Source organism: Gemmatimonas sp. (assembly GCF_044344655.1).
Classification (GTDB): domain Bacteria; phylum Gemmatimonadota; class Gemmatimonadetes; order Gemmatimonadales; family Gemmatimonadaceae; genus Gemmatimonas.
Window position 1 is genome coordinate 1 of sequence record NZ_JBIJCN010000014.1, and the last position, 57,671, is coordinate 57,671.

The following is a 57,671-nucleotide window of genomic DNA, read 5'->3' on the forward strand; positions in this document are numbered from 1 at the left end:
CGCGCGATCGAATCCTTCTGCCACACGTTGGCCCAGATCTCGCCTTTCACCCATTCCAGCTCGTTGAGCTGCGACACCGGATTGCCCCGCTCGGTCACCGTCACCGCACGCTGTGCCGCGAAGGTCTTGGGATCGCGATAAATCAGCGTATTGCTGCCATTGCTCATGATGAGCGACGTGCCATCGGTGGTGAGCCCCCAGCCTTCCCCGTCGTAGCGGAATTCACCCGTGCGGCTGAACGTCTTCCAGTCGTACGTGAACGCCTTCCCGCTCTGCCAGGTGATCTGATACAGCGTGGGACCGATGATCACGATCCCCTCGCCGAAGTGCGGCTCCTCGAGATCCTGCTGGCGGACCACCTTCCCCGACGCGAGGGTGACCTCGCGGATGTTCGAGGTGCCCACCTGACCGGTGCTCTCGAACAGACGCCCCTCGTGCCAGAGCAGCCCCTGCGTGAACGCGCCCGCATCGTGGGGATACTCGGCCACCACCTCGAAGGTGAAGCCCGGGGTGCGCGGTGCGCCGGTGCCGGCCGTCGCGGCGCTCGCCGTGTCGGATGTAGCCGGCGGCTCGCCGTCGCTGCAGGCGCCGAACGCCCCCGCCGATCCCACCAGGCCAATCGTGGAGAACGCGATCATCGCGGCCGTGGCGCGCGAACGGCGAAACGTGGAGAGCATGACCGGAACGGTGAAGGAGAGAAGGTCGACCACGGAAGCTACGGCCGTGACCGGCGGCGGACTACGTCCAGCGGACTACGCCCAGCGGACTACGCCGCGTCCACCCACGTGCGCAATTCGGTCAGGAGCCGCACGAGATCGGGCAGCTGATGGTTGGCATTGAGCCCGCTCGGACTGGGCAGCGCCCAGAGTCGGCTCTGCTCCAGCCACTCCGGCTGCAACCCGAGCGGCGCCCCGGGTCGGCCAAAGGCACTGCGATAGGCGCCAATACCGAGAAAGGCCACGACCCGCGGGGTGTAGCGCTGCACGAGTCGGGTGAGTCGCTGGCCGCCCGCCACGTACTCCTCGGGGGCCAGCTCCGACGCCGCCGCCGTCGTGCGCTCCACCATGTTGGTGATACCGTACCCCAGCTCCAACAGTTCGTGCTCGTCCCATGGCTTGAAGAGCCGCGGTGTGAACCCGGCGCCGTGCAACGCCGGCCAGAACCGATTGCCGGGGCGACCGAAATGGTGACCGATCGCCGCGGTGTAGAGCCCCGGATTGATGCCGCAGAACAGCACCTTGAGATTCGGCGCCACCAGATCGGGGACGATCTTGTGAACGGCAGCGGCGAGGTCGGCCTTGGAGGGCTTGGGCGGGGGAACCGTCACACAAGACGCGTGCGTCACACTCACGTGGACTGGGCGCCCTTCTTGAGGGCCGCGAGCGTGGTGAGTGCCTCGAGCGGCGTCATGTGGTCGGTATCGAGCGCCGACACCGCCGCCTTGAGGCGCGACGCGGCCTCATCCACCGGCGCAGACGGGCCCTCCCCGAAAAAGCCCAGCTGATCGACGTGCAGCTGATACTTGAGCCGCGGACCGCGACGACGGGTGCTGCTCGGCGCCTGCATCCCCTCGGCGGTAAGCCGCGCCGCCATCTGCTCCCCTTCGCCCTCCAGCAGTGCCAACACCTCCTTGGCACGCGCAATCACCGGCGCCGGTAATCCGGCAAGGCGCCCCACCTCGATCCCGTACGAGCGATCAGCGCCACCGGGGATGAGCTTGTGGAGGAACAGGACCTGATCCCCGACTTCGCGCACCGCCACCGTGAAGTTCTTCACCCCGCTCAACTCGTTCGCGAGCTGCGTGAGTTCGTGATAGTGCGTGGCGAACACCGTCTTGCAGCCGATCGCGTCGTGCAGATGCTCGCTCACGCTCCACGCGATGCTCACGCCATCATACGTGCTGGTGCCACGCCCGATTTCGTCGAGCAACACCAGCGAACGGTTCGTGGCGGTGTGGAGAATGGCGCTCGTTTCGCTCATCTCCACCATGAAGGTGGACTGGCCGCGCACGAGATTGTCGCTCGCACCCACACGCGTGAACAGCCGATCCACGATCGGCAGCCGTGCGCGGCGCGCCGGCACGTAGCCCCCCCCCTGCGCCAGCAGCTGGATCAGTCCCACCTGGCGCAGGATCGTACTCTTGCCCGCCATGTTGGGGCCGGTGAGCACGATCAGCTGCGCATCGCTCGTCAGCAACAGATCGTTGGGGATGAACTTCTCGCGCGCCATCATGCGCTCCACGACCGGATGCCGACCCGCCACGATTTCCATGTCGAAGTCGTCATGCAGCTCAGGGCGCACGTACTGCTCGCGCTCCGCCACCTCGGCAAAGCTCGACAGCACGTCGATCGTGGCCACACGACGCGCCACCACCTGCCAACGCGCGATCGCCGCGCCGACCTCGCGACGCAGTCCCTCAAAGAGTTCCCGCTCGCGCGTTTCAATGCGCTCGGCGGCGCTCAGCACCTTCTCTTCGTACTCCTTGAGCGCCGGGGTCACGTAGCGCTCTGCCCCGGTGAGCGTCTGCCGGCGCTGGTAATCGTCGGGCACCAGATGCTTGTTGGCGTTCGAGATCTCGAGGAAGTACCCGAACACCTTGTTGTAGCCCACCTTGAGCGACGAAATACCGGTGCGCGCGCGCTCCTGCTGCTGGATCGTTGCGATGGCATCCTTGCCACCGTCGCGCAACGCCCGCAGTTCGTCGAGATCCGGGTCGACCCCCGGCGCGATGGTGTCCTCCTCGCCGATCATCAGCGGCGGACGGGCCACCAACAGATGCGTGATCTTCGACGCGCAGTCGGTGCCGTCGTCCCACTCGTGGAGCATGGCCGAGAGCGCGCCCCCCTGTGCGCCACCCTGATTGGCGTGCGACAGCACCTCGCGCACCGCCTTCGCCACCTGCGGCAACCGCGCGAGCGAATCGCCAAGCGCGCGCAGTTCGCGTGGCGTGGCCCGTCCCGCCGCGGCCTTGCTGGCCAAGCGCTCCACGTCACGCACCCCGTCGAGTGCCTCGCGCAGCGCCGCGCGCCCCACGGGGTCGCGCACGAGGACCGTCACCGCATCGAGCCGCCGTTCGATGGCGTCGCGCTCGAGCAGCGGCGCCAGGAGCCATTGGCGCAGCAGCCGCTGCCCCATGGGGGTGGTAGTACGGTCGAGCACCGAGAGCAACGTGCCCGCGAGCTCCCCGCCGCGCAGCGACTCGACCAGTTCGAGATTGCGGCGCGTCATCTCGTCGAGCGGCATCACCCCGCCCGGACGCTCCACGATCGGACGGGCAAGATGCGGCAACCCGCCCGGCTGCAGTTCGCGCAGGTAGCGCAGCAGCGCACCAGCCGCGCCCACGGCCGCAGCATCATCGGCACCAAGGCCGAACCCTTCCAGACTCGCCACCACAAACTGCCGGGTGAGCTCGTCGGCGGCGAGCTGCGCGTCGAACTCCCATCCTTCCCGCTCGGTGACCAGTACATGGTCCACCACCCGCAGCGCCGGATCGAGCTCGGGGTGCGCGCTATTCCGCACCAGCAGCATCTCGCGCGGGGCCAGGCGCGCCAGCACCGCTGGCGCATCGGCTGGCGACACCACGAACAGTCGCATCTCTCCCGTGGACAGATCCGCTGCGGCCACCCCGATCTGCTCGCGTACCGCGCCGTCTCGCACGGCCTGCTTGCCGATCGTGTCGCGCCCCATGGCCACGGCGCACACGTAATTTGCACGCGCACCGTCCAGTAGATCATCGGCAAACACGGCACCGGGCGTGATCGTTTCGATCACTTCGCGCTTCACGATCCCCTTGGCGAGCTTCGGGTCTTCCACCTGCTCGCAGATCGCCACGCGATGCCCCTGCCCCACCAGCCGGCGCAGATACTCCGCCGCGGCCTTCACCGGAATGCCGGCCAGCGGCACCTCGGCGGCCCCGCCGTTGTTGCGCGACGTGAGCGTGAGCCCGATCGCGCGCGACGCCACCTCGGCGTCCTCGTAGAACATTTCGTAGAAGTCGCCCATGCGGAAGAACAGGATTGCGTCTTGATGACGCGCCTTGATCTCCCGGTACTGCTGCATCAACGGGGTGGCACTCCCACTCACTTCGCGATCTCCACGAGGAAGCCCGTCTGTCCGGCGCGCTTGAACTTCGCGAGCGCCGCGGTCGCATCGTCGCGCGTGGGGTAATAGCCGGTTCGCACGCGATACGGCTTCGCCTCGCCATCCACGCGCGTGTCGATCCCGCGCTTCGTGAAGCGCGCCACCGCCGCGTCGGCCTCCGCCCGCGTGTCGTAGGCGGCCAGCTGCACACTGAAACGGGCGTTAGGAGGCATCGTGCTCGCGCTATTGGCCGCCGACACCTTCGTGAGCGCCTTCGGGTCCACCGTCGCGCAGCGTCGCCCCATCTCCTCCGCCTGCAGACGCAGCTCGCCGTCCGGCACGCCGTTCGGCACGCCGTTCGGCACACCGGCTGCCGACACCGCCAGCAAGGCCACACAGGCGCGCGGCAGATCCTGCTGCGCTACCCAACTCTTCACGATCCCCATCTGGCTCTTCGCGCGGGCCGGCCCCGTGGGGTACTCGCGCACCACGCGCTCATAGTGGGCGCGCGCGGCCGCGGGGCGGCCACGCAGCATCTCCAGTTCACCCAGACGCACCATCGCATCGGAGGCACGCGGCGAGAGCGGCGCATCGATGATGAGCCGCTTCCAGTCACGCTCCGCCTCACTCACGCGCTCCGACAGCGTCGCGCGCCAATAGAGCGCCTCGGCGAAATCGTTGCTCCCCACGGCGGTGGCGCGAACCAGCGAATCGAGCAGGGCGCGGGCCTCCACGCCCTCGCCTTCGTCGAGCAACGCGCGCGCGCGCGTCCTCGCACGGTCAAGCGCCGGTGAGACGGCCGGCGACACGGCCGGTGGGACGGTCGGCGCACCCTGCGCGGCAATGGGCGGCGCCACGGACACGCCTGCCACCGCCAGCACGGCCATGGGCCACATGAGGCGCGGCGTCATGCCGCCTTCCGCGTGCGAAGCGCGCACAATCCCAGAACCAGCGACATCAAAATCTGCTCCGCATTGGAGACGGTGGTGTCTTTGAGCGCCATATCGGCTTCCAGCAGCAGGGTGAGTGCCCGCTGACAGGCGTCGGCGCTCCATTGATCGGTGACCTTCGTCCACGCCGACGCCGCCTCACCCCACGGGCGACCGGGATAGCCGCCGGTTTCCTTGAGAAAGGCGAAGAACTCCTGGGGCAGCCGACTCGTGGGAATCCCCGCGTCGCGGCGCGCGCGCCCGAACGACAGCGCGAACGCCTGCGTGCTGAGCATCATCACCACTTGCACCGCGGTGACTTTCGGCTGTCCCAGCACATGGCCCACGAGCGCCACCGCAATCTTCGCATCGTGACGGGCCACGGCGTCGAGCAGGTCGGTCACGGTTTCGCCGCGACGCACCCCCACCACCGCCGACACGGCATCCACGTCGATCCGTGCGCGACCCTCCGCCGAGGTGCCGCTGGCATCGTGCACGCCCAGCACGTAGCTCGCGCACTTGTCGATCTCGGCCGCCAGCAGGTGCAGGTCGTTGCCCACCGCCTGCTGCAGCAACTGCGTGGCATCGTCGGCAATGTCCACCTGCAACGCGGTCGTGGCGTGGTGCGTGATCCACTTGCGCACACGCTCCGGCGTGAGTGGTGCGAAATCGAGCGAGACGCTGGCGTTGGCCAGCGCGGTGTCGGCCTTCGTGCCCGCAGGACTTACCAGCAGCACGAGCGTGTCCGATGCGGGCTGCCGGAGATAGCGATCGAGCTGTGTGCGCGCGGCTTTCTTCAGCGCCGTCACATCTCGCAGCACCACGGCACGACGCTCGGCGAGCATCGGCGGCGTTGTCAGCAAACTCGCGAGCGCTTCCGCATCGAGATCATTGGCGCGTCGCGTTTCCAGATTGAAATCACGCGTGCTCGGATCGATCGCGGCCGCGAGCAGATCGCGGATCGCACTGTCTTTCAGGAAGTCGTCGTCACCGTGCAGGTAATACACGGGGGCGAATTGCCGTGCCTGAACGGCGGCCTGCACCACGCGGAGCGGCGAGGCTTCCTTGGCGGGTGTGGCGGCAGGCTTCGGAGGCATGTCGAAAAATAACGACTCCGATGCCTCGCATTACCCTTCGCGCTTATCGCAGATCCGCGAACGAGTACTCGGCGTTCACGAACCCCGCCGGCGCCTCTTCCATCATCATGGCCGCGGGCCACATGGGATTGCCGGTCGACATTACCTGGACCAGCGCCGGCGTGAGGTACGGCGCGGTCGATATCGGCGCCGACGGTGACGTGATCACCGGGCGCACAGCCAGCTCAGGGACCGGCGTCTCGCTCAACGACTGCCAGGCCAGTGCGCCCAGCATCGCACCGGCCGCGACCACCATGGCGGCACGCGCCGAGCCGCCGCGCGCTGCCCGCGCGCGCGGTGCGCGCTCACCTGCAGACTCCTCACGACAGGCCGCCAGGCGTGCCCGCAGCCGAGACTGGAACTCCGCGCTGGGCTCGATGGTGGGCATGCTCCGCGCGACCATGAGCGAGCGCCGAACCAGTGTGTCGTGGGCCGCGCAGCCGTCACAGAGGAGAATGTGTCGTTGTGCCGGGGCCATCAGATCACCGGGGAGCGTATCGTCGAGATACGCCAGGTGATGCTTACGGAAGTGCTTGCAGTCCATCGGTGCCAAACGGGAAGCCTTCAGGGAATCGTTCAGGGCAACGTACCCACCGGGACAACGGCGGTTCCCGGGGCGATCCCCGACCAGCAGTCCAGGTCGCTGTCCCGAATCTGGCGGGGGGGGGGGGTTGGGCATGGGCCAAACGTGACGGGCGCGCCGAGGGGCGCCCCCTTCTCGTTGACGTGGATGGAGCGCCCCCCCTTACCGGACCAGAGGCGCAATGATGTCCGCAAACGCCGTCCGCGCCCGGTTCAACCGCGACTTCACGGTGCCCAGGTTCACGCCGGTGATCTCGGCGATCTCTTCGTACGACTTCCCCTCCAGCTCGCGCAGCACGAACACCTCGCGGTGGTGCGCCGGGAGCTGCCCCACGCTCTGCTCCACCATTTCCCGCAGGTGACGCTTCCGGAACAGGTCGTCCGGGCGGGTGTGCGCGTCTTCGAACTGGAGCGGACGCTCCTCGTCCTCGAATTTTGCCTTGATGGTTTGGAACAGAACCAATGGGTTACGCGACCGATTGCGCAGCTCGTTCTTCGCCAGGTTGCTGGCAATCGTGTAGATCCACGTGCTGAACTTCTTCGAGCGGTCGAAACGCCCGATATGGCGGTACACGCGGATGAACACTTCCTGCACCAGATCCTCGGCGCGGTCGCGATCACCGATCGTGCGGTACACGAAGTTCAGGAGCCGGCCCTGGTAGCGGTCCACCAGCTCCTCGAAAGCCCGTTCCTCGCCAGCGAGGAACGCGGAGACCACATCCCCATCCTCGAGCGTGCGCAGATGCTCGCGCACCGACACCGCAGGGGTGGCGTGGGCGGTCAGTTTCGTGCGAGCCAGTTCGGCCATGCGTCGAGCCCTCCTCACAGCGGTGACGTGGGGTTTTCTCCACGGCGCACCAGCCAGATGTGGCCGGACGATCCGGCAGACCATGCTGGCGCGCTCACTCCCTACCTGTGCAGATGCCGTGCCGGATGGAACCATGTGGAACCTTCCGTCGCAACTTCATACAGAACAACACGTTGCCGTTCTGTCGTCTCTGTCACCGTGGAGAGATTGTCCGCTCAGGCGTCTCTTTTCCGATCATGAGTGTCCAGAAAAATGGACACATCGGAGTCACTTCGGCTCAGCCAATGTGGAATCCTGCCGCGTACAGCAGCGCGAGCGCCGTTTTGGCGTCCGTGATGTCCCCCTGCTGCACCATGGCCAGCGCCCGTGACAGCCGCGTGGGCACCAGCTCCATGAACTCGTCGGCCTCCCGCATCGCCTCTCCTGCCACGAGTCCCGTGGCCAGGAAGAGGTGAATCTTCTCGTCCGTAAAGCCCGGGGTCGTGTACATGGTGAACAGCGGTTCGACACGCTCGGCCGTGTATCCGGTTTCCTCGTGCAGCTCGCGACGGGCACATTCGACCGGTGTTTCCCCTGGATCGAGACGCCCCGCCGGGATTTCGTACAGGAAGCCGTCCGCAGCATATCGGTACTGTCGGATTAACAGCACCTCGGGATCGTCATCCTCGCCCAGCAGCGGCACCACGGCGCTCGCGCCCGGGTGCCGGATCATTTCCAGCGTGCCGACCGACCCATCCGGAAAGCGAACCTGATCGCGATCCACCGAGATGATGCGCCCGTGGTAGACCCGCTCGCCATCAACCTTGCCCAAACCAGGCGAGCCGTCGCGGTCGGCGCCACCGACGCTCACCGTGTCGCCCCGTTCGCCGCCTTCTTGGCGCGCGACGGCTTGGCGGGCTTCCGGACGTCGTTCCCCGCCAGCCACGCGCGGACCGTCTCCTTGAGGTAGCGGGGCACCATGATGATCGAACCGCGGCACTTCGTCGATCCGCAGCGGCACGCATAGTAGCGCACATCCTCCGGACCGTACCCGTCCTGCCAGTCGAAGCGATAGTCGTACACCAGCTCCTCACCGGCCGCGATCGGCTTGATCGCCTTGATGTAGATGTGGCCGCGCACGATCTCCGTTTCGCAATTCGGATCGCACGAATGGTTGATAAACCGCGCATCGTTGCCACCGAAGCGCGCATCGAGCACCACATCCTCGTCGAGCACAAAGAGAAACGTGTGGTGTCGCCCCTCATCCTTGTCGTAGCGGCGATCCGCCTCGGCGTGGGAGATGCGCTGCCCCCAGTACTCGTCGATGCGCTGCCCCTTCCGGATGTTCGTCACCGCGAACGCCCCGCGCCCCTGAATGCGCGAGCGGCGCACGTCGTAGAGCGCGGACTTCGGCGGACCCGCCAGCTTCGTGGCTCTCGCCGACAACGGCTTCGCCGGCTTCGCGACCGTGTTCGACGACGGGCTGGCCTTCGTGGACGACTTGCGGGACGACTTCTTGGCTGGAGTCACGTCGGAGAGATGAAAGGGGGCGGCGTCACGGGACACACAACGATAATGCCGCCGGCAACAACGTGCCGACGGCATGCGTCCCGCTGCAGCTGCAGCCGGAGCACCGCGAGCGGTCAGGCGAGGTCGTCGTCGAGGGGATCGTACACGCTGATCGCACCAAGCCCCAGAGCCGAGATCGGCGCCCGGATCGCGTCGGCATTGCCCACCACCACCACCTGCAACCGCGTCGGATCGAGATGTGTACGCGCCACGCGCAGCACATCGTCCACCGTCACCGCCGCCACGCGCGTCCGGTAGGTATCGAAGTACGTGCTCGGCAGGCGGAAGATCTCCACGTTGGCCAGACCGCCGGCCACCTCGGCCGTCGTCTCGAAGCGGATGGGAAACACGCCCACCAGGTAGGAGACGGCCAGCGACAGCTCCGCCTCCGACACCGGCGCTTCGCGGATGCGCGTGAACTCGTGCACGATCTCACGGAGGGCATCGGCCGTGACGGCCGTCTCGACCGCGGTACTCACCTCGAACGGACTGGCGGCACGGCGCCAGTCGAACGTGGAGTGCGCCCCGTAGGTGTACGCGTGCTGCTCGCGCAGGTTGAGATTGAGGCGCGAGGAGAAGAGGCCGCCAAGGATCGCGTTCATCACCACCACCGCGAAGTAATCCTCGTGCAGTCGCGGGATAGCCACGTGGCCCACGCGCACTTCACTCTGCGGCGCATCGGCCTTGTGCACGAGATGCACGCGGGGCTCGAGATGACGCTGGGCCGCAGAAGGTTCCGTCACCGGCGGCGCCTTCCCCTCCCAGGAACCGAAGTGCGCGCTCGCCATCTTGATCGCATGCTCGATGTCGATGTCCCCCACCATCATCAGCGCCGTCGCGTCCGGCCGGAAATAGGTGGCGTGGTACGATACGACCTGCTCACGCGAGAGCTTTTCGATACTGCGCTCGTCACCACCGGCGAGGCGCGCGAAACGCGACGACGGCTCGTAGAGCAGTCGGGTGAAGAACACATCGCTCAGTCCACGCGGCTCCGCCCGCAGCTGCGCCAGGTCGGCGCGGCGTTCGGCGCGCAGGCGTTCCAGCTCGTGTTCCGGGAAGGACGGATGCTGCAGCACCTCGGCCAGCACCGCGAGTGCATCGTCCACGCGCGACGACAGGGCGGTGAGCTGCACGATCGCCGAGTCCCAGTCGGCGCCGGTGTCGAGGGTGGTACCCAACATCTCGAGGCGCGTGGTGAGCTCGAGCGCATTCATGTGACGCGTGCCTTCGGTCAGCGAGCGCGTGACCAGCTGCGCGAGCCCCTCGAAGTCGCGCGGATCACGCGCGGCACCGGCTTCGATTACCGCGAGGGTGGTGACCACCGGAATGGCGGGCATGCGGGCCACCATGATGCGCAGCCCGTTCGAAAGGATGCGCGTTTCGAAGGCCGGGAATCGGTACGGACGTGGCGCGCCTGAAGCAGGGCGGGGCGGGGCCCCGTGTGTGGAAGCCTTCACGGCAGCTGCCTCGGCAGGTCCCGCATTAGTCGCCGTCGCGGTCATGCCGTGGCCTCCTCGAGTTCGTGCGCTATCTCAGCGGGCGGCTCGTCAGCGGGCACGAACAGCAGCAGCACGCGATTGTCGGGGCCGAGGAATGTGCGCGCAAAGGCCGACACATCCGCCGCCGTGGTGGCGTTATAGCGGTCCACCTGCGTGTTCACGAGGCTCGGGTCCCCAAAGTACGTGGCGAAGCGCGACAGCTGATCGGCGCGCTCGGCCGCCGACTGAAGACTCATCGTGAAGCTGGTCTCGATGAGCGCGCGGGCGCGCGTGACCTCATCCTCCGTCACGCCGTGCTGCGCCAGCACCTCGAGTTCCGCCAGCACCGCCGCTTCGAGCTGGTCCGGGGTCACCCCGGGGTGCGCGGTCGCATCGATCACCAGCAGGTCGCTGCCCTTCGCCAGATCATACGTGAATGCACTCGCCTGTGACGCCACCCGCTGCCGGCGCACCAGCGACTGCTCCAGACGGCATCCGGTACGCAGCCCCAGCACCGCCGCGGCGAGGCTGGCTGCATAGTAGGCATCGGTGCCGAATACCGGCGTGCGGCACGCCACGAACAGGCGAGGGAGCACCACGGCATCGGGGACCACCTCCTTTCGCGTGGTGCCGAAGGTGGGTGGGAGCTGCATGTCGCGCAGCGGCGGGCGTCCACTGCCGCGCGGAATGGGGCCGAAGTACGCCTCGATCAGACGGACCGTCTCCGTCCGCTCGAAATCACCCGCGACCGTCAGCACCGCATTGTCCGGGGTGTAGTAGATCCGGAAGAACTCCGCCACGTCATCCAGCGACGCGTCGGTCAGATGCTCCATGGAGCCAATCAGCGAGTGGTTGAACGGATGCCCCTCCGGAAATGCCAGCGAGGGCAGGCGCTCCCACCACGTGCCATACGGCTGATTATCGACCGACCAGCGGCGCTCGTTCTTCACCACATCACGTTGCGTGTCCAGCTTCTGTTGCGTCATTGCCGGCAGCATGCGTCCCATGCGATCGGCTTCCAACCACAGCGCCAGCGCCAGCTGGTGCGACGGCATCGTCTCGTAATAGTTGGTGCGGTCCAGCCACGTGGAGCCGTTCAGGGTTCCACCGGCGCGCTGCACCAGCTCGAAGTGCTCATTGGCTTCGACGTTGGCCGATCCCTGAAAGAGCATGTGTTCGAACAGGTGGGCAAAGCCGGTACGATCCAGCCGCTCGTTCGCCGAGCCGACATGGTACCACAGATTCACCGCCACGATCGGGGCCGTATGGTCCTCGGAGAGCACCACGTGCAGGCCGTTCGGGAGGTGGTAACTCTCGACAGGGATGTGCATCGGTCAATGTTGGGGCGTGTACCAGCAACCCGAAACCCCGGCGTGCGGCATTGGTGTTCATTTATTGCCGTACTCGGGTGCATCCTACATGTGTCCCGTGTCATCTGCTCTCTCTTGCGCCCGCATCGTTATGTCCGGTCGGTCCTATCTCGCTCGCGCAGCCCGTGCGGCAACGATCTGCCTGCTCTCAGTGATCGCAGCGTGTGGTGACGATCCACAGGTACCGACCACCGCCGCGGCCATCGCCGGCAGCAGCTTCTCCGGAACGGTCGGCACCGTGCTGCAGGCGCCGCCTTCGGTGCGGGTGACCGACCAAAAAGGGCGCGCCGTGAAGGGGCTGCTGGTGCGCTTTCGGGTGGTCACCGGCGGCGGTCGCGTCTCCAGCGACACCGTCCGCACCGACGCCACCGGTCAGGCGTCCTCCGGCGGCTGGGTGCTCGGCACCACGGCCGGTACCCAGACGCTCGAAGCCGCGGCGGGGGCACTGACCACCACCTTCACAGCAACCGCGTTGCCGGGCCCGGCGGCTCGTCTCAGTCGTTTGAGTGCGAACGATCAGACAGCACCCGTCGCCACACCGGTTGGAGCGGCGCCCTCTGCGCGCGCGGAAGACCAGTACGGCAACGCCGTGCCGGGCGTGGGTGTGCTGTTCACGGTGGTGCAGGGTACCGGCAGCGTGGACGGCAGTCAGCAGACCACGAATGCTCAAGGCGTCGCGACCGTCCAGTCGTGGACGCTCGGTACGCAGTCCGGCCCGCAGACCCTGCGTGCCAGCGCCACCGGTGCCACCCCGGTCGACTTCGCCGCCGTCGCCCAGCCCGGCGCCGCGGTGAACCTCGTGAAGATCGCCGGCGATAATCAGATCGGCGCCTTCAGTACGGTGATCCCAGTTGCCCCCGGTGTGCGGGTCGTCGACCAGTTCGGGAACGGCGTCGGCAACATCCCCGTCAGCTTCATGACTGGCGCCAACTCGGGCACCATCACCAGTCCCCTCGTTTCTTCCGATCCCGCGAACGGTACCGCTTTCGTCGGCAGCTGGATCCTGGGTCCCACGGCGACCACGCAAACGCTGACGGCGTCCAGCGCATCGGTTCCGGGAAGAGCGGTCACCTTCACAGCCTCCGCGTCGGCCTCCGCCTTCGACATCGACGTGCGCTTCGTGGGACCGGCTCCGCGCCCCGCGGTCCAACAGGCCTTTGCCGTGGCCGCCGCCCGTTGGAAATCGGCCATCGTCGCGGATCTGCATCGCACCATCGTCAGGAGCGCAGCCGGCGGCTGCGGGGCGAGCTGGCTCCCGGCCATCAACGAAACGATCAACGATGTCGTGATCTATGCCCGCATCGACTCGATCGACCATCGCGGAGACAGCACAGGCAACATCCTCGGGCAGGCGTCACCCTGTGCCGTCAACGTGTCGACCCGCCTCACGGCCTACGGGCTGATGCAGTTCGATAGCCTCGACATCGGCGACCTGGTGGCCGACGGGTCCATCACCAATGTCATCGTGCATGAGATGGGGCATGTACTTGGCATCGGCACGTTGTGGAACTTCCAGCGCTCCCTACTCACCGGCGCCGGAACCAACGACCCGTACTTTTCCGGTCCCACGGCCCGCGCGCAGTTCGCCGCCCTCAACACGGTCACCTACAGCGGCATGGCGGTGCCGGTGGAAAACCAGTTCGGAGCCGGTACGCGCGACTCGCATTGGCGCGAATCGATCCTCCGCAACGAGCTCATGACCGGGTTCCTCAATCGCGGATCGAACCCGCTCAGCCGCATTTCCCTCGGGTCGCTCCAGGACCTCGGTTACACCGTCAACCTAGGCGCCGCCGACACCTACTCGCTCACCGCGCAACTGCGCTATGCCTTCCCGTTCCAGGACGATGGATCGCTTCGCCGCATGCACAACGACGTGCGACGCGGCGAGATCGACATCATCGGTACTGACGGACGCGTGGTGGGGCGGCTGAAGTACTGAAGGCCGTGCCGCGCTGCGGTCGCGATCAGTCCGACGTCTGCTCGCCGTCGATGGTGCGCCCGGTCATCGTGAGCCACACCATGAGCGCGATGTCGGTGGGGAGTGCCACCGACTCGCGCAGCATGTATTCGAGCACGGCGCGATTGGCCGAAATGGGACTGGTACGCGTGGGGGAGGGCAGGGGCGTGAGCCCGTTCATCCGCGCGAGCACGTCGAGCCGCAGCATGTGAAAGGGATCACTCACCAGCAGCACCCGCGGTCGCGGGCGTTCCCCGCTCTCGGTGGGGCCGTTCGCCATGGTGCCGCCCCGGGCGCGGCTTGCGGTCAGGAGCTCCGCGGCGCCACGTATCGACGCGAGCGATGTGCGCCCCGCCGGCTCCAGCATCATCGAATCGTTGGGAATGCCCCGACGTACCAGATAGCGGCGACCGGCGGCGGCTTCGCTGATCAGATCCCCCGGACGGCGACCGCCGGTGAGCACCACGTGGGGCGCGCGATCAGCCTCCCAGAGCTCCAGTGCGTGGTCCAGCCGCGACTTGAGCACCGGTGACGGCCGGCCACCGTACTGCGCCGCCCCGAGGACCACAATCGCATCCGCCGTTTCCGATGAGGAACGGCGCGACCAGCCGGCAATGCCGAGCAGGCTCACGAACCACCCGGCAGCCAACACGACGACCGTGCGGCGCATCACGCGAACAAAGTGGGGGCGGGGGACGCCTGGGGCCGATCGAGCCATAGCACCGCCAAACTACGCCATCACGCGCCCCTGCGGCACCGGAGCGCCCCCGGCAAATACCGTCCGGACAGGCGTCACAGCGTGACCCGCGTGCCGGGGGCGGGGATCTGCACCGCAAAGCCATCACCACGAAGCTGCCCGGCAAAGGCATCCTGTGCCTCGGCTTCACCATGCACGAGATAGACCGTCGGGGTGCCACGCCCTTCGGCTACCCCCCCGGTCCGAACGCGGCGTAACCACTCATGCAGCTCGGTCCGGTCGGCATGGGCACTGTAGCCATTCAGCACCTCCACGTGCGCCGCCAACGGCACCTCCTCGCCGAAGATGCGCAACCGTGACTGACGCTCCACGATACGCCGCCCCAGCGTGTGTTCCGCCTGGAAGCCCACGATGAGAATCGTGTTGCGCGGATCGGTCGCGCCGGAGCGCAGGTGGTGCAGGATACGCCCCGACTCCACCATCCCCGAAGCCGCGATGATGATCATCGGCCCGTGCATGCTGTTGAGCCGCTTCGACTCCGTCACATCACGGGTGAACTGCACCATCGGGAAGTCGAAGAGGTTCGGCGTGTGGCGTACCAGCGCTTCGTTGTGATCGTACGCCTCCGGATGCATCGCGAAGACCGCCGTGGCATTCGTGGCCAGCGGTGAATCGATGTAGATCGGAATGTCCGGGATCTTTCCGTCGCGCCGCAGCAAGTGCAAGTCGTACACCAGCTCCTGTGTACGCCCGACCGCAAAGGCCGGAATGAGCACGCGCCCGCCACGCGACGCCGTTTCGCGCACCACCCGCGCCAGTTGGTCGCGCGCGCCCTCGACCGACTCATGATCCCGATTACCGTAGGTGCTTTCGCACAGGATCACATGCGCCCCGAGCGGCGGGGGCTGCGGGTCGCGAATGATGGGCAGGCCGTTGCGCCCCACATCACCGGAAAACACCACGCGCCGGAAGTGACCCTCCTCGCGCAGCTCCAGGACCACCGAGGCACTGCCGAGGATGTGCCCCGCCTCGGTAAACATGGCATCCACCCCGTCGGTCACCTTGAACCACGTGTGGAATGGCATGCCGATCATGTGCTCGAGCGTACGCGTGGCATCCTCCATGCGGTACAGCGGTTCGATCTGTTCCCCGCGATGCCTGGCCAGATGCTCCGCGTCTTTCTCCTGGATATGCGCGCTGTCGGCGAGCATGATGGCGCACAAGTCGCGCGTGGCCGAGGTGGCCCACATGCTCCCCGTGTACCCCTGGGCCACGAGATAGGGTAAACGCCCCGCGTGGTCGATGTGCGCATGGGACAGCACGATGGCATCGATCTCATCGATCGGTACCGGCAGCTTCCGGTTCTTCTCGCGCGACTCGCTGCGCCGACCCTGAAACATGCCGCAGTCGAGCAGCACGGTGCGCTTGCCGACACGGAGGATGTGGCATGAGCCGGTGACTTCCTGTGCGGCGCCGGAGAATTCAATGTGCATGAACATTCCCGCAAGAGAGAATCAATGACCTACGCCTGAACCCTGATCGGCAGCGGTGTGCGACGCCTGTCAGCGGCAGTGATGCCACCGCGCTCCCCGCGGCTCTCTATATCTCGCGCACGATCTCACCATTCCGCAGATCACGACGCGCGAGCAGCTTCTGCAGCGACTGCCGGTGCAACCCCAGGGCCCGCGCGGTGCGCGCAATGTTGCCACCGTGGCGAGCGAGGGCAGCCCCGAGAAAGGCCCGATCGAAGTCGCGCAGCGCGCGTTCGCGGGCTTCCACGAACGGCACATCCCCTACGCGCTCGATGGTCAACGGCTCGAGGAGGGACGGAGAGCGGGTCATGCTGAGCGTCCGGTGGGTGAGGATCGCAGGGAGGTCGCACACGTCAATCTCCCCCCCGTCGCACATCACCAGCGCCCCCTCGATCACATTGCGCAGTTCGCGCACATTGCCCGGCCAATCGTACGCCACGAGAAGGGCCCGTGCTTCGGCGGACAGGGCGCGGACAGGCAACGCATGACGCGCGGAGACAACGCGCAGGAAGTGGCTGGCCAGCAGGGGAATGTCCGTCGGGCGGTCGCGCAGCGGCGGGAGCGCGAGCGAGATCACCTTCAGGCGATACAGCAGATCCTCACGGAATCGCCCATCGGCCACCATCGCGTCGAGCGGACGGTTCGTTGCCGCGATCACACGAACATCCACCCGGGTGGCCCGGGTGCCCCCCACGCGCATCACCTCGCCGCTCTCCAACGCCCGCAGCACCTTGGCCTGCGCCAGCGGACCAAGATCACCGATCTCATCGAGAAACAGGGTGCCGCCGTTGGCCGCCTCGAACAGGCCACCATGGTCCTTCACCGCCCCCGTGAAGGCGCCGCGGGTATGGCCAAACAGCTCACTTTCCACCAGCTCTGAGGGCAGCGCCGAACAGTTGAGCGCCACGAATGGTTTGTTGCGCCGCGGACTCTCGTCGTGCAGCGCCCGCGCGACCAACTCTTTGCCAGTGCCACTTTCGCCGGTCACGAGCACCGTCACCTGCGTGCGGCCTACGCGCGAGATCATCCTGAACACGTCGTGCATGATCGTCGTGTTGCCGTACATGCCACGGAATGCCGAGGACGGCGCCGCACCCTCCACGTCGACTGCGGCATGCTCACGGGCGACCATCGCCTCGGCGCGCTGGAGAAACGCCGATGCCTCGTCGAGGGCAAGGGGCGTGGCGAGCAGCGCCGTCATCACCGCTGGGTATGCGTCGCGCAGCGCGTCGCGCAGCGTGCAGGCGCCATTGTCGGTCAATTGCGGATCAATGACCACCAGGTCCACTTCGGCGCGGAGGATCATGTCCACCACACCGAACGGCGTGCCGGCGCACAAGACCTCACGCCCCAGGCGCTCGAAGGTTTCGCGATGCGCGTGTTGTGCGTCTACATCGGGTGAAACCACGAGGATGCGCGTGAGGGCACGGCGGGAGGCAGTGGCCAGAGTGGGTGGCGACGCCATGGGGAGATGGCGATCGCGTCCCGACGCGGAGCGGGGGCGAATGGAGGCACCGCGCTGAGACGCGAAGGGCGTCGGGATCTCGTGGCCATACACTGCGACATTGCTCATGGTTGCGTCCGGGATGACACCGCCGGCGGCGGCGTGTGGGGATAGGTGCTGGACCACCAGAGGGCAAACAAAAAAGCGCGAAGCCGCACTCGTTCTGAGTGGGCATCGCGCCTTCGACTGACCGGGACCTCTGTCCCGTCCGTCAAGGTTGGATCGTTCGAGCGATCCGAATTTTCGTGCTGCTTTACGGTTGAGTCTGCTGCGAGCGCCGGCGTTTATTGGTCCGCGCGTCGCGATCTGATTCTTCGTAGATGATTAGGGCTCGTCACTGAGGCGCGCAACCCCCTTCATGAAGAAACCACCATAAACATTACGCGCCCGTGCGGGCAGGTGAGTCATTTCGCACCATATGCTCCGCTTTTTGAACGAGCGTCACACGTGCCATTGCAGCAACTCGAGTTTTTGGCGGAGATCGCCCAACGTCTTGGACTTGAACGCGCCCTTTGTTTCCTCGAGTACGACAATCGTTTCGTCGATCGCCGCCTGAAGCTGGGTACCGCGCGGGCAATTCATGAGCTGACACGGATGTGCCGACGGTATCGGTTGCCCCGTCAACGCGCGCCCGAGCTGCTCGAGATCGGTGAGTGACCCCATCACGTTGCGTAAGGTAAGCGTCAGAAACAGATCCACCGGAGTGCCCGCGTCTGGCGACGCGACCGCATGGGGTGGCGTGACCGGCGCGAGCGCCAGCCGACTCTCCGCCTGCTCGCGGTATTCGCGGAGACGATGCTCGGTCCGCTGCATCGTCTGATACGAGCGGAAGCGCGCCACTGCGCTCGACACCCGCTGGAGCAGCTCGGGAAAGTGCACCGGCTTCACGAGATAGGCCGCCACCGGCAGCTCGATCGATGCTACCGCTGAGCGCACCGACGGGAATCCGGTGATGATGATGATCGGCAATCCGCCGCTCACATGGGCCACCTGCCGCACGAGGTCGAGATCGGCGTTGCCGGGCATCTCGAGGTCGGTGATCATCAGGTCGTACGGCGCCGTGGTGATCGCCTTCAGCGCCCCCTCGCCGTTCCCGACCGTGTCTACCGTGAATCCCTCGCCTCGCAACAGCTCGGCGGTGGAGCTGAGGAACGTGGGCTCGTCATCAGCAATCAGTATGCGGCCGCGACTCATCGCAGGACTCCGGTTTCCAGAGGGGTCATGGGGAGATGCACCTCGAACTCGGTACCACCCTCGGGTCGGTCGTGTGCGCCGATCCAGCCACCCACGGCGAGGACCGACTGACGAACGAGCGCCAGGCCAATTCCCATACCGCCGGTGCGGACGGTTCGATCCTTCGTGGTAAAGAAGGGATCGAAGATGCGTTCCCGAATCGCGTACGGAATCCCGGGCCCTTCGTCCGCCACCCGCAGCACACAGCGGTCGCCGTCCTGCAGGGCACTCACGGTGATCGTGCCGTGCAGCGGCGACGCATCGAGCGCGTTCTGCACGAGGTTGTACAGGGTCTGACGCAACAGCGCATCCGGTACCGGCACCATTGACGGCGCGCGCGACAGGTCCGTCACGATACGGACCTCCCGACTGCGATTCACCTGCTCGAGAAAGCTCACCGCATCGCTGACCGCCAATACCACGGACGCGTGCGTGGCCATCAGCTGGTCGGGGCGATACGTCTCGTACAGCTGTCGTGTCACCGAAGCAATGCGGATAATCTCTCGCTCGATCGCCCCCACAAAGCGATAGTGCGGATGCTCCGTGGGGATACTCCCGCGAATCAGCAGAAAGGCGTTCTGGATACCAGCCAGGGGATTGTTGATCTCGTGCGCCACCCGCGCGGCCAACTGGCCCATGGTCGTGAGCGTACTAATCTCGCGCAGCGACTCCTCCGCGCGCTTACGGAGGGTAAGGTCACGCCCCTCGGTGAGTACTTGCAGGACCTGCCCGTCGTTCCCGACGATCGGCGTAAGGGAAAACTCCACGGTGATCGGCGGCGTGGGGTCTCGCGTGACCCCCAGTTCGAAGCTCTGGGTGTCCCCCTGCAGCGCCTTCGCGAATCGTGCCTGGACCCCCTCGGCGGTCGCCGCATCGGCGGACCACCATGGCAGCTGCCAGAACACCGCCCCCTGCAGCGACTGCGGCGAGAGCCCCGCCAGTTCACCGGCTGCCTGATTGGCCTCGAGGATCGTCCCGTCGAGATCGAGCAGCAACTGGATCTGATTCGCCGTGTCAAACATCGCCCGGAAGCGACGCTCACTCTCCTCGCGCGCCGCGCGGGCGAGGTTGCGCTCGGTCACATCGGCAGAGATGCCCAGCAGGCGAAGCGGAGCGCCATCGGGAGCGCGCTCCACCACGCGACCACGGTCCACGATCGTGTGCCACGTTCCATTGCCGGCGCGCAATCGGTATTCGCACTCGAATGCCGAGGCGTTGCCTTGCAGGTACTGGCCGAGTGCCTGCGACAGGCGGATTGCATCGTCGGGGTGAATGCGGGCCACCCACGCCGCGTGGCTGCCATCGAGCGGCAACGGCTCGAGCTCCAGGGACTGGAGCAGCGCCCGACTGCGGTACATGCGCCCCTCCGGTACATCCAGTTCCCACACGCCGTCGGTCGCACTCTCGAGTGCCGTCTGGATCCGCGATCTCCCCTCGGTACTGGCGTGATGCCACAGGCGGCGCTGCAACTCGATGACAACGGTGAGCAGCACCGTCACCAGAAGCCCGAGCACCAGTACCATGTCGGGCAGCGGCGACGTCGAGGCGCCCCGGTGGGGCTCAACGATCAGACGAAGGCGGCGCGCTCCGATCTGCACGATCGTGTCGGACCGCGACACCTTCGACGTATGTCGCTGCGCGGGTTCGTTCGCCAGCCGGAGCGAGCGCGACGCCAGCACCTGCACCTGCTGTGCGGTATCCAGTACCCGCACGGCGTAGTCCTGATTCACATCGTTGACGTGCTCGCGCACGAGCGCCACGTCGTCCGCGAGCGCAACCAGAACCGTGGTGCCCATCGTGGGAGTGGGTACCGGCGTCCACAGCAGCAGCCGTGCAGGGCCGTCGCTGGGTGCCATGCTGCGAAGCGCCGGCCGGCCCGTGTGGTCGCCGTTGCTCGCGGCGGGCTGCTGCGCCAACAGCTGCGGCAGGCGATTGCGCAGCGCGTGTATCACGCTGTCGGGAAGGGGATGGTTCGACGCGGCGCGCAGCAGTGTGCCGGTAGAGTCGAACCAGAGCAGATGTTGCACCCCCGGTGTGCTCATCAGGAGCCCCGGCATCGACGCCAGCCATTCATCCCCGGGCTTGGAGGTCATCGTCGACAAATGGGAGGCACTGTACCGTATCCCGTCGGCCACCGTCGCATACTGCTGCTGGATAGCGAGGGCGAGGGAACGCGCGACGAGGGCCGACCGGTCGCGAACCTGTACTTCATCGCGCAGGGTCAGCGCGTGCCACATCACGAGCACCACCGTCGCCGTGCCCACCGCGGCCAGCGGCGACAGCCACCGTGGAGGCGCCGTCACGAAGGGTGCGCGTACGGTGAGCCGTTGCAGGAGGGCTATCCCGAGTAGCAGTGCCGCCAGCAGGGGCTGGAGCGGCGCACGCAGCGCCTGAGCCGCGGGTGCCTCCAGTACGCCGGCAAGGTGTGCAACAATGAGCACACCAGCACTCACCACCTGAAAGCTCGATACCGCCCCGGCCGCGAGGAGTGTACGCTCGCTGATACGCCGCCCGGTGAGCAGCAACAGGCTGGCGGCGTTGGCCACGAAGAGGACACCGATCGGCAGCGGGATGGTGGGGGTTTGCGGTGCAAGCCCCCCACCCACCCGATGCGCCCCCCACTCGTCGAGCGGCAGCGAGAGGCCAAGCAGCGCCACGACCAGCCCCAGCAGTGGCACGAGCCCGCTCAGCAGCGCCAGCGAACGGGCGACGCCACGGCGCCCGCTACACTTGGCCATCAAGGCCACGCCCGCTGCGGGAATCATGATCATGCTCCCCACGCGGGGCGGCGAGAAGGTGGCCAGCGGCTGAACCAGCCAAGGCACCCTGAACAACCACCCGAGCACGGCCGTCAGCGACAGCAGGATCGAGGCCAGTGCGAGCCCGCACGCAAGCCTCGACTCTCGCGGTACACCCGTCATGGTTCCGTTCGCTCGATTTGCATTCATTGGTCAGCTATTCTCAGCAATCCCCGTCCGCTACGCCAGATGCAGCCCGGGGGCTGCACTCCCCCCGACGGTCAGCTCTCCCCGGGGCGAAGCCAGCGGCGAACGTGCGGTGGCGTAAACGCGTGTAGCTGCGCGAGCAGCAGCGCTGGGTCGTCAGACCGCACGAGCCAATCGCGCGGCGTGCCCCGAAGGAACTGCGCCTGCTCGAGACGATCGAGCATCGTGAACAGCGGGTCCCAGAACCCCTGGACATCGAGCACGCCCACGGGCTTCTGGTGGACACCGAGCTGCGCCCACGTCCATGTCTCGAAGAACTCCTCAAGCGTACCGATCCCACCGGGCATCATGATGAACGCGTCGGCCATCTCCGCGATGCGCGCCTTGCGATCGTGCATCGAATCCACGATCTGCAGGGAGCTGATGCCATGGTGCGCCACTTCCCGCTGTACGAGACCGTGGGGCATCACGCCGATCACGTCGCCACCGGCCGCCAGCGCACTGTCAGCCAGAGCACCCATCAGCCCGGTACGGCCCCCACCGTACACGACCGTCACGCCCCGCTCGGCGAGCAGCGTACCCAGCGCACGGGCCGTGGCGACGAAGCCCGGATGCGCACCATCGTTGGAGGCACAATAGACCGCAATGCGGGAGAACGTCGGCTGGCTCATGTGTCGCAATCTACCGGGTAGAGCCAGCGACGGCGCCCCCGTGAGCCGCTCGCTGTTGCCGAAAACACCAACGCGCACGCGTGCATCGACTCGCCGGCGAGGATAGCTTCCGGCATGGCCTCCTCGCACCACGGTACAGACCATCCCACGCTGCGCATCGTCGACCACCCGCTGGTGCGTCACAAGCTCACGCTGCTGCGCGATCGCGCCACGCCCACCAAGCAGTTCAAGGAACTGGTGGACGAGATTGCCATGCTCATGGCCTACGAAGCCACCCGCGATCTGGTGCTCGAACCCGCGTCAGTCGACACACCGCTCGAAACCACCACCGGCTGGGCCGTGCGCGGCAAGAAACTCACGCTCGTCCCCATCCTGCGCGCCGGACTCGGTATGGTCGAAGGGATCCTGCGCCTCATGCCGTCCGCGCGCGTTGGGCACATTGGTCTCTACCGCGATCACGACACGCTCGAACCGGTCGACTACTACTTCAAGGTCCCCGGTGATGTGAGCGAACGCGATTTCCTGCTGCTCGATCCGATGCTCGCCACTGGTGGTAGCGCCTCGGCCGCCGTGGCGTCCCTCAAGCGGGCCGGCGCCTCGCGGATCCGCTTCCTCTGCCTCGTGGCCGCACCCGAAGGGGTCTCACGGATGGCCAAGGATCATCCGGACGTGCCGATTCTCAGTGCCTCGCTGGATCGGGAGCTCAACGAGTACGGCTACATCCTGCCCGGGCTGGGTGATGCGGGCGACCGGTTGTTCGGGACCCGGTAATGGAACGGGGGAGACAGAGCGCTCAGGTGAACCACTCCCGCGGTTCGACCTTCTGCTGCTCGGCCACCGCGAGCACCCACCGCTGGGCGGATGGCTCGGTGACTTCCTCGACCACCATGTCGAACCAGCGTTGCGCCTGATCGTGGTCGCCGATCCGGCGCCACAACTCGCCCACCAAATACGTAATCACGGCCCGTTCCTCGGGGGGCACACCGCCGTAGACGGCCAGCGCGTCGGCGAACCGCCACGCCGCCTTGCGCCGGAAATAGCGCTCGGCCTCGGTGTCCCCCTCGTCCACGCAGCACCAGGCGGCCCGCAGGAACAGGTCCGCCAGATAGCGCGGCTCGCTCCCCTGCCACTCCGCCACCTTCGCGGCATGTTCGTACTTGAGCGATCCGGAGGGGAGCGCGTGGCGAAGCGCCCGCGCCAGCTCGCCCCAGACCTGTGCCTTCAGCAGGTCGCTGGGGGCGACCTCGGCCCCGAAGTCGCTGGTACCCCCCGCATAGCCACAGGTCCTGCACAAGTGCACGAAGTACGGAAGCGGCTGCATACCGGCGGCGCACTCGTGAAAATCGGTGCGCTTCCCCCCAAAGCCGTTGGTGGCCACGACCGTGTGGGAGCGGAATGCGCTCGTGCACACGGGGCAGGTCAGGTCGATGCGATGCAGCGTGGTCATGGTCACGTCGGGACACGGAGTTGCCGACGAGTCTCGGCACGGCGCATCACGGAGTTGAACCGGGCGACACGCTGTGCGGGGCGACTTCTCCACATCGCCCCCGTTTCTGCCTTGTTGTGCCATTGCCGCGAGGATAACTTGCCGCGTCTCACTTATCGCGTGCTTCGCGCACTTCGTTCGGCGAGCGATACGTGTCATCCGGGTCGGGCGAGACGCCTGTGGGTTGCCCGGCAGACACGCTATCACGATCGCGCCGGCTTCCCGACTCCGGGTCGTTGATGTTGATCAATCTCGTTCCAGATTTTCTCGCCGTACTCGACGCCGATGATCGTTTTGCGGCGTACCTCGACTACTTCGAGCGTCACCGTGACCTGCTGACTGCCTACTGGGACAATTACGTCCTCGAGCCGTCGGGGCCGCACTTCGAAGACGTGATCCGCTCCACGGTGGCGGCCGACCGCAGCGACCTCAGGGCGCTGCTGGCGAGCACGGATCTCGTGAGCCTCGCGCGTCAGACGGAAGACAAGGTCCGCATGCTCCTCGATGTGGATGTTCCGTACGATGTGGTGATCATGGTGGGGGTGGGTGCCGCCAACGCCGGTGAGCTGGTCGTCAACGGACGAGGGGTGGCGTTCATCTGCCTCGAGCACTTCACGGGTGTGGCCAATCCCGACACCCAGGGCCTCGGGCTCGATCCGGAGCTCATCCCGCTCTGGCTGTCGCACGAGATCACGCATGTGATCCGCTACACGTCCCCCACGAGCCGCAGCAGCATGCGCGACCTCGTGCTCGACGCCGGTGGCTACTACTCCTATTGGGATACCGGGCGGCAGGCCACACTGCGCGAACTGCTCGTGAACGAGGGGCTCGCCGTTCAGGTCTCGCGCGCGGTCAGCCCGGGACACGCGGCGTGGGAGTACTTCGGCTTCGCCCGCCGTCAGTACGCGCGCATTCGCGAGATCGAGCCCCTTCTCGCCCGCGCCGCCGGCACCGACCTCGATCGTTCTGCCCTCGGGCTCCGGTTGCGCTACCTGTCGGGTGGCATGAGCGATGAGGCCCGCACGGTGGATCGCACCGTACTCCCCGAGCGCGCCGGCTACTTTCTCGGTGCCCGCATGGTGGAGGCAGCTATCGGTGCCCGCGGCTTCGCCTGGTCAGTACGCGCCAGCGATTTCGAGCTCGCCGCCGCCGCCGATCCGGTCACCGAACGTCCGCGCCTCACCGTGGTGAGCTGACGCCTACCGCATCGGGACTACTTCCCGATGCAGAAGTCGCGGAACACCCGATCCAGCACGTCCTCCGTATCGACCGTGCCGATCAACTCGGCGATGGCCTCGCGTGCCGTAAACAGGTGCACCGCGGCCACGGGCGCCGGCAGTGCCCCGATCGACCAAGCCGACAGGAACGCGTCCAGTTCGTCGCGCGCGATCGCGAGCCCCGCGCGGTGCCGCTCGCGCGTAATCACCAGATCGTCGTGAACCGGTGCGCCCAGTTGGGCCGCGCGATCGATGGACTCGAGCAGGACATCCATGCCGTCACCCCGTTCAGCACTGACCATGATGGTGTCGTGCGGGAGCTGTTCGTCATGGGATGGCACGCAATCACACTTGGTGCGCACGGAAATGACCGTGGCACGGGTAGACTGCGACACCACGTGCACGGTGTGGCGCACATCGGCGGCCGACGCCCCGCAGGCAAGCACCACCTGGGCCTGCGCGAGATAGCGGCCGCTCACTTCGATCCCGAGCCGTTCCACCTCGTCGTCGGTTTCGCGGAGCCCGGCGGTGTCGACCAGCCGCAAGGGTAGCGGCGTGCGATCGAGCAGCGCCTCGATCGCGTCGCGTGTCGTACCGGGGATGGGCGTGACGATCGCGCGCGATTGACCGAGGAGGGCGTTGAAGAGACTCGACTTCCCGGCATTCGGCGGGCCGGCAATCACCACCAGCACGCCATCGCGGACCATGGCCCCTTGCGGGGCGGTACGTAGCAGTGCCTCGAGTGCCGTGTGGAGCGCCTGCGCCGCGGTAGCAATCCGCGCCGGCGCGATCGGGCCATCGTCTTCCTCGGGGAAGTCGATGTCATAGGCCAGCAGCGCCTCGAGGTGAATGACCTCGTCGCGCAGCGCGAGCAATCGGCGTGAAAGACCGCCATCGAGCTGCTGCAACGCCTGCTGCTGCATGGCACGTGTGCGGGCATCGATCAGATCAGCCACCGCTTCGGCCTGCAGCAGGTCCATGCGACCGTTGAGCACCGCGCGCCGGGTGAACTCTCCGGGCAACGCCTCGCGCGCGCCAGCGGCCACGCAGGCGGCCATCACGATCACCGGCGAGACGAGCCCGCCGTGCGTGGCCAGCTCCACCACGTCTTCGCCCGTATACGATCGTGGCGCGGGAAAGACCGTCACCAGCGCCTGATCGAGTGTGGTGCCATCGGGATGGTGCAATGTGCACAGGTGCTGCAGGCGCGCGACGGGCGGCGCTCCACACGCGCCGCCGAATGCGCCAAGGGCGCGCGCGATCGTGATCGCGCGCGCCCCCGACATCCGGATCAACGCCACGGCGCCGCGCCCCGGGGCAGTGGCCGCTGCGACGATCGTGTCGTCGTCACCGGGCAGCAGCCGTGCGCCGTGCGCCGTCACCTCATCCCCGCACGATGGGCGCGGCCTTCGTACGTTCCTGCGAGATCAACCACTGCTGCGGCAGCGATGCGAGGTTCTGGATGAAGTAGTACAGGTTGAGTCCCGACGCCATGCTGAAGAAGAACACGAGCATCATGGCTGGCATGAGATACATCATCATCTTCTGCTGCTCGTTGGCCTTCATGCCGCGCATGCCGATCCACGACATGAGCAGCGTGGTGACCGCCACGAGGATCGGGATGATGTAATACGGGTCCTTCACCGAGATGTCGGGGAACCAGAGGAACGGCACACCGCGGAACTCGATGGTGTTCTGGAACACGAAGAACAGCGCGAAGAACACCGGCAGTGGGATCAGCATGGGCAAACAGCCGCTCAGTGAGCTGAAGGGGCTCATGCCGTGCTCCTTGTACACCTGCATCATCGCCTGCTGCAGCTTCTGCGGGTCGTTCTTGTAGCGCGTCTGGATCGCCTGCAACTCCGGCTGGATGCGCTGCATCATCATGGAGCTGCGCATCGCCTTCTGGTTGAGCGGCCACAGGATGATGCGGATGGCCACGCCGAAGATCACGAGGATCCAGCCGTACGACAGGCCGAGGGTGGCCTTCATCCAGAGCAGCAGGCGGATCACGATCGTCGCGAACGGCTGCACGATCCCCTGAATCCACCCGCCATACGGGTTGGACGTCTCGAACTCACGACCCAGCGCCACCAGCCGCTTGAACTCCTGCGGCCCCACGTAGAGTTCGAAGGCGGCGTTGCCGGCCTTGAGTGGCGTGACGAGCGTGGCCTGTCCGCGCGTGGCGTTCTTCCCGATGCGCGGGCCGCCCGTCACGTTGACCTCGGCAAAGCCCGGTGCGCCCTTGGGTGCGAGCACGCCCAGAATGAAGTACTTGTTCTTGGCGACAGCCCACGTGATGGGGCCTGCTTCGATTTCGCGCTCCCCTGGATCGAGCGAGCTGAACTTGATTCCTTCCGCCGCCGACAGCTCCGGCTTGTAGGCGTAGGCGAGGTGATTGAAGTCTTCGGTGGAGTCCGCTTCTGACGTGCGGAAGCCTGGCGGCAGATCCACGAGCAGGTAGCTGTTCTCGGCCACGCCCGCCACCGTCGCCGACACATTCACGCGGTAGCTGTCGGGGAGGAACGAGTAGCGGATCGAAACGGCGCGGCCCTGAATGGCGGCGTCATACGTTACGACCGTGTTGCCGTTCGCTTCCGACTGCGCACTGGTGAAGGTCTGCTTCGCCAGATCGATCGTGTCCCCGGGCACCACGAGACGGAAGCCGAGGAGTTTGTCGTTCGGAAGCGCGAGCTCGACCGTGCCACTGCGGGTGCGGCCACCGTTGGAGAGCGCCTGATACTGGGTGAGGCTCGCGCCGATCAGCGCCGCCCCCTTGTTGGTGGTGCGGAAGTCCGCCGTCTTGGTCCTGATCGTCGCCGTGTCGATCGGGGTCACGACGGGCGGCTGGGCGGCCGCCGAGTCCGGGAGCGCGCCCACCGTGCCGCTGCCCGCGGTCGGCAAGGCCGCGCCGGGCGCGGCAGGAGTGGCGGGCGCCGCGGCGGCGTCCCGAGACCGCGAGCCGGTGGCGACCGGCGTCGATCCCGGGAGCGGTGTCGGCGTCGGGAAGATGTACGGCGTCAGGATCAAGACCGCCGCCATCAGGACGACGGCGAGGACGATGCGACGTGGTTCCATGAGTCAGTAGGAGATACGACGGGCCAGGCACTGTGCCTGGCCGGTGGTGCGCGGAATGGCTTCGTGGCTACGGGACCGGGTCGAACCCGCCGGGGCGGAACGGGTGACAGCGCCCGATGCGCCGGATCGCCATCCATCCCCCCCGCCACGCGCCGTGCTTCTCGAGCGCCTCGATGGCATAGGCGGAACAGGAAGGATAATAGCGGCATGCCCCGCCGAAGATGGGCGAGAGCACGAGTTGGTACGCGCGAACCCCAAGGATGAGCAGCGTCCGCACGTGTCAGATCAGCCGCTTCAACGCCTGCAGCAACTCCGTGCGCAGCGCGTCGAAGTCCCGGTCGTAGGCCGAGGGGAAGGCGCGGATCACCACGTCGAGCGGTGGGCGCGCCTGGAGCGGTTCGAGCATGTGGAGTCGTACGAGGTCACGCAGGCGCCGTTTCACGGTGTTGCGGTCTACGGCGGAGTGCTTGTACCGCGGGACCACGAAACCCACCCGCGGAAACGCGTGAAGGGAAGCGGTGGCGCGCACGTCTAACGACGCGGTGCGCACTCGCTTCCCTTCGTGACGGACCCGTTCGAGCTCGGTTCCGCGCGTCAGGCGCTGCTGACGCGGGAACGCTCGGGAATCAGGCGCCCGCGTACTTCGACGGGAGCTGCACGGTGAGACGCTTGCGCCCCTTCTTGCGGCGGCGAGCGAGAACTTCACGGCCCCACTTCGTCTCCATGCGCGCACGGAAGCCGTGCTTGCGGATGCGACGCGTGTTGCGCGGACGATAGGTGGGCTTGCCCATGGCGAACTCTTATCGAAGCGAAAGGAATATCGTAGAAGCCAGCGGTGACCGCGGGAATACACAGACGGCGACATAACGCCCCGTGCGCCATTCCCAGGCGAACCCACCAGCGGCTGCCGATGACAGCGAGCCTCAAAATGTACCCGACACGACCCCGTGGGTCAAGGGGAACCCGCCGAGCCGGCCTCTGTCCAAAGTGGTTCCACACAACGAGTTGCCCGCTGCGGTTTCGACTTGCTTGGGAACACGTATGCCCCCCCTTCGCCGCCCCCGACTCACACGCAGTTGACCAATTGACTTATCCACAGTCGCGCGGGTACGTTCGCTGCCTCCCGTCCGCTCCCGCCGCCACCGCTCACATCGCCAATGTCGCTTTCGCCTGCCGAGATCTGGGACCGCCTGCGCCAGCGCGCGCGGCAGGTGCTCCCCGAGCAGACGTACCGGACCTGGCTCGAGCCCACCGACGCCATCGTCGTGGAAGGCGACACCCTCATGGTCGGCGCCCCCGATCAGTTCTCGGCGGACTGGAACGAGTCCAAGCACGCGGACCTGCTGGCCACCTTCGCCCCCGTGGCCCTGGGGCACCCCATGAAGGTGCGCTTCAAGGTCAACGAGGAGCGGGCCGGTCGGGTGCAGATGGACATGTTCGTGGCCCCGCCTCCTGCGATGATTGTGGCGCCACCTGTGCAGCAGCAATCGCGCATATCAACGCCACTGAACCCGCGCTACACCTTCGAGCAGTTCGTCATCGGGAAATCCAATGACGTGGCCGCCGCCGCCTCCCAGGCCGCCGCGCAGGCCCCGGGAAAGGTGTACAACCCGCTCTTCATCTATGGCGAGACGGGGCTGGGAAAGACCCACCTCATGCAGGGTATCGCCCACGAACTGCTGCGCCGCACCCCCGCCCTCCGCATCGCCTACGTGGGGACCGAGCAGTTCACCAACGAGTTCATCGGCGCGATCCAGACGGGACAGATGGGCGACTTCCGTCGCCGGTTCCGTGAGATCGACCTGCTGCTCGTCGACGATGTCCAGTTCCTGAAGGGGAAGGAGTCCACCCAGGAGGAGTTCTTCCACACCTTCAACGCCATCTATGAGGCGGGGCGCCAGATCGTCCTGACCTCCGATCGCCCCCCCAAGGACATCCCGGGGCTCGAGTCGCGACTCGTGTCCCGCTTCGAGTGGGGCATGGTGGCCAATGTGGACTCGCCCGACCTCGAACACCGCATCGCCATCCTCAAGAAAAAGGCGAGCCTCGATCACCTCGAACTCACCATCCCCGACGAGGTCATCGAGTTCATCGCCCAGCACGTGAAATCGTCGGTGCGCGAACTCGAGGGGTCGATCATCAAGCTGCTCGCCTACGCCTCGCTCAAGCACCGCGACATTTCCGTCGACCTGGCCCGCGAAGCGCTGCGTGACAAGTTGCGGGGTGCCAGTACCTCGGATTTCCCCGATGTCCCACCCACCACCATCACGGTCGCCACCATTCAGCAGGTCGTGGCGCGCGAGTGGGGCGTCACCCCCGACGGCCTGCGCTCCAAGACCCGCACCAAACAGCTTACCGTGCCGCGGCAGGTCGCCATGTCCCTCTGCCGCGAACTCCTGGCGCTGCAGCTCGTGGAAATCGGCAACGCCTTCGGTGGCCGCGATCACTCCACGGTGATCCACTCTCTGGAGCGCGTCGCCGAAGACATGGCCGAAGACGGGGGGTTTGCCGAGCGGGTGCTCAAGGTCCGGGGGATGTTGGAAACTCTGCGGACAACCGGGCAACTCGGCGGCTGAATCCCCGCTGCTCCACAGGTCCCCACATTCTTCGCCACCCCTCCTGTGCACCGCCGGGGAGAGAATCGAGACTCCCACAGGCAGTTCACATGAAGGGACATGGCGAAAGCCGTTCGGAAGTCGTAGGTTGCAGTGTTTGTAAACATGTTCACACCCCCTGCTGCTACTACTGTTTTTATATCTAAGTCTGTTGTTAAACAGCAGGCTTCAGCAGTTCTTCCACAACACCGCGCATGAAGTTCACGATCTCGCGTGAGAAGCTGCAGGAAGGCCTCCAGGCCGTGACCGCGGCCGTACCGGCCAAGACGACATTGCCGGTGCTCGCCAATCTCCTCGTGGAGACCACCGATCGCGGCATCCGGTTCTCCGCGACCGACCTCGATATCGCTGTCAGCACCGAAGTCAGTGCCGATGTCGAATCGCCTGGCGCGATCACCATTCCCGCCAAGAAGCTCAGCGAGATTGCGCGAGAGCTCCCGCCCTCGCCTGTGAAGATCTCCGCCAGCGGGGAACAGCGCGTCACCCTCGAATGCGGACGCTCCAAGTTCAAGCTGCTCGGGTTACCGCGGGATGAGTTCCCCACCTTCCCGAGCGTGCGCTTCAACGACTCGTGGCGCGTGAAATCGGGTGAGCTGCAGAAGCTCATCTCGCACACGGCCTTCGCCGCCAGCACCGAAGAGTCCCGCCCGATCCTCAACGGCGTCCTCTGGGAGCTGCGCGAAGAGCGCATGCGCATGGTCGCCACCAATGGGCATCGTCTTGCCAAGATGGAGCTGCTGGTCGACTCGAGCAGCGCGCCACCGGGTGATCTGATCGTGCCCCCCAAGGCACTCGAACAGATCCGCCGCCTCTTCCCGGCAGAAGAGGAGCTCGAGATCGCCCGCGGTGACAACCACCTCGGCTTCCGCTCGCCGTTCACCTCGGTCTTCACGCGTCTCGTTGAAGGCCCGTATCCGAACTACGAGCAGGTCATTCCGAAGGACAACGATCGCTACGCCCTCGCCGACAAGGCGGCGCTCATGAGCGCGCTCAAGCGCATGAGTGTCATCGCAAGTGATCAGACACACCGCATCAAAATGTCCTTCAACACGGGCATGCTGAAGTTCAGTGTCACCACGCCCGACCTCGGCGAAGCGAGCGACGAACTCCCCGTCACCTACACGGGCGATCAGCTTGATATCGGCTTTAACGCCACGTATCTGCTCGAGATCCTGCGCTTCATGCCCACCGAGCAAGTGCGGCTCACGTTCAAAGCCCCCGAGCGCGCCGCCACGATCGAACCCGAGGCATGGGACGATCCGGCCAAGTATCTCTGCCTGGTGATGCCGCTGCGGCTGATGGATTGAGCAGGAGCCACGGTCGCCAACCGGCCACGTGAGCGGACGCCCGAACACTCGACCGACGAAGGGCACACGCGCCGGGAGATCACGTGATCTCCCGGCGCGTTTTTCGTTGGTCGTTGTCCGTTCCTGTCGCCGGTCTTCCGTTCGGGCTACGGTCGCTCCGCCCGGATGTCCACCCGCTGCGTCACCAGCTGCACCCGCGCCGGCGAGCCGGGAAGCCGCTCCGTTGCCTGTAGCGAGAGGGTCGACGTGCCCTCCAGACGCTCCACGGTGCCCCGTGACGGGCTGATCTCCACGCGCTGCGACCCCTGACCTGTTCCAGACAGTTCGAGGGCCCTGAAGGCCGAGCCACCCGTACCGCGAAGGGTCGATCGGATTTCACGCTCGACGACCAGACGCTCGCCGTCTATTCGGCCAAGGGTAGAAACGGTAACTGTTTGTATCACCAACGGAACACCAGAGCGACAAACAAGGGACACTGTGCTGTCTTTCCACTGTTGTCCGCGTCGAACGCCATCGGGGATACGCACAAGCAGTTCCCGGGCGAGTGCCGCGGCGGCAGCCTCCGGGCGGTCGCATTCGTTCACCAGCGGCGGGCGTGTCGTAACGCGCGCCACCCCACTGTCCACGACTGCGTCGAGCAAGAGCAGCGCGGGCATGGCGGGCATAGCCGGCACGATGGACGGCGTGGTCGCATCGAAGCTGGTACGCACCGAAAACGAATCCACTTGCCCAGCACCCTTCAGCGCGCCCGAGGGCTGACGGTCGAAACGCCACGACACCACGCCAGACGATTCCACTCGCTGCTCACTGGAGGAGGCGCCGGGCCCGCGGATGGCGATGGTCGCGAGCGATCGCACGCGCCAGGTGGTACTCACGAGACGGGTCGGGAGTGAGACCGGACGCTCAGCACGGGGCGTCTCCGCCGAGCGCGGAAGCGGGAGTGGTGCAGGGGCTGGAGCCGAGCGCCGTGCCGGCGTGCAGGCGCCGACAAACACGGTCAGCCCGGTGAGCACGAGGGCCGCGGCTGCACAGGATCGAGTCATCGGACGGAGAGGAGAAGGCGAAGCAACGGATGTCGCCGGCCTATAAGCCGGGTTCTGTCGGCACACCGAGGTGCACCGGACGGTCATTCCTCTCGGCGTGCCGTCACCGGCACGCTCTAGCAGCCTACCCGCGGTTCGCCGTGTTCACCCGAAGGTGTAACGACGTGGTCGAGACGGGCCGTCTCTCACCGCCTATTTGGCCTTGCTCCGACCGGGGTTTACCGTGCCACGCCTGTTACCAGACGTGCGGTGGGCTCTTACCCCACCCTTTCACCCTTACCGCCTTCTCGCGAAGACGGCGGTTTGCTTTCTGTTGCACTATCCGTCGCACGAAGCTCACGCCGCGTGCGCCCAGGCGTTACCTGGCGATCTGCCCTGTGGAGCCCGGACTTTCCTCGGAACCGGGGCGTGACCATGACGGTCCGTCCCCCGGCTTCGCGACCGTCCGGCCGGCGACATCCGTTCCCAGCAATCTACACGCACGCGATACGGCGGTGGGCCCCGTGCGGCAATCTCACGCGCCCGCATCCGTGGACGCCCCGCACCAGTGCCACCCGATGCGCAACACATCGAACAGGCGCGGCGACGACCATCCCGACGCGACGTGGTGACAGACGACTGACGGACAAAAAGTAGGGTGGCCTCCGATCCAGCACCACACGTACGTCGGAGCCACGGAGAGCTGATGTCCACGAGCAGTCGCGCGCCGAAAGCAGTGCTCACGTTCGTCACGCCGGCCGAACGGTTACGCGTGGATGCCGTGACGACCGGTGTCGCGAATGGTCGCTACTGCACCGTGCATCGCGAAACGCTCGAGGAGCTCATCGTCGACCTGCGTACGCGACACGTCTCGGCCGTGATTGTGTCCGTGTCGCGCTATCAGCACCAGTATGCACCGGCAATGGCACGCCTCGTACGCGAGTTTCCGGGCGTGCCGGCCGTCGCGTTGCTCACCGCCAACGAAGTGCGCTCGTCGTCCGCGTTGTTGTCGCTAGGCGAACACGGTGTGCGACAGCTCGTGGACGCTCGGGATCCCGCGGGATGGCGTGAGTTGCGCGCGATTGTTTGTAGCGAACACTCGGGAGACATCGACACGCGCGCCATTCATGCGTTGCGCCAGGACCTCGAGGGCGCGAGCGAGCCGGCCGTGCGCTTCTTCGATACGCTGTTCAGCATACCGCGGACGCTCACCACCGTGCGGCAGCTGGCGCGTCATGTGGGGATTACACCGACCACGTTCATGAGCCGCTTCTTTCGCCAACAGCTGCCACCGGCCAAACGGTACTTGGCCATGGCGCGGCTCGTGCGTACGGCACACCTGCTGGAAAGTCCCGGCTACTCCATCACGCAGGTCGCGTTTCTCATGGAGTACTCCTCACCCCAGAGTTTTTCCCGTCATCTCGCGACAACGCTGCACATGGGTGCGGCGGAATTCCGGCGGAGGCACAGCGGCGAAAGCATGCTGGCGCACTTCCGCGAGGAGCTGGTGCGCCCCCATCTCCCACGGCTCCGGCGCTTCGATCCGTTCCATTCGCCACCGTCGTGGATGACCGAGCGGTATCGAAAGACGATGGAGGTCGGCTGAGGGGGCGCCATCGCCGCCGCCATCGCCGCCGCCCGCCGCCCGCCTGTCGCCCGTCCGGCGCGGGTCAGGCAGGGATGAGCGGCAGCAGGTCGGCGGCGGTCACGAGGCTCATGACCTCGAGGCCGGTGGCCTCAATCGCCTCGCGCCCCCCTTCCTGGCGGTCCACGAGCGCGAGCACTCCCACGATGTTCCCCCCCGCGGCTCGGATTGCATCGATCGCCTTGAGCGCCGACCCGCCGGTGGTGATCACGTCTTCTACGACCACCACCCGGTCGCCGCTCTCAAAGGGCCCCTCGATCAGCTTGCCGGTGCCGTGCTGTTTGGCCTCTTTCCGAACAGTAAAGGCCCGAACCATCGCGCCATCCCCGCGCTCAGCGGCGAGGGCGCTCGCATGGGCAATGGCGTAGGCGATCGGATCAGCCCCCAGGGTCAGGCCTCCCACCGAATCGAGGGGCCATCCCTTGGCGCGGAGCGCCGCGAGACCCACGCGGCCGATCAGGAGTTGGCCTTCGGGGTGCATCGCCGTCAGTCGGCAATCCACGTAGAGAGTGGACCGCCGGCCGGAGGCCAGCACAAAATCACCCCGCTTGGCCGATTTGCTGGCCAGCAGGGTGGTCAGGCGGGTGGTGTTGGTATCGGTCAACGTCCGAACAGCCCCATCATCTTGTCGAAGAGTCCGCCCTCTTTCCTACCGGTCTCACCACGCCCCGCCGACACGGCCGCCGACGCGGCCGCCGACGCGACCGCGTCGGGTGCCGTGTTCGTCGAGGCCTCGGAGAGCGCCGCGGAGAATGCCATGACCGACGGATACCGCTCGGCCGGGGCCTTGGAGAGGGCTTTCATGACCACCGCTTCTACGGTGGTCGGGAATGTGAGTCCCGCCTTGGCTTCGTTCAGGGCCACGGGCGGCTGGGTGAGCAGCTGCGAGAACAGCTCGCGCGGCGACTTGCCCGTGTACGGCAAAGCCCCGGAGAGCAGGTAATACGCGATGGTGGCCAGCGAGTACTGGTCGGCAGCAGGCCCGACGAGTTCACCGGAGAGCGCCTCAGGGGCCACGTACATCAGCGTGCCCACGAAAAAGCCGGCACGCGTGAGGCGCTGATCGGGCGCGGCCTCGGTGTCAGCGGCAATGCCGAAGTCGAGGAGCTTGATCTGCTTGTCCGCCGGATCATACATGATGTTCTCCGGCTTCAGATCGCGGTGCACGATGCCCTCCTGGTGGGCAGCCTGAACCGCCCCGCAGATCTGGGACATAATCGCGGCAACGTCCGTGCACGGCAGCGGACCGCTCTTTTCCGCGTACCGGTCGAGGATCTCACCACCAGCCCACTCGATCGCCAGATAGTAGCGGTCGGTGTCCGACTGTCCGTAGTCTAGGGTGCGTACGATGTTGGGGTGTTCCACCCGTGCACCGAACTGCGCCTCGCGCAGGAACCGGGCAACCGCGGTCTTGTCGTGTTGGAGCTTGTCGCGCAGCACCTTCAAGGCGACGGTACCATGCGTGGGATGGTCGGCGCGGAAGACGGTGGCCGTACCCCCTTCGCCAACCTTCCCGCGGACCGTGTACCCGGCCAATGTCGTCCCGACTAGCGTCTCGATAGCCACGGGGCGAACGTAACGCCGACCAGCAGTCGCAGCAAGACGAACAGCAGGAACGTGTCGTACCCTCTGGACTATCAGTAATTCATGATGCGGAAACTGCTCCTGTGTCCCACGCTCGGGACAACGCTTCTTCCGGCGGCTGTCGCTGCCCTGTCGCTCTCCGGGTGTGCGGGCTCGCGTCCCACCGGAGCGGGCCCATCCGTAGGCGGCGCACCCACCACGCAGGCGGGTGCTGCGGTCGTTCCCGGCGCCCCCGCGGAAATGCAGCGGCTCTATCGCGCCATGGGGCTCGTTGCCGGCGCCGGCACCATTCCCTTCGCCGCGTCCGTGTCGTTTCTGCGCGCGCCGTCCACCGACAGCACGCTCACGCTCGTTGCCCTCTCCATTCCGTCGCGCGCGCTCGGCTTCACGCGCGAAGGCGAACGCTACGCGGCCGGCTACGTCGCGCGGCTGCAGCTCAGACAGGGCGCCACGATCGTGCGGACCATCGAGGCCACCGAGCGGGTTCGCGTACCCACCTTCCGCGAAACGTCGCGCACCGACGAAAGCATCATCTGGCAGCAGTTCCTGCGCCTCGCCCCCGGCCGCTACACGCTCACCCTGAGCATCAAGGATGAGTCGAGCATTCGCAACTCGTCCGAGGAGGTCACGCTCGACGTGCCCGCTCTGGCGACCGACGGACTCACATCGCCGGTGCCAGTGTACGAGGCCATTCCACGGCAATCCGCCGATTCGCTGCCGCGCATGCTCGCACGTCCTCGCGCGACGGTCGTGTACGGCGTGGACTCGCTGCTGCCGATCTACATCGATGCCGTGGGAACCACGTCGCCGTCCGCTGTCCGGGTGCGTGTGGTGGGTGACGCCGACATCGTCTCGCTCGACACCCTCGTGTCGCTGCCCCAGCGCGGCGCCTCACGCAGTACCACGATCGGCCTGCCGACCGACCGTCTCGCGATCGGCATCAACACGGTGCAGATCACCGCGGAGGGCCGCGCTGACACTGCGCGGGCGCGTGTGCTGGTGAGCCTCGGCGAGGACGTGCCCATCGGCACCTTCGACGATATGCTCACCTACCTGCGCTGGTTCACCACGCCCGAGCGTCTGCGTGCCTTGCGGGATGCCGAGGTGGGGGAGCGGGCCGCGGCGTGGACCAGGTTCCTGCAGGAAACCGACCCGGTGCCCGGCACAGCGGAACATGAAGGCCTTCGTGATTACTTTGGACGCATCCGCACCGCCAACATCCGCTTCCGTGATGATGGGCCGGTGGGGTGGCAGTCGGATCGCGGCACCGCCTTCGTTGCGCTCGGCGATCCGGACAACATCATCGACACCGGGTTGATCGATCCCAATGCGCGCGTTCGCCAGCAGATCTGGGAATACCGCGAGCTGCGAGTGCAGCTGGCCTTCACCGACCAGACGGGCTTCGGCCGCTGGCGCCTCAACGCGCAGAGCCGCGGTGACCTCGATCTCGCCATCCGGCGCAAACTGCAGCGGTAACCCCTGCTCGATGGCGGGGCTGCACCATGGCTGACGTCACCCGCCCGCACGCTCCGCGGCTGTTTCTCGTCGATGGGTACGCGCTGATCTATCGCGCATTCTTTGCGCTCATGCAGCGTCCTCTCAGTACGAGCCGCGGCGAGAACAGTTCGATCGCCTGGGGAATCGCGAACTTCCTCAAGCGCCTGCTCACCACCCATCAACCCGAGCTGCTGGGGTGGGTGCACGACAGTGGGGCCACGTTCCGTGATGAGCTGTATCCGGACTACAAGGCCACGCGCGAGCGGCTCACCGACGACCTTCAGGCGGACTTCGATCAAGGGCTGGAGCGGGTACTGCAGCTGCTCGCCGCCTACGACATCCCCGTGCTCACCGCCGAAGGCTTTGAAGCCGACGACGTGATCGGCACCATGGCGAAGAAGGGGGTGGATGCCGGCTACAACGTGGTGATCGTTTCGGGTGACAAGGATTTTCAGCAGCTCGTGCGCCCGGGCATCTGGTTGCTCAATCCAGGACGCGGCGGCCCGGCCAGCGTGGAAGAGAGCTGGGTGGGGACGGAAAATGCGAGTGACCGGCTCGGCGTGCCGCCGGAGCGCGTCATCGACTATCTCGCGCTTGTCGGCGACAGCTCCGACAACGTGCCGGGCGTGAAGGGGATCGGCGAGAAGGGGGCCATCGAGCTGATCACCCAGTTCGGCCCGCTTGAGAACATCATCGCGCACGCGAACGAGATCACCAAGAAGCGTCCGCGTGAGGCCCTGCTGCAGTACGAAGCCGATGCGCGCCTGTCCAAGCAGCTCGTCACGATTCACTGCGACGTACCGATCGAGCTCGACACCGACACACTTCGCGTCAATGCCCCCAACACCGATGCGCTGCGCGCGCTCTATCTCGACCTCGAGTTCACGAGTCTCCTGAAGGACGTGGGGGGCGGCCCCATATCAGGCGGTCCTGCCGCCGTGCCGCGCCCAGTGACAGACGCGCCGGGTGTACCGACGACGCCTCGCTCCTCGTCGTCGTCGGTACGTCCTGCCCCGCTCGGCGTGGTGGAAAGCACGAGCGGTGTGCCGGTACTGGCCGATGCCCGCTACACCACCGTGGGCACGCTCGATGCGCTGACCACCCTGTTGCAGCGCGTGCGCGAGGTACCGTACATCGCCATCGACACCGAGACGGTCTGCGATCCGGCGTCACCCAATCCGGTCGATCCGATGCGTGCCACCCTCGTGGGGCTCTCGATCGCCGTGCTACCGGGTGAGGCGTACTACCTGCCGTTCCGTCACCGCCTCGACGACGGCGGCGGGAATCTCGCGCTGCTCTCTGGTGACGCCGGAATCGCCGGGCGTCGCATCAACGCCGGTGTGCCGGAGCCGGTCAATTTGCCGCCCTTCGAAAGCGAGGCGTGCGCGCCGCTGCGCGCGATGCTCGAGGACGCGGCCGTGAAGAAGATCGCCCAGAACGCCAAGTACGATGTGCTCGTGCTGCGCGGAGCTGGCGTGCACCTGGCAGGCTTGTCGTTCGACACAATGCTGGCGAGCTACCTGCTCGATCCCGGTCGCCGATCGCACGGACTCGACTTGCTGGCGCTCGAGTTCCTCGGTCACACGATGACGGCATACGAACAGTTGTGTGGCAAGGGGAAGAATCAGCTGGGGTTTGATGTGGTGCCGGTGGATGCGGCGCGCGACTACTCGTGCGAGGATGTCGACGTGACGATGCGCGTGCGCACGCAGCTCGAGCCGTTGCTGGTGAGCCACGCCATGCTGCCGCTGCTCACCGAGATGGAGGTGCCGCTCGTGTCGGTGCTCGCCGATATGGAGTACGACGGCATCGCCATCAACCTCGCGTGGTTCGAAAGCCTCAAGACGCGGTTCAGGGCGGAGCGCGAGAAGGTGGAGCAGGCGATTTACGTCGAGGCGGGGGAAGAGTTCAACATCAACTCCAATCCGCAGCTTCGCGTGATTCTCTTCGAGAAGCTCGGGTTGCCGGTGAAGAAAAAGACCGCGACGGGCCCGAGCACCGACGCGAGCGTACTGCAGGAGCTTGCAGAGGAGGGGCACACGCTCCCGACGCTCCTCATGGAGTACCGCGAGATCTTCAAGCTCGAAGGCACGTACATCGACGCGTTGCCGCGACTCGTCCATCCGCGCGATCATCGGCTGCACACGTCGTACAATCAGACGGTTGCGGCGACGGGACGGCTGTCGAGCTCCGATCCCAACCTGCAGAACATCCCGAGTCGTCGTGAGCTGGGGCGCGAAATCCGTCGGGGGTTCGTCCCGCGGTCGGGATGGCGGCTGTTGAGCGCCGACTATTCACAGATCGAGCTGCGTCTGCTGGCACACTTGAGCGCTGATCCGGCGTTCGTGAGCGCCTTCAGAGCCGGTGGCGATATCCACAAGCAGACGGCGGCGATCATCTTCGGTGTGCCACTGCCCGACGTGACGAGCGAGATGCGCGCGAGGGCGAAGACGATCAACTTCGCCACCATTTATGGCCAGGGGGCGCACGCGCTGTCACGGCAGCTGCGTATTACGCACGCCGAAGCCAAGGAGTTCATTGACACCTACTTCGAGCGCTTCGCTGGCGTGAAGGCATTCCTCGATCGGTGCGTGCTAGAGGCCCGGCAGAAGGGATACGTCGAGACGTTGTTCAAGCGCCGCCGCTACATCCCCGAGCTCAAGGAGCGGAACTTCAACATCCGTGCGTTCGGTGAGCGGGTGGCCGCCAACGCGCCGATCCAGGGGTCGGCGGCCGATCTCATCAAGATCGCGATGATCCGGGTGCATACCGCGCTCGCAACGGAGAAGCTCGCATCGCGCATGTTGCTGCAGGTGCACGATGAACTGGTGTTCGAACTGCCGCCTGAGGAAGAAGGGGTGTTGGCCACCTTGGTGAAGCGGGAGATGGAGGGTGCGGCCACGCTCGATGTCCCGCTGCTGGTAGAGATGGGCATCGGCACCGATTGGGTCACCGCGAAGTCCTGATACGGCTCGTTGCATCCCGCGGCGTTCTGCGGAGGCTGCGAGGGTGGCGCGTGGGTCCGGAACCAGATTGAGTCTGTTAAGCGCTTGCAATACATACAGTTGCATCTGATCCACCGGGCGGCATCAGGATTGCGGTATGGCCGAGGGTACGCGAGGGATGCCCCCTCGCTCCGTGTCCGTCCATCCGGCGTCGTGCCGCGCTTCGTATTGGGGAGTGTCATGCCACGCATCCCACAGGGCTTCACCCTCATCGAGCTGCTGATCGTGGTCGTGGTCATCGGCATCCTTGCGGCGATCGCCATTCCGAAGTTCCAGACCACCAAGGGCAAGGCCTACGCGTCGACCATCAAGAGCGACCTCAAGAACCTCTCGTCGCGCCAGGAAGACTACTTCTACTCCAACGAGACGTACGCGAACAACACGGGGCAGCTCAACTTCGCTGGTACTGATGGCGTGACCATCACAATCGCCGAGGCCGATGGGCGGGGCTGGTCGGCCACGGCCACCCACCCGAACGCCTTTCCGCTAACTTGCGCCGTGTTCTACGGTGAGGCCGTGCCGCTGGCGCCCGCCGTCAACGAAGGAGTCATCGAGTGCCGGTAACGCCTTGAGCGAACTGCCCCCGATCGTGAAGGATCCCGACTCCCGCCGGCGCACCATGCGCCTGCGGGAGCTCTGCTTTGCGAGCGGGTGTGTGGAGTTTCCCGATCAGCGTCGAGACGGGATGATCCACGCCATGGAAGGGGGGCTCTGGTTACACCGCCACCTCTGGAAGGGTGAACCGCTGGTGCACTTGGTCAGTACCGATCGCGCGCGCCTGTTGGTATTCGGCTCGGCAGTGGGGCTGTCCGCAGTCCGCCTACAGTACAAGCCGCTCAAGGATCCGCGCACGGGGCAGCGCCGCGAAGCGTGGCACTGGGACCTGGGGGGACCGGTCTACCCGCCGCACGATTCGGCTCTGCTGGCCGTGACACAGTCAGGCAGTGTGCAGGTTCGCGTCAGCCTCGCGCGCGGCGCGCTCACCTTCGCCGACGTTCACGCGCATGAGCATGGCCCCGCCTACCACGAAGAACGCAATCACCCAGAGGATGGCGCTGCGCGAACTGCCGGTGCTGCTCACCGCAATGCCGAATACCGCCGGACCGAGAATACCGCCGAACTTCTCGAACACGCTGTAGAACCCGAAAAACTCACCGCTCTTGTGCTTGGGGACCATGCTGGCGAAGAGTGAGCGGCTGAGCGCCTGCGTGCCGCCCTGCACCATCGCCACCATGCCGGCCAGCACGTAGAACTCGGTCACCGTGTGGATCCGGTACGCGTAGATGCAGATGCCCGTGTAGACCGCGAGGCCAAGCATGATCGATCCTTTGGTGCCCAGCTTCGAAGCGAGCGCGCCGAAAAGGAAAGCGAACGGGATGCCCACGAACTGTACGATCAGGATCGCGGTAATGAGATCGGAGCGCGGGAGCCCCAGCTCCTCGCCAAAGACCGTGGCCATGCGCACGATCGTCTGGATGCCGTCGTTGTAGATCGTAAACGCCAGCATGGTGAGAAATGCCTGGCGGTAGAGACGCATCTCCCCGAGTGTTTCGCGCAGGCGCGAGAAGCCGACCTTGAACGGACTCTCGGTGGGTGCCTCGTCGGCCTCGATCAACCGCGCCGGCTCGGGCACACCTCGCAGCATGGGTATGCTGAAGAGCAACCACCACACGCCCACCGACACGAACGCGAGACGTGCCGGCAACGTAGACTGCTCGGCGGTGAGGTGATCACCGGTGGGGAGGCCGATCAGCGCTGGATTGCTGATCCATGCGAGGTTGATCGCCAGCAGCAGTCCGCCCCCGATGTAGCCCATGGCGTACGCGCCGGTGCTCACGCGATCGATCTCGTCTTTGCGCGCGATATGCGGCAACAGTGACTCGTAGAACGTAAGGCTCCCCGTGGCACCGGCGAGCGACAGCACGAACAACGTGCACGCCAGCAACAGGTCGCCCTGCATGATGAAGTACATCCCCATTGTGCTGAACACGCCAAGCAGCATGAACACACTCAAGAAGCGCTTTTTGGCCGATCGGTAGTCAGCCACGGCGCCGAGGATCGGCGACAGCACCGCGATGAGGATCGCGCCGGCCGTGTTGGCCCACGAGTACCATGCGGTGGCCTCCGGCTTCGACATCTCAGCCCCGGCGACCGAGATGAAATAGATCGGAAACACGGCCGTGGTGATGACCGTTTGCATCGACGACACCGCCCAATCGTACATGGCCCACGCACGGAGCTCGGGGCGGTGCAGCCCGAGGGCATGCAGCAGGCGGTTGGGACGGGCGGTCATGGCAATCTCGGGCATGCACGGTCCGGGACGTGGGTGGTCCGAGCCGAGGGGAGCGGGGTAGCACCTCGACCACAGGTAGCGTAATGGTCAGGATTCGTCATGTCGCTGTCCAGTACGTCATGTGACATACTTCTAGGCATGCAGACACATTGGCGACGGCTTCTTCGGGCGGTGCGGTGGATACCGGTTTGCGCGGCGCCGGTGCTGCTACTGGCGGGGTGCGATCGCACCGGATCGGGTGAGTCGGGTGATTCGTCGGTGGCGGCGCGCACTCCGAGCCGTTCCGACAGCATGGCCACCACGGTGAGCAGCAGCGGATGGGATGTTTCGGCCGGCCCCTTTGTGGTGCTCCCCACCGTGGACGGTGGCATGGTCGCGGGCTCGCTGCTCCTGCCGGAGGCATCCGATACAACCGTTGGCGATACGGTGGGGGTCGGTGCGCTGCTTGGCGACGGCCGGCTCGATCTGTTCTCGCGCGGTGGGCGCGTGGGTGGGGCACGACTCACGGTGGAGGCCTCCGAGGTGGCCGATCCGGCCTGTTCGGCGTGGCCGGTGGCGCGTCTCGCCGTCGACGCCGGGGTCGCGCTCCCCCCGTGGACGGCGGCGTTCGCGAGCGGTCGCATCACCGCGGTACCACTCGACTCGATCGAAGGGATGGCCCCACGTGATTCGGCCAGGCTCGCCGCCGATCTCACACGGCTCGCGTCGAAGCTCCCCGATGACACGAGCGCCACGTTTCGCGCGCTGCCCTTCGTGGTGCTCCGCGCATGGCAAAGCCGTGGGCTCGACAGTGGGGTCGTGGTCGCCACGCTGGCTCGCCGGGTGAATCAGGAAGATGACCCCAAGGAGGAGCGTCTCGTGCTCGTGGTGGAGGCGCCGACCGACAAGGGCTCCACGTGGACGGTGGGGTGGCATGAGCGTGCCGCAGGACATGAAGAGGAGCTGGTGGTGGCTGAACCACTGCTGGCGTTCCGTGCCGTGGGCGCGCGTGATGTGCGCCTGCTCTTTGGCCGCGATGATGGCGTGGCGCTCGGTGCGGCGGTGTTGTCGCGACAGGGTGGCGTGTGGCGCGTGCTGTGGGAGAGCGCGATCGCCGGGTGCAACTGACTGGTACGGCACAGGTCATCCGCGGCGAGTGATCGGCCGCGTCTTCCGCAAGGCCTCCAATTTGCCACCCCTCGCGCGTACTATCCGCGCTTATGACTGCTCCTACCCTCGATCTCGTTGCCCCCGCCCTCGTGGCGCGCGTGGCGACGGAAATGTCGCTCAACCCGCAGCAGGTTCAGCGCACGCTCGCCCTTTTCGCCGAGGGCGCCACGCTTCCCTTCATTGCCCGTTACCGCAAGGAAATGACGGGTGGCCTCGACGAGGTGCAGCTCCGCGATGTGCGTGAGCGCGCCGAGTATCTCAAGGAAATGGAGGACCGTCGCGCCGCGATCCTCAAGAGCATCGACGAACAGGGCAAGCTCGACGCAGCGCTCAAGGCATCGATCCTCGCCGCCGACACCAAGCAGGCGCTCGAGGATCTCTATCTCCCGTTCAAGCCTAAGCGCCGCACCCGCGCCATGATTGCGCGTGAGCGTGGCCTGGCCCCGCTGGCGGAATCGCTGTGGGATGGTACGCTCGACGACGCGGCGGCGCTCGCCACGGCGGCGGCGTTCATCCTCCCGGAGCTGGACGGCAAGCCCAGTGAAGTGCCTACGGCGGAGGCGGCGCTGCAGGGTGCCCGCGACATTCTCTCCGAGCAGATCGCCGAAGACGCCGTGGTTCGCGGCTGGGTGCGTGAAGTCACGCGCGCCAAGGGCGTGGTGAAGAGCAGTGTGATCGCCGAAAAGAAGAGCGACGACAGCAAGTTCAAGGATTACTTCGAATTCTCCGAGTCGCTGGGCACCATCCCCAGCCATCGCATGCTCGCCATTCGCCGTGGGGAGACCGAAGGCGAATTGCTCTGGCGCATCGAGGCGCCGGTGGAGGAGATCAACGCGCGCCTCGTGGGTGAAGTGAGCCAGGCGAAGAAGGCGCTGCAGCAGTTCACGCTCGTGTGCGCCGATGCGTACAAGCGACTGCTGTCGCCGGCGATCGAAGTGGAACTGCGGGTGGAGCTCAAGACGCGCGCCGATGACGAGGCCATTACCATCTTCGGCCGGAACCTCGAGCAGCTGCTGCTGGCGAGCCCCGCGGGTGAGAAGAAGGTGATCGGGCTCGACCCAGGCTTCCGCACCGGCGTGAAGGTGGCGGTGGTGAGTGCCACCGGCGCGCTTGTGCACACCGACACGCTGTATCTCCACCAGGAAGACCGCTTCGCCGGTGCCGTGCGCGCCATGGTGACGCGCTTCACCCCCGAACTCATTGCGATCGGCAACGGGACCGCCAGTCGCGAAACGGAAACGCTCACCAAGGCGGCGCTGCGTGAAATGGACGCCCCGCGCCCGCAGGTGGTCGTGGTGAACGAAGCCGGCGCGTCCGTGTACAGCGCGAGTGATCTGGCGCGCGCCGAATTCCCGGAGCTCGACGTGTCGTTGCGCGGCGCCGTGAGCATCGCCCGCCGCTTGCAGGATCCGCTCGCGGAGCTCGTGAAGATCGATCCCAAGAGCATCGGTGTGGGGCAGTACCAGCACGACGTGAATCAGACCAAGCTTAAGCAGCGCCTCGACGACACCGTCGAAAGCGCCGTGAATCGCGTGGGCGTGGAGCTCAACACCGCGTCGGCGGCGCTGCTGGGCTACGTGGCCGGCATCGGCCCCAGCCTCGCGCAGGCGATCGTCACGCTGCGCGACAGCAAGGGCGGCTTTACCTCGCGCGGGGACCTCAAGGATGTCCCGCGACTTGGTGCCAAGGCGTTCGAACAGGCCGCCGGATTCCTTCGGGTGCGTGGCGGAGCGCATCCGCTCGACGCGAGCGCGGTACACCCTGAACGCTATGCGCTCGTGGAGCGGATGGCGCAGGACCTGGGTGTGAACGTGGCCGAGTTCATTGGCAACGACGCCCTCGTGGAGCGGATCGATCTCCGCCAATATGTGAGTGGCGACGTGGGCATGCCCACGCTGCAGGATATCGCGGCGGAACTCAAGAAGCCCGGCCGCGACCCGCGAGCCGCCTTTGAGCCGCCGGCCTTCCGTGAGGACATCCAGAAGCCCAGCGATCTGTTGGCGGGCATGGTGCTGGAAGGAGTGGTCACCAACATCGTGGCGTTTGGCGCGTTCGTGGACATCGGCGTGCACCAGGATGGGCTCGTGCACGTGAGCCAGATCGCTGACCGCTATGTGAAGGATCCCAACGACGCGGTCAAGGTGGGACAGAAGGTCAAGGTGACCGTGCAGAGCGTGGATCTGCCCCGCAACCGCATTGCGCTCAGCATGCGCACCGACGGCGGCGTTGGCCCCAAGGGCGGCAGCGCCGAAGGGGGCACGCGTCGCGACGTGGAGCAGAATAACCGGCAGACCACTTCGCAGCGTCCCGCGCTCACGGGTGGCTTCAAGCCGGCGGCCAAGCCGTTCGTCCCCACCAAGGGCGCGATCGCCCCGAACGGTATCCGCTTCAAGTAACCGCAGGAGGCACGGAGGAGGGGAGACACGGCGGCGCGGCGCTACGCTTGGGCAGGGCGATCGCTTACGTTCAAGGGTTGCGCCGTTGTTGCGCCATTGCTGCGCGGTTGTCTCCCCTCGCTCCTGCCAATTGACACACGTGGTGAATCCGTTCGAGGACGAAGAGACTCGACCGCCGCGCTCCGGCCCCGTACCACCATGGCTGGCAGCACTGGAGCAGATCACCGAGGCGCAGGGGAATGCCACGCGCCTCGTACCCATGGCGGAGCGGGTGCAATCGCTGCCGTCGGACCGTCGGCTCGCATACATGGTGCATCTCACGCCACCGGCCAGCGGCGACGGGGTGCGGGTGGAGGTGGCCGCGCAGCGGCGTAACCGTGACGGGCTGTGGGAAGACCCCACACCCTTCACCTTCTCCGCGGACGCGTGGTACAACGCGCCTGACGGCGAGGACCGGCTCATTGCCAACCTGCTGTTGGGCACCGCCGACGCAACGCACCTGACGGGGCTGCCGGCCGGCGGCTTCGTTATCCCCCCCCGCGCCTACGAGCCTACCCTGCGGCTCGCCTGTGAAACGGGGCGCGCCATGGTCAAGAGTCAGCGGCCGCGGTTGCATGGCCGCGCCCTGCAATGGGATGCCGGGGCGCCCTACACCACGCGTGTCCACGTCAACGGCACGCCCGATACGGGGTTCGTCCTGACCGCCACGCTCGAACGCGCGGCTCCGGCCACCGTGGCCCCAGAAACCGCGGCGGGCATCGCCCCGGGCACCGTGACGGTGCCGGTGCATACCGTGGATTACTTCATCGGCAACGACCTCGTGCTGATCGGCTCGGTCTTGGCACGCCTGGACGGAGGCGCCTTGCTGCCGCTGGTGAACACGATCTGGCGTGAGGGCGACCTCGAACTCGGCGACGATCTCACCGAGTTCCTGCAGCGCTACCATGCCGCGCCCGGGGTGCCGGCGTTGCAGCTCCCCGAGGGGGCAATGCACACCGAGACGGACATCACGCCGGTGCCGTGCATCGAGACATTCGATGACTCGCCCCTCGCGCGACGGCCCCTCACGCGTGTCGCGGTGCGGTTCCGCTACGGCGGCATCGCCGTCGACGCCGACACGCAGACGCCGTGGGCGTTCGACCGCGCCAACAACACGCTCTACCGGCGTCGCGCCGCTACCGAGCGCTCGGCGGTCAACCGGCTGCGTGCACTCGGTGCGCAGGAGATGTACTCGGCCACCGCGCATCGCCTCGGGCTGGCGCTTCCCGCGCCCATCGTCTCCCGCACACTCAGTACGCTTGTCGACGAAGGATGGATCGTCGAACACAACGGGCAGCGCCTGCTCGCCGCCGGACAGCTCGCGATCTCGGCCCGCTCCGGCGTGGACTGGTTCGATCTCACCGGTGTCGTGCGCTACGGTACACACGAGCTGCCACTCTTGGAGTTGCTGCAGCGCCGACTCGCCGGTGAGGACCGCGTGACGCTCCCTGATGGCACCGTGGGACTGCTGCCGCAGGAGCAGCTCGACGAGTGGCAGGCGATGCTGGCGTTGGGCGAACGCCGCGACGATGCGCTTCGCTTCAAGCAGTCACAGCTCGCGCTCGTGAACGTGTTGCTGGAGGCGCTGCCCGACTCCGACGTGGACGACACGCTCGCCGCCGCCCGCGAACAGCTGCGCGACTTCCGCGCCATCGGCGACGAGCCGGTGCCCGAGGGGTTCGTGGGCGAGTTGCGCGGCTATCAGAAGGACGCCCTCGGGTGGTTCGCGTTCCTGCGTCGCTTCAATCTCGGCGGCTGTTTGGCCGACGACATGGGGCTGGGCAAGACGGTGCAGGTACTCGCCTTGCTCGAGTCGCGCCGTGTGCGTGGTGTCGGCCCTTCACTGCTCGTGGTCCCGCGGTCGCTCGTGTTCAACTGGGTGCACGAGGCGGCGCGCTTCACGCCCCAGCTACGCCTGGTGGACCTCAGTCATCCCGATCGCGAGGATGTGCCGCTAGGTGAGATCGACGCCGACGTGGTGATTACCACGTACGGTACCCTGCGTCGCGATGTGGCCGCACTCGGACAGCGCCGCTTCGATTACGTGGTGCTGGACGAAGCGCAGGCGATCAAGAACGCCGGGACGGTCACGGCGAAGGCCGCGCGCGTACTGCAGGCCGATCATCGCCTCGCGCTCACGGGCACGCCGATCGAGAATCGGATCGAGGAGTTGTGGAGTCTCTTCGAGTTTCTCAACCCTGGCATGCTCGGCGCGTCCACGCGCTTCAGCAGCGCCGCACGGATGCTCGGGGCAGCCACGCGCACATCATCCTTCGGCGGGGAGACGCTCGACGGCCGCCCCGACTCGGTGTTGTCGCGCGCATTACGGCCGGTCATTTTGCGCCGCACCAAGGCGCAGGTTGCCACCGAACTCCCGCCGCGCTCCGAGCAGACGCTCGAGGTGGAGCTCGAGCCCAAGCAGCGGGCGTTCTACGAACAGCTGCGCGTGCGATACGCCGAGCAGGTCCTGTCGCTGATCAACGAGTCGGGGATGGCGCGCTCTCGCATGCAGATCCTCGAGGCGTTGCTGCGTCTGCGGCAGGCCGCCTGTCACCCGGTGCTTGCCGATCCATCGCGCGCAGCGCTGCCGAGTGCCAAGCTCGATGCGCTCATTCCTGCGCTGCAGGAACTCACGGCGGAGGGACACAAGGCGCTGGTGTTTTCGCAGTTTACCAGCTTCCTCGCGCTGGTGAAGGCGCGCCTCGATGCGGTGGGGCTGTCGTACGAATATCTCGATGGGCGCACGCGTGACCGTGGTGAGCGCGTGGCGCGCTTCCAGGCGCCCGAGGGGCCGCCGATCTTCCTGATCAGTCTCAAGGCGGGTGGGCACGGTCTCAATCTCACCGCCGCCGAGTATGTGTATCTGCTCGATCCCTGGTGGAACCCTGCCGTCGAAGCCCAGGCCATCGATCGCGCCCATCGCATCGGGCAGTCCCGCCACGTGATCGCTACGCGTCTGGTGGCGCGTGACACGATCGAGTCGAAGATCCTCGAGCTGCAGCACAGCAAGCGCGCGCTCGCCGACGCCATTCTCGGGGAGGATCGTGGGGGGTTGGGCGGAATCGGACGGGCGGAGCTCGAGTTGCTGTTGGGGTAGAGGAACGGATCGCTGTCAGTACAGCCGCAGGTCCACGCATCATGTCAATCATGCCACACGACTACGCCGCCATTCTCAAGGCCATCATCGATGGCTACACTCTGCCGCTAACTGGATATCACGGGCTGCACCACTGGGCGCGCGTGTGGGACAACGGCCTTCGGGTGGCGTCGGAGAACGGCGCCGACGAGGAAGTGGTCCGGCTGTTCGCCCTCTTTCACGATGCCCGTCGCGTGAACGAGCACATTGACCCCGACCACGGGCTGCGCGGCGGTGACCTCGCACACACGCTGCGCGGGTCGCTGGTGCATCTCGATGATTCGCGGTTCGACCTGTTGTACGAAGCGTGTCGGTTGCACACCGATGGTCACACGACTGGCGATGCCACGATGCTGGCCTGCTGGGACGCCGACCGCCTCGATCTCGGCCGGGTAGGGATTCGTCCCCGGGCCGACCGCTTGTGCACCGATGCCGCGCGCGCACTCGTGCCATGGGCACAGCTTCGCGCGGAGGGCGATCACCGGGTGGAGGAGGTGTTGCAGTGCTGGGGGTGGTGACCCCCTCCGCACTCACACCGTCCTCCAGCCCAGCCTCAGCGGGGATCTACTTCCCCGCTACCTTCTCTACCCGCTCCATCACGCGCAGCAGGTTGCCGCCCCAGATCTTGGTGATCTCCTGCTCGGTGTAACCGCGATGCACGAGCTCCGCGGTCACGTTCAGCGACTCGCTCGCACTGCGCCAGCCATCCACGCCGCCGCCGCCGTCGAAGTCGCTGCTGATCCCCACGTGGTCGATGCCGATCCGCTTCACCACGTAGTCGATGTGGTCCACGAAGTCCTTCACCGTGGCGGCGGGGTCACTCGGGTAGCGGCGCGCGGTGATGTCTTCCTGCTTCGCCAGATATTCGTTGCGCTTCTCGTTGGGGAGCGCCTCGATCGCCCGCTGGACCTCGGCGCGATTGCCGGCGGCAATGCCGTAGTCCTTGCGCAGCGCGTCGATTGCTGCCGCGCGCTCGGCGTCCTTCGTGGGATTGCACTTCACATAGCTGTTGAACGCCACCAGCTGGATCACGCCGCCGTTCTTCTTGAGCGCATCGAGCTGCTCGTCGTCCATGTTGCGGCTGTGGTTGCACAGCGCGCGCACGCCGCTGTGCGATCCCATGATGGGCGCCTTGCTGAGCGCGATCGTTTGCAGCATCGACTGCTTGGAGGGGTGCGACACGTCGATCATCATGCCGAGGCGGTTCATTTCGGCGATCACTTGCCGACCCAGCGGCGAGAGGCCGTTATGCAGCCACACGCCATCGCGCTCGCCGGTATTGCTGTCGGACAGCTGGCTGTGTCCGTTGTGGGCCAGTGACATGTAGCGGCCACCACGCTCGTAGAACTTCTGCACGTTGGTGATGTCGCTGCCGATGGGGAAGCCGTTCTCCACGCCGATGAAGATCACGCGCTTGCCGCTCTGGTGGATGCGGCGCGCATCAGCGGCGGTGTAGGCGATTTCGGCACGCGAGGGCGCGAGCTGCTTGGTCAGCCGATGGATCGCGTCGAACTTCTCGATCGCCTGCGCGTTGGCGCGTGCGAAGCCGTCGCTGTCGAGGTTGGGCGACTGCCCCACGTACACGATGAGGAAGGCGCCCACGAGGCCCCCCTCCTCCATCTTCACGAGATCGACTTGTGTGCGCGGCAGCTTCTGCGCGTAGTTGGGACCGCTCTCGGTGAAGTTCGCGGGCGCGATGTCCACGTGGGTGTCGATCGACAGCACCTTGGCGTGGATGGAACGCGCCGTGGCGAGGGCCGCGGCGTCGTTGGCGGGGCGACGGCCGGACTGGGCGAGGAGCGGCTGGGCCGCGAGCATCGTGAGCGCGGCAAGGGCGGCAGATCGGAGCATGGCTGGCGGAAGGAGGGGAGGCGGGGCGTGGTGAGCTGTCAGGAACAGTGGTCAGTCTTCAGTTGCTACGACCGCTTCCCCAAACTTGCTGGCGATGCGGCTCGTCCGCTGGCGCCCGCCAGGACCAGCAGCGTGAGCACATAGGGGAGCGCGAGGAAGAGCTGGTAGGGGATGCCGCTCCAGCCCATGGCCTGGAAGAGAACCTGCAGTGAGTTGGCGGCCCCGAAGAGCAGGGCCGCTGCGGCCACGCCGAGCGGCTTCCATCGTCCCAGCACCACGATGGCGATCGCGATGAAGCCGCGGCCGGCGCTCATCCCTTCGACGAAGGTGCCGGCCTGGGCCAGTACCAGCGTGGCGCCGGCGAGTCCCGCCATGGCGCCGGCGAAGAGGACAGCCAGTGCCTGATACCGGCGTGGCGCAATGCCCGCCGCGATGGCGGCCTCGGGGTATTCGCCGATTGCTCGCAGTGCGAGGCCGCTATGTGTGCGCTGCAGCCACCACGCCAGCACCGGTGCCAGCAGCATGGCCACATACGTGATGACCGGCTGCGCAAAGAACCCCGGACCAATTACAGGAATGGCCGACACCCCCGGCACCGGCAGTACGCCACTCGTGGGCGTGGAGAGGGCCACGCCCGACGCGCCAAAGATCGTGCGGTACAGTGTGCCCGTGAGCCCCAACGCGAACATGGTGATGGCGGTCCCCGTGATGATCTGGTCGGCCCGGAAGCCCACCGTGAACAACGCGAAGAGGGCAGCCACCGCCATCCCCGCCATCGCCCCCGCCACGAAGCCCCCGCCAACGCCAATCACCCCTGCGGCCACCGTGCCCCCCAAGGCGCCGGCGATGATCGATCCCTCGAGCCCGATGTTGATCACACCCGCGCGCTCGCTGATGCACTCGCCGAGCGCTGCCAAGGCGAGCGGCGTCGCGGTACGTACACTCGCCTCGAGGAAGCCGGTGCCGATGTCGAGCGCGCTCATGGCTGCCTGCTCCGGACTCGCGTCATGTGGCTGCCTCCGCTCGCGTCCGCGACGGTACGCGCGAGCTCCAGCGGTCGGCGGCCACGATCAGCAGGATGAGCACCGCCTCGATCACGCTCACCACCACACTCGGTACCCCGGCATCGCGCTGCATGGCATTGGCGCCTGCCTCGAGCGCCCCGAACAGGAGGGCGGTGCCGAGCACGCCCAGCGGATGCAGCCGCGCCAGCAACGCCACCGCGATCGCGGTGTACCCGTAGCCTGGCGAGAAGTTCTCGTAGAGCGCGAAGGTGATTCCCGTGTACTCCACGGCACCACCGAATCCCGCCAGCAGTCCGCTCAAGAGAAAGGCGGAGAACACGGTGCGTGCGACGGGAATGCCGCCCGCTGACTGTGCGGCATCGACATTGGCCCCCACGGCGCGCACACGGAATCCGCTGGCGGTACGGCTCAGCCACCACCACACGGCGATCGCCGCGAAGACCATGAGTGGCACCCCGGCGTGCAGGCGCGTTCCTTCGAGCAACACGGGCAGATGCAGCGATTCGGCGAGCATGGTGCTCTGCGGATTCACGCCCGTGGGCTCCTGGAGTGGTCCGCGCACCAGCCAGCCGGTGGCGTATTGCGCCAGAAAATTGAGCATGATCGTGCTGATCACTTCGAGTACGCCGAAGCGCAGGCGCAGCAGCCCCGCAACGCCGGCCCAGAGCGCGCCTGCGGTGGCCCCCCCAAGCAGCACCAAGGGAAGGGCAAGGAGCGGGCTCGTTCCGGTGAGCGGTACCGCCAGCGCCGCTGCCGCCGCGGCACCCACAAGCAGCTGTCCTTCCGCGCCCACATTGAGGATGCCGGCGCGGAACGCGAGCGACACCGACAGTCCCGCCAATCCCAGCGGCACCATGCGCACGATGGTCGCCGAGGTGATCGCGTAGTAGGAGCCGAATGCCCCGGTAGCCATTGCCGACAATGCTGGCAGCACGGCATGACCGGTGGCGAGGAGCAGCAGCGAGAGCAACCCGAGCGCGGCCACCAGCACGATGGTCAGCTGGAGCACGGCGCGCATGGCGCTGCCGGTGGGTCGCATCGTGGTCGCGTTCACAGGGCGGCGACCGCAGGAGACTGTGCATCCGCCGCCACCTGGCCGCCGAGCATCGCACGTCCCACCGACTCTCGGTCGGCGGGCACCTCGTGCACGGCACCACCATGCATGGCGTACACGCGATCGGCGAGCAGCAGGACCTCATCGAGATCACTGCTGTACACCACCACCGCGGTGCCGGCATTCCGCGCCGCGCGCAGGGCCTCCTGTACGGCCGCCGTGGCCTTGAAGTCGAGCCCGCGCGAAGGATTTTCTACCACCAGTGCGTTCGGCTGGTCGGCCAGTTCACGCCCCAGCACATACTTCTGCTGATTCCCGCCCGACAGCGTGCGTGCGATGGCCTGCGGTCCGGGGGCGCGCACGTCGAAGCGCGTGAGCAACGTGGCTGTACTCTCGCGCAGCGCCGACCACGGCATGCGTCCGCGCCGAGCACCGGCGCCACGCAGTGCCGTGTTCTCGAAGAGCGGCGCGTCGAGCAACAATGCGTCGCGGTGACGATCCTCGGGCACGAAGCCAACACGCTCCGGGCGCCTGACTTCTCCCTCGGTGGGCTCGAGCCGACCGGCCAGCAGGCGAAGCAACTCGTGTTGTCCCGCCCCTTCCACCGCGGCGATCCCCACGATTTCACCGGCGTGCACGGCCACCGTCGCGCCCCGCACGCGCAGCACGCCGCGTTCGTCGCGCCACATGGCCTGGCGTGCCGCCAACACCGCATCGCCCGTCGGCGCTGCCGAGGGACGCACCGCCTGTCCGGCGGTTGCCGCGAGGACCTGCGTGGTACGGTCGGCATCACCACCCGCCGTCACCGTCGGCGCGCCGATCATGGCGCTGGCGAGCGCATCCTGCGTGGTGTTGCCCGCGCGCGTGGTGAGTACGGTGCGCCCACGGTGCAGCACGGTGATGTCATCGGCCACCGCGAGGGCGTCGCGCAGTTTGTGCGTGATCAGCACGACGGCGTTGCCGGCATCGGCATGGCGTCGTACCCAGGCCAGCAGCTCCGCGGCTTCCGCAGGGGCGAGCACCGCCGTGGGTTCGTCGAGAATGAGCAACTGCACGTTGCGCGCGAGTGCCTTCACGATTTCGCAGCGCTGCTGCGCACCCACCGGCAGCGTGCTCACGCGTGCCTGCGGATCGAGCTGCAGCCCGGCATGCGCCGCCACGTTCACGACGGCCTGGGCGGCACGTGCCGGATCGAATGCGCCATGGCCACCGAGGGCGACGTTCTCCGCGACCGTCATGGCGGGCACCAGGGTGAAATGCTGGTGCACCATCCCAATGCCGTTGGCGAGGGCCTGCGCTGGGCTCGGGAGGCGTACGGCGTGGCCTTGCCAGCGTATTGTGCCGGCATCGGGAGCCAGGAGACCGAACACCACGCGCATCAGTGTAGTCTTGCCAGCGCCATTCTCACCGAGGAGGGCGTGCACGGTGCCGCGACGCACGGTGAGGTGCGCGCGGTCGAGCGCGCGCACGCTGCCGAAGGTGTGCGAGATCTCTTCGAGCGAGAGCAGCGCGGCGCCGTCCGGCGCCGCTCCCGCCGGTGGTGGATTCACGAGCCGGTGGGGAGATGTAGGAAGGTCCAGGGCACGCCAAACTTCGCTTCGATCCATGCGCCCAGCGCCTGCACGCCGAGCGTTTCGGTGGCGTAGTGTCCGGCGTAGATCACGCAGAAGTCGTGTTCGAGCGCTTCGACCGTCGTGTGATGCGGTCCTTCGCCCACGATCAGGGTATCGATGCCCGTGTCGCGCGCTTCGCGGAGTGTGTCGGACGACGCGCCGCCACCGGTGCAGAGGGCCCATCGCCGCGTGGTGCGCCCCGCGACCGGCACGGAGCTCCGTACCTGACCGCCGTAGCGGGCGGCGAAGGCCTCAATCCGTGCGAACAGATCCGCGGTGGGTTCATCGCCGGTGCCGCTCACGCCCACGTCGATCGTCTTGTACCGCGCAAAGCCGCCGGTCGGCGTGAGCCCGAGCGCGCGGGCGAGGCGTACGTTGTTGCCGAGCGCGGGGTGGCAGTCGAGTGGCAGATGCGTGGCATAGACCGCGATGTCACCGCCAAAGAGCGTGCGGTACTTCTCGTAGCTCACGCCGGTGATGGGCTGCGCGCCACTCCAGAACAGGCCATGGTGCACCACCAACAAGTTCGCGCCACTGATCGCCGCCTCGGTGATGGCCGCGCGTGAGGCGTCGACCGCCACGGCCACCTTGTGCACCGTGCCACGGTTGGCGAGTTGCAGTCCGTTCACGGCGCCGCCGTAATCGGGGATCTCCGCCGTGCGCAGTTCGAGGTCGAGGGCGGCGACGATGTCGCGCAACGGGGCGTGCGGCGCCTCCAGCCCGTTGCCGGTGGCCTGAGCGAGAATGCGATCGACGGGAGGCGTGGACATGCGCGTTGGCTCGAGGGTGTTACGTGCCGGGGGTGATCGGCTTGGCGATGTCGTTCGGTGTCGTGAGGTCCTTGACGGCGTCGAAGGTGCCGGCGCGGAGCAGCGCGCCCACGGAGTCCACCGAGGCCATGGCGGCAGCCGGGATGCGCGCGGAGAGGGCGGCATTGAGTTCGAGGCGCACGACGCTGTCCTTCACGCCGAGGCTGATGAGGCGCCCCTTGAAGGTGCCGGCCTGGATCTCGCGACCGATCAGCATGAAGGCGCGGGGGAGGTCGATGACCACCGAGCCGATAATCACCTCGGGGGCCACATCGTTCTGGTTGGCGTTGGTGCCGAAGGCGTACACCTGCTTTTCCTTGGCTGCCTGGAAGATGCCAAGGCCTGCCGCGTCGGCGTTCTGGAAGATGATGTCCACGCCGCGCGCGATCTGCGCGAGTGCCTGTTCCTTGCCGGCGCTCACGTCATCCCAATTGCCGATGTACGAGGTGATCACTTCCACCGCGGGGTTGGTGAGCTTCGCGCCGCGGGTGAAGGCTTCGAAGCTGGCCTTGACTGGTGGCAGCTCGGTGCCGGCAATAAGGCCGAGCTTGTTGGTCTTCGTCATCGCGCCGGCGATCATCCCTGCCTGAAACGAGGCCTCCTCGAAGAGGAAGGCCACACCGGCGAGGTTGGGTCCGGTTACGCGCCCCGAGGTGACCACGTAGTTGGTCTTGGGGTACGCCTTCGACACCCGCGACGCGGCGTCCTGGAATTCGAAGCCGTGGCCGATCACGAGCGCATAGCCCTGCGCGCCGTACTGCCGGAAGTTCTCCTCGAACTCGGCGGGCGTCTTGGTCTGGATGTGTGAGATCTCGGCCCCCAGCGAATCGCGCATGGCGACCACGCCGGCGTAGGCGCCGCCGTTCCACGACTTGTCGGAGATGGGGCCGGGGGTAAGCAGCGCCACGCGCAGCGCTACGGGCGGCGAGCCGGCGCTGTCGGACGTGGCGGCCTGCCCCCCGCCGCAGGCGGCGGTGAGCGAGGCGGCGGCGGTGGCCGCAGCAAGCGCGAACGCGCGGAAGTGCTTCGAAATCATCTCAGGTGTCCTATGGTGTCGCGTATGTGGCGTGATGCTGACCGCAATTATATCAATCGAGCGAGACGCCCAGCATATTCAGTACGCGCTCGAGGTCGTCGTTGGAGAAGAACGCGATGCGGACTTCGCCCTTGTCCCGCGCTGTCAACGAAATGGTTACGCCCGTTTGCAGTTTCCGGCGGAGCCGTTCCTCGAGCTGGCGCACCACGGCGCTCGAGGCACCGGGTGGCACGGCGGGCGCGGCCGCTGTCGCCTTCTTCCCGGCAGCCGGGGGCTTGGGGCGACCCGCCTGTACACGGCGCTCCACTTCGCGGACCGAGAGGCCGTTGGCGGCGATGTCTCGG

Annotated in this window: 47 protein-coding genes and 1 other RNA gene (1 of these 48 running past the window's edge); 13 read left to right on the forward strand and 35 right to left on the reverse strand. The window is 66.6% G+C overall.

The window, feature by feature from the left end:
- From ACIQ51_RS05800 to ACIQ51_RS05850, 11 genes are all read right to left on the reverse strand, one after another.
- Positions 1–710, reverse strand: a 710-nt coding sequence (locus ACIQ51_RS05800) for a glutaminyl-peptide cyclotransferase (RefSeq protein ID WP_396204072.1), incomplete at its 3' end; no start/stop codon positions are given.
- A gap of 56 nt (positions 711–766) precedes the next feature.
- Positions 767–1,327 (reverse strand): G/U mismatch-specific DNA glycosylase, encoded by a 561-nt coding sequence (gene mug / locus ACIQ51_RS05805; protein ID WP_396204073.1) that lies wholly within the window; start codon positions 1,325–1,327, stop codon positions 767–769.
- A 20-nt stretch (positions 1,328–1,347) separates the two neighbouring features.
- Positions 1,348–4,083 (reverse strand): DNA mismatch repair protein MutS, encoded by a 2,736-nt coding sequence (mutS, locus tag ACIQ51_RS05810; RefSeq protein WP_396204074.1) that lies wholly within the window; start codon positions 4,081–4,083, stop codon positions 1,348–1,350.
- Positions 4,080–4,991 (reverse strand): SPOR domain-containing protein, encoded by a 912-nt coding sequence (locus ACIQ51_RS05815; protein WP_396204075.1) that lies wholly within the window; start codon positions 4,989–4,991, stop codon positions 4,080–4,082. The genes mutS and ACIQ51_RS05815 overlap by 4 nt, the downstream gene beginning before the upstream one ends.
- Complete coding sequence (gene holA, locus ACIQ51_RS05820) at positions 4,988–6,106, reverse strand: DNA polymerase III subunit delta (RefSeq protein WP_396204076.1); 1,119 nt, start codon at positions 6,104–6,106, stop codon at positions 4,988–4,990. Before holA ends, ACIQ51_RS05815 begins: the two co-directional genes overlap by 4 nt.
- A 43-nt stretch (positions 6,107–6,149) precedes the next feature.
- Entirely contained in the window at positions 6,150–6,689 is a 540-nt protein-coding gene (locus ACIQ51_RS05825; RefSeq protein ID WP_396204077.1) for a hypothetical protein, read from the reverse strand.
- A 201-nt stretch (positions 6,690–6,890) separates the two neighbouring features.
- Entirely contained in the window at positions 6,891–7,535 is a 645-nt protein-coding gene (locus ACIQ51_RS05830; protein WP_396204078.1) for a sigma-70 family RNA polymerase sigma factor, read from the reverse strand.
- A gap of 277 nt (positions 7,536–7,812) precedes the next feature.
- Positions 7,813–8,385 carry an NUDIX hydrolase gene (locus ACIQ51_RS05835; RefSeq protein ID WP_396204079.1) on the reverse strand — a complete coding sequence of 191 codons (573 nt, stop codon included), beginning with the start codon at positions 8,383–8,385 and terminating at the stop codon, positions 7,813–7,815.
- On the reverse strand, positions 8,382–9,044 hold the full coding sequence (locus tag ACIQ51_RS05840) for an SET domain-containing protein (protein ID WP_396204080.1): 663 nt from the start codon (positions 9,042–9,044) through the stop codon (positions 8,382–8,384). The genes ACIQ51_RS05835 and ACIQ51_RS05840 overlap by 4 nt, the downstream gene beginning before the upstream one ends.
- Positions 9,045–9,157: 113 nt before the next feature.
- A complete protein-coding gene (locus ACIQ51_RS05845; protein WP_396204081.1) occupies positions 9,158–10,540 on the reverse strand; it encodes a M16 family metallopeptidase in 1,383 nt (460 codons plus the stop codon).
- A 41-nt stretch (positions 10,541–10,581) separates the two neighbouring features.
- On the reverse strand, positions 10,582–11,892 hold the full coding sequence (locus ACIQ51_RS05850; protein WP_396204082.1) for a M16 family metallopeptidase: 1,311 nt from the start codon (positions 11,890–11,892) through the stop codon (positions 10,582–10,584).
- A gap of 130 nt (positions 11,893–12,022) precedes the next feature.
- On the opposite strand from ACIQ51_RS05850, the gene ACIQ51_RS05855 reads away from it, so the two are divergent.
- The gene (locus ACIQ51_RS05855; protein WP_396204084.1) at positions 12,023–13,870 is read left to right on the forward strand and encodes a leishmanolysin-related zinc metalloendopeptidase; all 1,848 of its coding nucleotides are present in this window, start codon (positions 12,023–12,025) and stop codon (positions 13,868–13,870) included.
- Between the two features lie 25 nt (positions 13,871–13,895).
- Here ACIQ51_RS05855 and ACIQ51_RS05860 read toward each other — a convergent pair whose 3' ends face one another.
- From ACIQ51_RS05860 to ACIQ51_RS05885, 6 genes are all read right to left on the reverse strand, one after another.
- Positions 13,896–14,558 (reverse strand): YdcF family protein, encoded by a 663-nt coding sequence (locus ACIQ51_RS05860; protein WP_396204121.1) that lies wholly within the window; start codon positions 14,556–14,558, stop codon positions 13,896–13,898.
- 122 nt (positions 14,559–14,680) lie between these two features.
- Entirely contained in the window at positions 14,681–16,084 is a 1,404-nt protein-coding gene (locus tag ACIQ51_RS05865) for an MBL fold metallo-hydrolase (protein WP_396204085.1), read from the reverse strand.
- Positions 16,085–16,184: 100 nt separating this feature from the next.
- Positions 16,185–17,690, reverse strand: a complete 1,506-nt coding sequence (locus ACIQ51_RS05870; RefSeq protein WP_396204086.1) for a sigma-54 interaction domain-containing protein — start codon at positions 17,688–17,690, stop codon at positions 16,185–16,187.
- 372 nt (positions 17,691–18,062) lie between these two features.
- Positions 18,063–18,815, reverse strand: a complete 753-nt coding sequence (locus tag ACIQ51_RS05875; protein WP_396204087.1) for a response regulator — start codon at positions 18,813–18,815, stop codon at positions 18,063–18,065.
- The gene (locus ACIQ51_RS05880; RefSeq protein ID WP_396204088.1) at positions 18,812–21,679 is read right to left on the reverse strand and encodes an ATP-binding protein; all 2,868 of its coding nucleotides are present in this window, start codon (positions 21,677–21,679) and stop codon (positions 18,812–18,814) included. Before ACIQ51_RS05880 ends, ACIQ51_RS05875 begins: the two co-directional genes overlap by 4 nt.
- A 194-nt stretch (positions 21,680–21,873) precedes the next feature.
- Positions 21,874–22,470 carry a TIGR00730 family Rossman fold protein gene (locus ACIQ51_RS05885; RefSeq protein WP_396204089.1) on the reverse strand — a complete coding sequence of 199 codons (597 nt, stop codon included), beginning with the start codon at positions 22,468–22,470 and terminating at the stop codon, positions 21,874–21,876.
- 114 nt (positions 22,471–22,584) lie between these two features.
- Between ACIQ51_RS05885 and upp the strand changes: the two genes are divergently transcribed.
- Positions 22,585–23,241, forward strand: a complete 657-nt coding sequence (upp, locus tag ACIQ51_RS05890) for a uracil phosphoribosyltransferase (protein ID WP_396204090.1) — start codon at positions 22,585–22,587, stop codon at positions 23,239–23,241.
- A 22-nt stretch (positions 23,242–23,263) separates the two neighbouring features.
- Here upp and ACIQ51_RS05895 read toward each other — a convergent pair whose 3' ends face one another.
- Positions 23,264–23,917 (reverse strand): DUF2225 domain-containing protein, encoded by a 654-nt coding sequence (locus tag ACIQ51_RS05895; protein WP_396204091.1) that lies wholly within the window; start codon positions 23,915–23,917, stop codon positions 23,264–23,266.
- Positions 23,918–24,195: 278 nt separating this feature from the next.
- Here ACIQ51_RS05895 and ACIQ51_RS05900 point away from each other — a divergent pair, with 278 nt between their 5' ends.
- Complete coding sequence (locus tag ACIQ51_RS05900) at positions 24,196–25,152, forward strand: hypothetical protein (RefSeq protein ID WP_396204092.1); 957 nt, start codon at positions 24,196–24,198, stop codon at positions 25,150–25,152.
- Positions 25,153–25,169: 17 nt separating this feature from the next.
- On the opposite strand, the gene mnmE is transcribed toward ACIQ51_RS05900, so the two are convergent.
- From mnmE to rpmH, 5 genes are all read right to left on the reverse strand, one after another.
- Positions 25,170–26,555 carry a tRNA uridine-5-carboxymethylaminomethyl(34) synthesis GTPase MnmE gene (gene mnmE / locus ACIQ51_RS05905; RefSeq protein ID WP_396204093.1) on the reverse strand — a complete coding sequence of 462 codons (1,386 nt, stop codon included), beginning with the start codon at positions 26,553–26,555 and terminating at the stop codon, positions 25,170–25,172.
- Position 26,556: 1 nt separating this feature from the next.
- Positions 26,557–28,251: a membrane protein insertase YidC gene (gene yidC, locus ACIQ51_RS05910; RefSeq protein ID WP_396204094.1), complete on the reverse strand. Its 1,695-nt coding sequence runs from the start codon at positions 28,249–28,251 to the stop codon at positions 26,557–26,559.
- A gap of 67 nt (positions 28,252–28,318) precedes the next feature.
- Positions 28,319–28,528 (reverse strand): membrane protein insertion efficiency factor YidD, encoded by a 210-nt coding sequence (gene yidD / locus ACIQ51_RS05915; protein ID WP_396204095.1) that lies wholly within the window; start codon positions 28,526–28,528, stop codon positions 28,319–28,321.
- A 3-nt stretch (positions 28,529–28,531) separates the two neighbouring features.
- Positions 28,532–28,957, reverse strand: coding sequence for a ribonuclease P protein component (gene rnpA, locus ACIQ51_RS05920; protein WP_396204096.1), 426 nt, complete (start codon positions 28,955–28,957; stop codon positions 28,532–28,534).
- Entirely contained in the window at positions 28,878–29,042 is a 165-nt protein-coding gene (gene rpmH / locus ACIQ51_RS05925; RefSeq protein ID WP_291155666.1) for a 50S ribosomal protein L34, read from the reverse strand. Before rpmH ends, rnpA begins: the two co-directional genes overlap by 80 nt.
- A gap of 366 nt (positions 29,043–29,408) precedes the next feature.
- On the opposite strand from rpmH, the gene dnaA reads away from it, so the two are divergent.
- The gene (gene dnaA / locus ACIQ51_RS05930; protein ID WP_396204097.1) at positions 29,409–30,827 is read left to right on the forward strand and encodes a chromosomal replication initiator protein DnaA; all 1,419 of its coding nucleotides are present in this window, start codon (positions 29,409–29,411) and stop codon (positions 30,825–30,827) included.
- A gap of 233 nt (positions 30,828–31,060) precedes the next feature.
- Positions 31,061–32,173 (forward strand): DNA polymerase III subunit beta, encoded by a 1,113-nt coding sequence (gene dnaN, locus ACIQ51_RS05935; protein ID WP_396204098.1) that lies wholly within the window; start codon positions 31,061–31,063, stop codon positions 32,171–32,173.
- Between the two features lie 146 nt (positions 32,174–32,319).
- Here the strand turns inward: dnaN and ACIQ51_RS05940 are convergent, their stop codons facing one another.
- Complete coding sequence (locus ACIQ51_RS05940) at positions 32,320–33,216, reverse strand: hypothetical protein (protein WP_396204099.1); 897 nt, start codon at positions 33,214–33,216, stop codon at positions 32,320–32,322.
- 27 nt (positions 33,217–33,243) lie between these two features.
- Positions 33,244–33,673, reverse strand: an RNA gene (gene rnpB, locus ACIQ51_RS05945) — RNase P RNA component class A.
- Between the two features lie 228 nt (positions 33,674–33,901).
- Here rnpB and ACIQ51_RS05950 point away from each other — a divergent pair.
- A complete protein-coding gene (locus ACIQ51_RS05950; RefSeq protein WP_396204100.1) occupies positions 33,902–34,801 on the forward strand; it encodes a helix-turn-helix domain-containing protein in 900 nt (299 codons plus the stop codon).
- Between the two features lie 64 nt (positions 34,802–34,865).
- On the opposite strand, the gene pyrE is transcribed toward ACIQ51_RS05950, so the two are convergent.
- Both pyrE and ACIQ51_RS05960 read right to left on the reverse strand, forming a co-directional pair.
- On the reverse strand, positions 34,866–35,444 hold the full coding sequence (gene pyrE, locus ACIQ51_RS05955) for an orotate phosphoribosyltransferase (protein WP_396204101.1): 579 nt from the start codon (positions 35,442–35,444) through the stop codon (positions 34,866–34,868).
- Positions 35,441–36,406 (reverse strand): serine/threonine-protein kinase, encoded by a 966-nt coding sequence (locus tag ACIQ51_RS05960; RefSeq protein ID WP_396204102.1) that lies wholly within the window; start codon positions 36,404–36,406, stop codon positions 35,441–35,443. The genes pyrE and ACIQ51_RS05960 overlap by 4 nt, the downstream gene beginning before the upstream one ends.
- A gap of 81 nt (positions 36,407–36,487) precedes the next feature.
- On the opposite strand from ACIQ51_RS05960, the gene ACIQ51_RS05965 reads away from it, so the two are divergent.
- The 3 genes from ACIQ51_RS05965 (at position 36,488) to ACIQ51_RS05975 (ending at position 41,490) form a co-directional block, all read left to right on the forward strand.
- Positions 36,488–37,900 (forward strand): GWxTD domain-containing protein, encoded by a 1,413-nt coding sequence (locus ACIQ51_RS05965; RefSeq protein WP_396204104.1) that lies wholly within the window; start codon positions 36,488–36,490, stop codon positions 37,898–37,900.
- Between the two features lie 26 nt (positions 37,901–37,926).
- Entirely contained in the window at positions 37,927–40,887 is a 2,961-nt protein-coding gene (gene polA / locus ACIQ51_RS05970) for a DNA polymerase I (protein ID WP_396204105.1), read from the forward strand.
- Between the two features lie 219 nt (positions 40,888–41,106).
- Entirely contained in the window at positions 41,107–41,490 is a 384-nt protein-coding gene (locus ACIQ51_RS05975; RefSeq protein WP_396204106.1) for a type IV pilin protein, read from the forward strand.
- 373 nt (positions 41,491–41,863) lie between these two features.
- Here the strand turns inward: ACIQ51_RS05975 and ACIQ51_RS05980 are convergent, their stop codons facing one another.
- Positions 41,864–43,219 (reverse strand): MFS transporter, encoded by a 1,356-nt coding sequence (locus ACIQ51_RS05980; protein ID WP_396204108.1) that lies wholly within the window; start codon positions 43,217–43,219, stop codon positions 41,864–41,866.
- A 138-nt stretch (positions 43,220–43,357) separates the two neighbouring features.
- Between ACIQ51_RS05980 and ACIQ51_RS05985 the strand changes: the two genes are divergently transcribed.
- The 4 genes from ACIQ51_RS05985 (at position 43,358) to ACIQ51_RS06000 (ending at position 50,457) form a co-directional block, all read left to right on the forward strand.
- Positions 43,358–44,326 carry a hypothetical protein gene (locus ACIQ51_RS05985; protein WP_396204109.1) on the forward strand — a complete coding sequence of 323 codons (969 nt, stop codon included), beginning with the start codon at positions 43,358–43,360 and terminating at the stop codon, positions 44,324–44,326.
- A 92-nt stretch (positions 44,327–44,418) separates the two neighbouring features.
- Positions 44,419–46,764 (forward strand): Tex family protein, encoded by a 2,346-nt coding sequence (locus tag ACIQ51_RS05990; RefSeq protein ID WP_396204110.1) that lies wholly within the window; start codon positions 44,419–44,421, stop codon positions 46,762–46,764.
- A gap of 139 nt (positions 46,765–46,903) precedes the next feature.
- Entirely contained in the window at positions 46,904–49,900 is a 2,997-nt protein-coding gene (locus ACIQ51_RS05995) for a DEAD/DEAH box helicase (protein ID WP_396204111.1), read from the forward strand.
- 41 nt (positions 49,901–49,941) lie between these two features.
- A complete protein-coding gene (locus ACIQ51_RS06000) occupies positions 49,942–50,457 on the forward strand; it encodes a hypothetical protein (protein WP_396204112.1) in 516 nt (171 codons plus the stop codon).
- A gap of 46 nt (positions 50,458–50,503) precedes the next feature.
- On the opposite strand, the gene ACIQ51_RS06005 is transcribed toward ACIQ51_RS06000, so the two are convergent.
- From ACIQ51_RS06005 to ACIQ51_RS06035, 7 genes are all read right to left on the reverse strand, one after another.
- Complete coding sequence (locus tag ACIQ51_RS06005) at positions 50,504–51,790, reverse strand: dipeptidase (protein WP_396204113.1); 1,287 nt, start codon at positions 51,788–51,790, stop codon at positions 50,504–50,506.
- Positions 51,791–51,855: 65 nt separating this feature from the next.
- Positions 51,856–52,773, reverse strand: coding sequence for an ABC transporter permease (locus ACIQ51_RS06010; protein WP_396204114.1), 918 nt, complete (start codon positions 52,771–52,773; stop codon positions 51,856–51,858).
- Positions 52,774–52,795: 22 nt separating this feature from the next.
- A complete protein-coding gene (locus tag ACIQ51_RS06015) occupies positions 52,796–53,854 on the reverse strand; it encodes an ABC transporter permease (protein WP_396204115.1) in 1,059 nt (352 codons plus the stop codon).
- A gap of 11 nt (positions 53,855–53,865) precedes the next feature.
- Entirely contained in the window at positions 53,866–55,419 is a 1,554-nt protein-coding gene (locus tag ACIQ51_RS06020) for an ABC transporter ATP-binding protein (protein ID WP_396204116.1), read from the reverse strand.
- Positions 55,416–56,252, reverse strand: a complete 837-nt coding sequence (locus ACIQ51_RS06025) for a Nif3-like dinuclear metal center hexameric protein (RefSeq protein ID WP_396204117.1) — start codon at positions 56,250–56,252, stop codon at positions 55,416–55,418. The genes ACIQ51_RS06020 and ACIQ51_RS06025 overlap by 4 nt, the downstream gene beginning before the upstream one ends.
- 19 nt (positions 56,253–56,271) lie before the next feature.
- The gene (locus ACIQ51_RS06030) at positions 56,272–57,327 is read right to left on the reverse strand and encodes a BMP family protein (RefSeq protein ID WP_396204118.1); all 1,056 of its coding nucleotides are present in this window, start codon (positions 57,325–57,327) and stop codon (positions 56,272–56,274) included.
- 52 nt (positions 57,328–57,379) lie between these two features.
- On the reverse strand, positions 57,380–57,671 hold the end of the coding sequence (locus ACIQ51_RS06035) for a ParB/RepB/Spo0J family partition protein (protein WP_396204119.1). 704 nt of this gene lie beyond the right edge of the window; 292 of the gene's 996 nt are visible here — the last part of the coding sequence; the start codon falls outside the window, past its right edge; it ends in the stop codon at positions 57,380–57,382.

Coding starts and splice junctions, on each gene's coding strand:
- ACIQ51_RS05885 (WP_396204089.1), bottom strand. CDS start 22,470: ATGAGCCAGCCGACGTTCTCCCGCATTGCGGTCTATTGTGCCTCCAAC.
- ACIQ51_RS05965 (WP_396204104.1), top strand. CDS start 36,488: ATGATGCGGAAACTGCTCCTGTGTCCCACGCTCGGGACAACGCTTCTT.
- ACIQ51_RS05900 (WP_396204092.1), top strand. CDS start 24,196: ATGTTGATCAATCTCGTTCCAGATTTTCTCGCCGTACTCGACGCCGAT.
- ACIQ51_RS05950 (WP_396204100.1), top strand. CDS start 33,902: ATGTCCACGAGCAGTCGCGCGCCGAAAGCAGTGCTCACGTTCGTCACG.
- ACIQ51_RS05855 (WP_396204084.1), top strand. CDS start 12,023: ATGTCCGGTCGGTCCTATCTCGCTCGCGCAGCCCGTGCGGCAACGATC.
- ACIQ51_RS05940 (WP_396204099.1), bottom strand. CDS start 33,216: ATGACTCGATCCTGTGCAGCCGCGGCCCTCGTGCTCACCGGGCTGACC.
- polA (WP_396204105.1), top strand. CDS start 37,927: ATGGCTGACGTCACCCGCCCGCACGCTCCGCGGCTGTTTCTCGTCGAT.
- ACIQ51_RS05980 (WP_396204108.1), bottom strand. CDS start 43,219: ATGACCGCCCGTCCCAACCGCCTGCTGCATGCCCTCGGGCTGCACCGC.
- ACIQ51_RS05975 (WP_396204106.1), top strand. CDS start 41,107: ATGCCACGCATCCCACAGGGCTTCACCCTCATCGAGCTGCTGATCGTG.
- ACIQ51_RS06015 (WP_396204115.1), bottom strand. CDS start 53,854: ATGCGACCCACCGGCAGCGCCATGCGCGCCGTGCTCCAGCTGACCATC.
- ACIQ51_RS06000 (WP_396204112.1), top strand. CDS start 49,942: ATGTCAATCATGCCACACGACTACGCCGCCATTCTCAAGGCCATCATC.
- ACIQ51_RS05860 (WP_396204121.1), bottom strand. CDS start 14,558: ATGCGCCGCACGGTCGTCGTGTTGGCTGCCGGGTGGTTCGTGAGCCTG.
- ACIQ51_RS05875 (WP_396204087.1), bottom strand. CDS start 18,815: ATGAGTCGCGGCCGCATACTGATTGCTGATGACGAGCCCACGTTCCTC.
- ACIQ51_RS06010 (WP_396204114.1), bottom strand. CDS start 52,773: ATGAGCGCGCTCGACATCGGCACCGGCTTCCTCGAGGCGAGTGTACGT.
- ACIQ51_RS05825 (WP_396204077.1), bottom strand. CDS start 6,689: ATGGACTGCAAGCACTTCCGTAAGCATCACCTGGCGTATCTCGACGAT.
- ACIQ51_RS05830 (WP_396204078.1), bottom strand. CDS start 7,535: ATGGCCGAACTGGCTCGCACGAAACTGACCGCCCACGCCACCCCTGCG.
- rpmH (WP_291155666.1), bottom strand. CDS start 29,042: ATGGGCAAGCCCACCTATCGTCCGCGCAACACGCGTCGCATCCGCAAG.
- ACIQ51_RS06005 (WP_396204113.1), bottom strand. CDS start 51,790: ATGCTCCGATCTGCCGCCCTTGCCGCGCTCACGATGCTCGCGGCCCAG.
- ACIQ51_RS05865 (WP_396204085.1), bottom strand. CDS start 16,084: ATGTTCATGCACATTGAATTCTCCGGCGCCGCACAGGAAGTCACCGGC.
- ACIQ51_RS05870 (WP_396204086.1), bottom strand. CDS start 17,690: ATGAGCAATGTCGCAGTGTATGGCCACGAGATCCCGACGCCCTTCGCG.
- ACIQ51_RS05850 (WP_396204082.1), bottom strand. CDS start 11,892: ATGCACATCCCTGTCGAGAGTTACCACCTCCCGAACGGCCTGCACGTG.
- ACIQ51_RS05990 (WP_396204110.1), top strand. CDS start 44,419: ATGACTGCTCCTACCCTCGATCTCGTTGCCCCCGCCCTCGTGGCGCGC.
- upp (WP_396204090.1), top strand. CDS start 22,585: ATGGCCTCCTCGCACCACGGTACAGACCATCCCACGCTGCGCATCGTC.
- ACIQ51_RS05815 (WP_396204075.1), bottom strand. CDS start 4,991: ATGACGCCGCGCCTCATGTGGCCCATGGCCGTGCTGGCGGTGGCAGGC.
- ACIQ51_RS06030 (WP_396204118.1), bottom strand. CDS start 57,327: ATGATTTCGAAGCACTTCCGCGCGTTCGCGCTTGCTGCGGCCACCGCC.
- ACIQ51_RS05985 (WP_396204109.1), top strand. CDS start 43,358: ATGCAGACACATTGGCGACGGCTTCTTCGGGCGGTGCGGTGGATACCG.
- dnaN (WP_396204098.1), top strand. CDS start 31,061: ATGAAGTTCACGATCTCGCGTGAGAAGCTGCAGGAAGGCCTCCAGGCC.
- dnaA (WP_396204097.1), top strand. CDS start 29,409: ATGTCGCTTTCGCCTGCCGAGATCTGGGACCGCCTGCGCCAGCGCGCG.
- ACIQ51_RS05895 (WP_396204091.1), bottom strand. CDS start 23,917: ATGACCACGCTGCATCGCATCGACCTGACCTGCCCCGTGTGCACGAGC.
- holA (WP_396204076.1), bottom strand. CDS start 6,106: ATGCCTCCGAAGCCTGCCGCCACACCCGCCAAGGAAGCCTCGCCGCTC.
- ACIQ51_RS06025 (WP_396204117.1), bottom strand. CDS start 56,252: ATGTCCACGCCTCCCGTCGATCGCATTCTCGCTCAGGCCACCGGCAAC.
- yidC (WP_396204094.1), bottom strand. CDS start 28,251: ATGGAACCACGTCGCATCGTCCTCGCCGTCGTCCTGATGGCGGCGGTC.